This window comes from Aeromonas sp. JL9 (assembly GCF_024436075.1).
GTDB classification, from domain to species: Bacteria; Pseudomonadota; Gammaproteobacteria; order Enterobacterales; family Aeromonadaceae; genus Aeromonas; species Aeromonas veronii.
Genome location: NZ_JANFNV010000009.1, coordinates 57,406 through 114,716, shown reverse-complemented (window position 1 = coordinate 114,716; position 57,311 = coordinate 57,406). Strand labels below are relative to the sequence as shown.

General features: G+C 59.3%; 51 protein-coding genes and 1 tRNA gene (2 of these 52 only partly in view). 17 read left to right on the top strand and 35 right to left on the bottom strand.

Going from position 1 to position 57,311, the window contains the following annotated elements; translation table 11 throughout:
- Together purN and purM are read right to left on the bottom strand one after the other, a co-directional pair.
- Positions 1-614, bottom strand: partial view of a phosphoribosylglycinamide formyltransferase gene (gene purN / locus NOM06_RS09415; RefSeq protein ID WP_255911283.1) — the 5' portion only. 25 nt of this gene lie to the left of the window's left edge; the window shows 614 of its 639 coding nt (coding positions 1-614); it begins with the start codon at positions 612-614; its stop codon lies off the left edge, out of view.
- Entirely contained in the window at positions 611-1,648 is a 1,038-nt protein-coding gene (purM, locus tag NOM06_RS09410) for a phosphoribosylformylglycinamidine cyclo-ligase (protein WP_042080181.1), read from the bottom strand. The genes purN and purM overlap by 4 nt, the downstream gene beginning before the upstream one ends.
- A 177-nt stretch (positions 1,649-1,825) precedes the next feature.
- Between purM and upp the strand changes: the two genes are divergently transcribed.
- The 3 genes from upp (at position 1,826) to hda (ending at position 4,426) form a co-directional block, all read left to right on the top strand.
- Positions 1,826-2,452 carry a uracil phosphoribosyltransferase gene (gene upp / locus NOM06_RS09405; protein ID WP_005334115.1) on the top strand — a complete coding sequence of 209 codons (627 nt, stop codon included), beginning with the start codon at positions 1,826-1,828 and terminating at the stop codon, positions 2,450-2,452.
- Between the two features lie 150 nt (positions 2,453-2,602).
- Positions 2,603-3,622: a DUF2066 domain-containing protein gene (locus NOM06_RS09400; protein ID WP_255911281.1), complete on the top strand. Its 1,020-nt coding sequence runs from the start codon at positions 2,603-2,605 to the stop codon at positions 3,620-3,622.
- Between the two features lie 102 nt (positions 3,623-3,724).
- Complete coding sequence (gene hda / locus NOM06_RS09395; protein WP_040066190.1) at positions 3,725-4,426, top strand: DnaA inactivator Hda; 702 nt, start codon at positions 3,725-3,727, stop codon at positions 4,424-4,426.
- 106 nt (positions 4,427-4,532) lie between these two features.
- On the opposite strand, the gene aceA is transcribed toward hda, so the two are convergent.
- From aceA to NOM06_RS09375, 4 genes are all read right to left on the bottom strand, one after another.
- A complete protein-coding gene (gene aceA, locus NOM06_RS09390) occupies positions 4,533-5,846 on the bottom strand; it encodes an isocitrate lyase (RefSeq protein WP_255911279.1) in 1,314 nt (437 codons plus the stop codon).
- 73 nt (positions 5,847-5,919) lie between these two features.
- Positions 5,920-7,527 (bottom strand): malate synthase A, encoded by a 1,608-nt coding sequence (aceB, locus tag NOM06_RS09385; protein WP_255911277.1) that lies wholly within the window; start codon positions 7,525-7,527, stop codon positions 5,920-5,922.
- Between the two features lie 688 nt (positions 7,528-8,215).
- Positions 8,216-8,356, bottom strand: coding sequence for a hypothetical protein (locus NOM06_RS09380; protein ID WP_005334106.1), 141 nt, complete (start codon positions 8,354-8,356; stop codon positions 8,216-8,218).
- Positions 8,357-8,579: 223 nt separating this feature from the next.
- Positions 8,580-8,656 (bottom strand) — tRNA-Pro (locus NOM06_RS09375).
- A gap of 249 nt (positions 8,657-8,905) precedes the next feature.
- On the opposite strand from NOM06_RS09375, the gene tadA reads away from it, so the two are divergent.
- The 9 genes from tadA to NOM06_RS09330 all read left to right on the top strand — a co-directional run bounded on the left by tadA (position 8,906) and on the right by NOM06_RS09330 (position 20,028).
- Positions 8,906-9,463, top strand: coding sequence for a tRNA adenosine(34) deaminase TadA (gene tadA / locus NOM06_RS09370; RefSeq protein ID WP_305120766.1), 558 nt, complete (start codon positions 8,906-8,908; stop codon positions 9,461-9,463).
- 204 nt (positions 9,464-9,667) lie between these two features.
- Positions 9,668-11,905 (top strand): ABC transporter permease subunit, encoded by a 2,238-nt coding sequence (locus NOM06_RS09365; RefSeq protein WP_255911275.1) that lies wholly within the window; start codon positions 9,668-9,670, stop codon positions 11,903-11,905.
- A gap of 32 nt (positions 11,906-11,937) precedes the next feature.
- Positions 11,938-13,587, top strand: coding sequence for a phosphate ABC transporter permease PstA (pstA, locus tag NOM06_RS09360; protein ID WP_255911273.1), 1,650 nt, complete (start codon positions 11,938-11,940; stop codon positions 13,585-13,587).
- A 133-nt stretch (positions 13,588-13,720) separates the two neighbouring features.
- The gene (gene pstB / locus NOM06_RS09355; RefSeq protein WP_005334102.1) at positions 13,721-14,539 is read left to right on the top strand and encodes a phosphate ABC transporter ATP-binding protein PstB; all 819 of its coding nucleotides are present in this window, start codon (positions 13,721-13,723) and stop codon (positions 14,537-14,539) included.
- Positions 14,540-14,624: 85 nt separating this feature from the next.
- The gene (gene phoU / locus NOM06_RS09350; RefSeq protein WP_005334097.1) at positions 14,625-15,335 is read left to right on the top strand and encodes a phosphate signaling complex protein PhoU; all 711 of its coding nucleotides are present in this window, start codon (positions 14,625-14,627) and stop codon (positions 15,333-15,335) included.
- Positions 15,336-15,525: 190 nt separating this feature from the next.
- Positions 15,526-16,845 carry a hemolysin family protein gene (locus NOM06_RS09345; RefSeq protein ID WP_005334094.1) on the top strand — a complete coding sequence of 440 codons (1,320 nt, stop codon included), beginning with the start codon at positions 15,526-15,528 and terminating at the stop codon, positions 16,843-16,845.
- Between the two features lie 19 nt (positions 16,846-16,864).
- Positions 16,865-17,407 carry a hypothetical protein gene (locus NOM06_RS09340; RefSeq protein WP_183042113.1) on the top strand — a complete coding sequence of 181 codons (543 nt, stop codon included), beginning with the start codon at positions 16,865-16,867 and terminating at the stop codon, positions 17,405-17,407.
- Between the two features lie 293 nt (positions 17,408-17,700).
- Positions 17,701-18,603, top strand: a complete 903-nt coding sequence (locus tag NOM06_RS09335; RefSeq protein WP_255911271.1) for a homocysteine S-methyltransferase family protein — start codon at positions 17,701-17,703, stop codon at positions 18,601-18,603.
- Between the two features lie 9 nt (positions 18,604-18,612).
- The gene (locus tag NOM06_RS09330; protein ID WP_255911269.1) at positions 18,613-20,028 is read left to right on the top strand and encodes a basic amino acid/polyamine antiporter; all 1,416 of its coding nucleotides are present in this window, start codon (positions 18,613-18,615) and stop codon (positions 20,026-20,028) included.
- Positions 20,029-20,111: 83 nt separating this feature from the next.
- On the opposite strand, the gene NOM06_RS09325 is transcribed toward NOM06_RS09330, so the two are convergent.
- Positions 20,112-20,951 (bottom strand): sterol desaturase family protein, encoded by an 840-nt coding sequence (locus tag NOM06_RS09325; protein WP_255911267.1) that lies wholly within the window; start codon positions 20,949-20,951, stop codon positions 20,112-20,114.
- A gap of 168 nt (positions 20,952-21,119) precedes the next feature.
- Here NOM06_RS09325 and NOM06_RS09320 point away from each other — a divergent pair, with 168 nt between their 5' ends.
- On the top strand, positions 21,120-21,911 hold the full coding sequence (locus NOM06_RS09320) for an ABC transporter substrate-binding protein (protein ID WP_255911265.1): 792 nt from the start codon (positions 21,120-21,122) through the stop codon (positions 21,909-21,911).
- Between the two features lie 107 nt (positions 21,912-22,018).
- On the opposite strand, the gene NOM06_RS09315 is transcribed toward NOM06_RS09320, so the two are convergent.
- The 3 genes from NOM06_RS09315 to NOM06_RS09305 form a co-directional block, all read right to left on the bottom strand.
- Positions 22,019-22,762: an amino acid ABC transporter ATP-binding protein gene (locus tag NOM06_RS09315; protein WP_064338276.1), complete on the bottom strand. Its 744-nt coding sequence runs from the start codon at positions 22,760-22,762 to the stop codon at positions 22,019-22,021.
- Positions 22,746-23,705, bottom strand: coding sequence for an amino acid ABC transporter permease (locus NOM06_RS09310; RefSeq protein WP_255911263.1), 960 nt, complete (start codon positions 23,703-23,705; stop codon positions 22,746-22,748). The genes NOM06_RS09315 and NOM06_RS09310 overlap by 17 nt, the downstream gene beginning before the upstream one ends.
- Positions 23,706-23,804: 99 nt before the next feature.
- A complete protein-coding gene (locus tag NOM06_RS09305) occupies positions 23,805-24,605 on the bottom strand; it encodes a transporter substrate-binding domain-containing protein (protein ID WP_005334079.1) in 801 nt (266 codons plus the stop codon).
- 520 nt (positions 24,606-25,125) lie between these two features.
- Here NOM06_RS09305 and NOM06_RS09300 point away from each other — a divergent pair.
- The gene (locus NOM06_RS09300; RefSeq protein WP_255911261.1) at positions 25,126-26,259 is read left to right on the top strand and encodes a GGDEF domain-containing protein; all 1,134 of its coding nucleotides are present in this window, start codon (positions 25,126-25,128) and stop codon (positions 26,257-26,259) included.
- A gap of 92 nt (positions 26,260-26,351) precedes the next feature.
- Here NOM06_RS09300 and NOM06_RS09295 read toward each other — a convergent pair whose 3' ends face one another.
- The 8 genes from NOM06_RS09295 to NOM06_RS09260 all read right to left on the bottom strand — a co-directional run bounded on the left by NOM06_RS09295 (position 26,352) and on the right by NOM06_RS09260 (position 35,028).
- Positions 26,352-27,686, bottom strand: a complete 1,335-nt coding sequence (locus NOM06_RS09295; RefSeq protein WP_255911259.1) for an MFS transporter — start codon at positions 27,684-27,686, stop codon at positions 26,352-26,354.
- A gap of 21 nt (positions 27,687-27,707) precedes the next feature.
- Positions 27,708-29,228 (bottom strand): signal transduction histidine-protein kinase/phosphatase UhpB, encoded by a 1,521-nt coding sequence (uhpB, locus tag NOM06_RS09290; protein ID WP_255911257.1) that lies wholly within the window; start codon positions 29,226-29,228, stop codon positions 27,708-27,710.
- A complete protein-coding gene (gene uhpA, locus NOM06_RS09285; RefSeq protein ID WP_204379608.1) occupies positions 29,225-29,815 on the bottom strand; it encodes a transcriptional regulator UhpA in 591 nt (196 codons plus the stop codon). The genes uhpB and uhpA overlap by 4 nt, the downstream gene beginning before the upstream one ends.
- Before the next feature lie 192 nt (positions 29,816-30,007).
- Positions 30,008-30,403, bottom strand: a complete 396-nt coding sequence (gene rnk / locus NOM06_RS09280) for a nucleoside diphosphate kinase regulator (protein WP_005334070.1) — start codon at positions 30,401-30,403, stop codon at positions 30,008-30,010.
- A gap of 245 nt (positions 30,404-30,648) precedes the next feature.
- Positions 30,649-31,386 (bottom strand): ABC transporter substrate-binding protein, encoded by a 738-nt coding sequence (locus tag NOM06_RS09275; RefSeq protein WP_255911255.1) that lies wholly within the window; start codon positions 31,384-31,386, stop codon positions 30,649-30,651.
- A gap of 82 nt (positions 31,387-31,468) precedes the next feature.
- Entirely contained in the window at positions 31,469-32,155 is a 687-nt protein-coding gene (locus tag NOM06_RS09270; protein WP_255911315.1) for a hypothetical protein, read from the bottom strand.
- A gap of 72 nt (positions 32,156-32,227) precedes the next feature.
- Positions 32,228-33,619 (bottom strand): alkaline phosphatase, encoded by a 1,392-nt coding sequence (locus NOM06_RS09265; RefSeq protein ID WP_255911253.1) that lies wholly within the window; start codon positions 33,617-33,619, stop codon positions 32,228-32,230.
- A gap of 11 nt (positions 33,620-33,630) precedes the next feature.
- On the bottom strand, positions 33,631-35,028 hold the full coding sequence (locus NOM06_RS09260) for an alkaline phosphatase (RefSeq protein ID WP_005334065.1): 1,398 nt from the start codon (positions 35,026-35,028) through the stop codon (positions 33,631-33,633).
- Between the two features lie 323 nt (positions 35,029-35,351).
- Between NOM06_RS09260 and ylqF the strand changes: the two genes are divergently transcribed.
- On the top strand, positions 35,352-36,302 hold the full coding sequence (gene ylqF, locus NOM06_RS09255) for a ribosome biogenesis GTPase YlqF (RefSeq protein ID WP_255911251.1): 951 nt from the start codon (positions 35,352-35,354) through the stop codon (positions 36,300-36,302).
- Between the two features lie 157 nt (positions 36,303-36,459).
- Here the strand turns inward: ylqF and NOM06_RS09250 are convergent, their stop codons facing one another.
- From NOM06_RS09250 to dinG, 3 genes are all read right to left on the bottom strand, one after another.
- Positions 36,460-37,356: a histone deacetylase gene (locus tag NOM06_RS09250; RefSeq protein WP_255911249.1), complete on the bottom strand. Its 897-nt coding sequence runs from the start codon at positions 37,354-37,356 to the stop codon at positions 36,460-36,462.
- A 181-nt stretch (positions 37,357-37,537) separates the two neighbouring features.
- Entirely contained in the window at positions 37,538-38,197 is a 660-nt protein-coding gene (locus tag NOM06_RS09245; RefSeq protein ID WP_255911247.1) for a DUF2057 domain-containing protein, read from the bottom strand.
- Between the two features lie 145 nt (positions 38,198-38,342).
- Positions 38,343-40,415 (bottom strand): ATP-dependent DNA helicase DinG, encoded by a 2,073-nt coding sequence (gene dinG / locus NOM06_RS09240; RefSeq protein WP_139411342.1) that lies wholly within the window; start codon positions 40,413-40,415, stop codon positions 38,343-38,345.
- Positions 40,416-40,811: 396 nt separating this feature from the next.
- Between dinG and NOM06_RS09235 the strand changes: the two genes are divergently transcribed.
- Positions 40,812-41,849: a porin gene (locus NOM06_RS09235; RefSeq protein WP_064336762.1), complete on the top strand. Its 1,038-nt coding sequence runs from the start codon at positions 40,812-40,814 to the stop codon at positions 41,847-41,849.
- 562 nt (positions 41,850-42,411) lie between these two features.
- Here the strand turns inward: NOM06_RS09235 and tyrA are convergent.
- The 13 genes from tyrA to hinT form a co-directional block, all read right to left on the bottom strand.
- Complete coding sequence (tyrA, locus tag NOM06_RS09230) at positions 42,412-43,539, bottom strand: bifunctional chorismate mutase/prephenate dehydrogenase (RefSeq protein WP_255911245.1); 1,128 nt, start codon at positions 43,537-43,539, stop codon at positions 42,412-42,414.
- Between the two features lie 134 nt (positions 43,540-43,673).
- The gene (locus NOM06_RS09225; RefSeq protein ID WP_255911243.1) at positions 43,674-44,747 is read right to left on the bottom strand and encodes a 3-deoxy-7-phosphoheptulonate synthase; all 1,074 of its coding nucleotides are present in this window, start codon (positions 44,745-44,747) and stop codon (positions 43,674-43,676) included.
- A gap of 143 nt (positions 44,748-44,890) precedes the next feature.
- Positions 44,891-45,109 (bottom strand): hypothetical protein, encoded by a 219-nt coding sequence (locus tag NOM06_RS09220; protein ID WP_255911241.1) that lies wholly within the window; start codon positions 45,107-45,109, stop codon positions 44,891-44,893.
- 46 nt (positions 45,110-45,155) lie between these two features.
- Entirely contained in the window at positions 45,156-46,457 is a 1,302-nt protein-coding gene (gene glgC / locus NOM06_RS09215) for a glucose-1-phosphate adenylyltransferase (RefSeq protein WP_005334047.1), read from the bottom strand.
- Positions 46,458-46,746: 289 nt separating this feature from the next.
- The gene (gene secF / locus NOM06_RS09210; RefSeq protein WP_005334046.1) at positions 46,747-47,664 is read right to left on the bottom strand and encodes a protein translocase subunit SecF; all 918 of its coding nucleotides are present in this window, start codon (positions 47,662-47,664) and stop codon (positions 46,747-46,749) included.
- Between the two features lie 151 nt (positions 47,665-47,815).
- The gene (secD, locus tag NOM06_RS09205) at positions 47,816-49,618 is read right to left on the bottom strand and encodes a protein translocase subunit SecD (protein WP_255911240.1); all 1,803 of its coding nucleotides are present in this window, start codon (positions 49,616-49,618) and stop codon (positions 47,816-47,818) included.
- A 158-nt stretch (positions 49,619-49,776) separates the two neighbouring features.
- Positions 49,777-50,211, bottom strand: a complete 435-nt coding sequence (locus NOM06_RS09200; RefSeq protein WP_255911237.1) for a hypothetical protein — start codon at positions 50,209-50,211, stop codon at positions 49,777-49,779.
- Positions 50,212-50,307: 96 nt separating this feature from the next.
- Positions 50,308-51,165 carry a DUF6279 family lipoprotein gene (locus tag NOM06_RS09195; protein WP_005353080.1) on the bottom strand — a complete coding sequence of 286 codons (858 nt, stop codon included), beginning with the start codon at positions 51,163-51,165 and terminating at the stop codon, positions 50,308-50,310.
- Between the two features lie 3 nt (positions 51,166-51,168).
- Positions 51,169-51,993 carry a phosphotransferase gene (locus tag NOM06_RS09190; protein ID WP_255911235.1) on the bottom strand — a complete coding sequence of 275 codons (825 nt, stop codon included), beginning with the start codon at positions 51,991-51,993 and terminating at the stop codon, positions 51,169-51,171.
- Positions 51,994-52,003: 10 nt separating this feature from the next.
- Entirely contained in the window at positions 52,004-52,600 is a 597-nt protein-coding gene (gene lpoB / locus NOM06_RS09185) for a penicillin-binding protein activator LpoB (RefSeq protein WP_005302153.1), read from the bottom strand.
- Positions 52,600-52,998 carry a YcfL family protein gene (locus NOM06_RS09180; RefSeq protein WP_201941447.1) on the bottom strand — a complete coding sequence of 133 codons (399 nt, stop codon included), beginning with the start codon at positions 52,996-52,998 and terminating at the stop codon, positions 52,600-52,602. The genes lpoB and NOM06_RS09180 overlap by 1 nt, the downstream gene beginning before the upstream one ends.
- 82 nt (positions 52,999-53,080) lie before the next feature.
- The gene (locus NOM06_RS09175) at positions 53,081-54,517 is read right to left on the bottom strand and encodes a COG3014 family protein (protein ID WP_255911233.1); all 1,437 of its coding nucleotides are present in this window, start codon (positions 54,515-54,517) and stop codon (positions 53,081-53,083) included.
- Positions 54,517-54,867, bottom strand: coding sequence for a purine nucleoside phosphoramidase (gene hinT, locus NOM06_RS09170; protein WP_021231009.1), 351 nt, complete (start codon positions 54,865-54,867; stop codon positions 54,517-54,519). Before hinT ends, NOM06_RS09175 begins: the two co-directional genes overlap by 1 nt.
- Positions 54,868-55,119: 252 nt before the next feature.
- On the opposite strand from hinT, the gene NOM06_RS09165 reads away from it, so the two are divergent.
- Positions 55,120-57,132 (top strand): methyl-accepting chemotaxis protein, encoded by a 2,013-nt coding sequence (locus NOM06_RS09165; protein ID WP_236323144.1) that lies wholly within the window; start codon positions 55,120-55,122, stop codon positions 57,130-57,132.
- A 71-nt stretch (positions 57,133-57,203) separates the two neighbouring features.
- Here NOM06_RS09165 and NOM06_RS09160 read toward each other — a convergent pair whose 3' ends face one another.
- On the bottom strand, positions 57,204-57,311 hold the end of the coding sequence (locus tag NOM06_RS09160) for a 6-carboxytetrahydropterin synthase (protein ID WP_255911231.1). The gene runs 768 nt beyond the window's last position; the window shows 108 of its 876 coding nt (coding positions 769-876); the start codon falls outside the window, past its right edge; it ends in the stop codon at positions 57,204-57,206.

Here is a 57,311-nt window from a genome sequence, read left to right as displayed (position 1 = left end):
CCCAGCAGGGCACCATCCAGTTGCACGGCGCCATCTACCATCTGCAGCCTGCCTTCGCAGAACCAGCGCACCACCAGCGGGTAGATACTGTGCTCCTGTGCCTGTACCCGTGCCGCTACCTCGTCCGCCGTGTCCCCTTCGAAGATGGGCACGCGGGCCTGCAGGATCACCGGGCCCCCGTCCAACTCTTCGGTGACGAAGTGGACGCTGGCGCCGTGTTCACTGTCACCGGCATCTATGGCGCGTTGGTGAGTGTGCAAGCCCTGATACTTGGGCAGCAGGGAGGGGTGGATATTGAGCATTCTGCCGGCGAAATGGCGCACCAGATCGCCGCTCAATATCCGCATAAACCCGGCCAGCACCACCAGATCCGGCTGATAGTCTGCCATCAGCGCCAGCAGGGCGGCGTCATACTCCTCTCGGCTGGCAAACTGCTGCTGGGCCAGAATGGAGGTCGCCACGCCTGCTTCTTTGGCGCGAACCAGGCCATAGGCATCGGCCTTGTTGCTGATGACGCCAACCACCTGACCTGCAATCTTGCCGCTGGCGCAGTGGTCGAGGATCGCCTGCAGGTTGCTGCCGCTGCCGGAGATTAGGACGAGGATCCGCATCATTTGATGACGACCTGCTCCTCACCGTCTGCTGCCTTGGCGATATGACCAATGTGCCATGCGTTCTCGCCTTCCGCCTTGAGCAGGGTCAGCGCCTTCTCCAGCTGGTTGGCGGGCAGGGCGATGATCATGCCGACGCCGCAGTTGAAGGTGCGATACATCTCATGACGGGTGACGTTACCAGCCTGCTGCAGCCAGCTGAACACTGCCGGCCACTGCCAGCTCTGCTCATCGATCACCGCTTGGGTGTTGGCGGGCAGGACACGGGGGATGTTCTCCCAGAAGCCACCGCCGGTGATGTGGGAGAGGGCGTGGATCTCGCACTCCTTGATGAGCTTGAGCACAGGTTTCACATAGATACGGGTCGGCTCCAGCAAGGCATCTGCGAGGGTGCGGTCACCCAGCGGCTGATGCACGTCGGCTTTGGAGACTTCCAGAATTTTACGGATCAGGGAGAAGCCGTTGGAGTGAGGGCCGCTGGCGGCCAGCGCGATCAGGGCATCCCCTTCACCGACCTTGCTGCCGTCGATGATTTCGCTCTTCTCCACCACACCGACGCAGAAACCGGCGATGTCGTAGTCTTCCCCTTCATACATGCCCGGCATCTCGGCGGTCTCGCCGCCCACCAGGGCACAGCCTGACTGCTCGCAACCGGCACCGATCCCGGTGACCACCGCTGCCGCGGTGTCCACGTCCAGCTTGCCGGTTGCATAGTAGTCGAGGAAGAACAGCGGCTCGGCGCCCTGTACGATCAGGTCATTGACGCACATGGCCACCAGATCGATGCCCACGGTGTCGTGCTTCTTCAGGTCGATGGCCAGCCGCAGCTTGGTGCCCACACCATCGGTACCGGAGACCAGTACCGGCTCCTTGTAGCCCGCAGGGATTTGACACAAGGCCCCAAAGCCGCCAAGACCACCAAGGACTTCAGGACGACGAGTGCGCTTTGACACGCCCTTGATACGTTCAACCAGTGCATTGCCGGCATCGATATCTACGCCAGCATCCTTGTAGCTCAGTGAGGTTTTGTCAGTCACGAGTATTCCCCGTCATGTAAAGAAGTGGAGGGTAAAATTCGGGGCGTATTCTAACAGTGGCGGTGAAAAACCAGAAAGGAAATCGTTTGCGCGTTTTTGCGCGGAAATGCTCTACAAGCGGTGGCTTTTGTTGTATGATTCCGCGATTTTTTTTGCGGCAGGTTAGAGGAGATAATAATGAAAGTCGTTGAAGTCAAACACCCCCTGGTCAAACACAAGATCGGTCTGATGCGTGAAGGCGATATCAGCACCAAGCGTTTCCGTGAACTGGCCAAAGAAGTGGGCAGTTTGTTGACCTATGAAGCGACCTCTGACTTCGAAACCGAGAAGGTTATCATCGATGGCTGGAATGGGCCAGTAGAAGTTGACCAGATCAAAGGCAAGAAGGTAACCGTCGTACCCATCCTGCGTGCCGGCCTTGGCATGATGGATGGCGTGCTGGAGCACATGCCGAGTGCCCGCGTCAGCGTGGTCGGTATCTACCGCGATGAAGAGACCCTGCAACCGGTTCCCTATTTCGAGAAGATCGTCAGCAACATCGAAGAGCGTCTGGCGCTGGTCATCGATCCGATGCTGGCCACCGGTGGTTCCATGATCGCCACTATCGATCTGCTGAAGAAGAAGGGCTGTCAATCCATCAAGGTGCTGGTACTGGTTGCCGCGCCGGAAGGGATCAAGGCGCTGGAAGCCGCTCACCCTGACGTAGAGCTCTACTGCGCTTCTGTCGACCAAGGGCTGAACGAGAAAGGCTACATCGTGCCGGGTCTGGGCGATGCAGGCGACAAGATCTTCGGTACCAAATAAGTTTATGTCTTGACCTGCTTCCCATGTGGAAGGGGTGATCGGAGCCGGCGCATCGCCGGCTCTGCTGTTTGTGGCCGCTTGTGCCAGCCTTGCCGCAGGATGCGCCTTGCCGCTACCATAAGCACACTCTCCCATTTCGAGACTCTGTTCATGTTCAAACGTGTTGTGACCGCCCTCTGCTGCGGCTTGTCATTCATGGCCTCGGCCGCTCAGGTGACCGACCTTTATCAGGGCAAGGCTCCGACCAGTGGCGACATGGTGGCCGCTCAAGGGCAGGCACTGGGTCAGGTGCTGATCAAGGTGACCGGCAAGCGCGACATCCTCACCCAGCCTGTGGTGGTCAAGGCGCTGGCGGCCCCGGGCGACTATGTCAAAAGCTATGGCTATCAGGATCAGGACTCCGTCAAGTATCTGAAAGCCGAGTTCAAGAGTGACAAGGTCAACAGCCTGGTCTCCGAGAGCCAGTATGCCCTGCTTGGCCCGGCTCGTCCCCAAATGGCCATCTGGCTGGTGGTGGATCAGGGGGAGCGTCGCTTGCTGGCGGATCAATCCAGCGATGGTTGGGCGCAAGCCTTGCGCGAGCAGGCCCAGACGCTGGGGCTGCCCATCAGCATTCCGCTGATGGATCTCGATGACAATATGGCGGTCAGTGCCACCGATGTCTGGGGACGCTTTGCCGACCCGATTTTGCAGGCAAGCCAGCGCTATGGCGCCGAGATGGTGGTGTTGGGCAAGCTGACACCGGAAGGTGACAAGTGGAGCATCGATTGGGGACTCTACGGCCCCAAAGCGGTCGGTGAAGTGGCCGAGCTGACCCGTGGCAATAACACTGGCACTCAGGCCGAAGTGGCGCAAGGGTTTGCCGATACCCTGGCGGCCTGGCTGGTGAAAAACTACGGTGCCCGCATTTCTGGTCCGGCAACCAGCCAGACCCTGGTGGTAGATGGCCTCTCCGAAGTGGACAGCATGATCGCTGTGCAGAAGATGCTGCAGGGGATGGCCAACGTCAGCAAGGTGGCGATCGGCAAGCTGGAGGGGGACCAGGTCACCTTCAACTTTACCCTGCAAGGGGAGCAGGCCGAGCTGGTACGGGCACTGCAGCTTGAGAGTCGTTTGCGCAAGGTTGACGATAATGGCAGCGGTTTGCGTTACCAATGGTCGCAGCCCTGATTTTATAAGGCTTTTGTAGACCGCCCGGCTTGTCCGGGCGGTTCTCTATCTGCCTTTGCGATGATACACTTAGCCACAAATGTCACAGTCAAAGCCCAACGAGTGAAGCAACCGGCCCAACTGTCTTTAGCCGTACAACTACCGGATGATGAAACCTTCGTCAGTTTTTATCCCGGCAACAATGCTCATCTGATCACCGCCCTCAAAAACGCGGCCATCGGTCAGGGATCGCCTTTCCTCTATTTCTGGGGAGCCAAGGGATCCGGACGCTCTCATCTGCTCCACGCCACCTGTGCCGAGGTCAACGCCCGCGATGCGGCGGCGGCCTATCTCTCCCTCGACCAATTTGAACAACTCGACCCCAGCATGCTCGATGCCCTCGAAAGCCTGCCGCTGGTCTGTCTCGACAGCCTTGAGGCGATCGCCGGCAATGCCGTGTGGGAGCGGGCCCTGTTCGACTTTTACAATCGCTGGCAGGAGAAGGGCGAGGGGACGCTGATCGTCACCGGTTGCAGCGCGCCGCGCAAACTGGGGCTGCAACTGCCGGATCTCGCTTCGCGCCTCGACTGGGGGGTGAGTTTCCATCTCGAAGAGCTGGATGACGAAGGCAAGCTCAGTGCCCTGCAGCTGCGTGCCGAGCTGCGGGGCTTCAAATTGCCCATCGATGTGGGCCGCTTCCTGCTCAACCGACTCTCCCGCGATATGCGCACCCTGCTCACCACTCTCAATCAGCTCGACAACGCCTCATTTCGCGCCAAGCGCAAGCTGACCATTCCCTTTGTCAAAGAGATCCTCGAGCTCTGATCCTCTCTGCGGTGTGCGGTTGTGGCCTGACTTTCGTTTGAATGGCAGATAAAAAGAAACCCCGGCATCAGGCCGGGGTTTTGCTATCTCAAGGGGGCTCTGCCTATCAGTGGAACTGATCTTCTTCGGTCGAACCGGTCAGCGCGGTGACCGAGGATTGGCCACCCTGAATGACGGTGGTCACCTTGTCGAAGTAACCGGTACCGACCTCCTGCTGGTGTGCCACGAAAGTGTAGCCACGGCTGGCGGCGGCAAATTCCGGCTCCTGCACCATCTCGACGTAGTGCTTCATCCCTTCGCCACGGGCGTACTGGTAGGCCAGCTCGTACATGTGGAACCACATGTTGTGGATACCTGCGAGGGTGATGAACTGGTACTTGTAGCCCATGTCGGAGAGCTCCTGCTGGAAGCGGGCGATGGTGGCATCGTCCAGATTCTTCTTCCAGTTGAAGCTTGGGGAGCAGTTGTAGGCCAGGATGCGGTCCGGGAACTTGGCCTTGATTGCTTCGGCAAATTTACGCGCTTCGTCCAGATCAGGCTTGGCAGTTTCACACCACACCATGTCGGCGTAGGGGGCGTAAGCCAGACCGCGAGCGATGGCCTGATCGATACCGGCACGCACCTTGTAGAATCCTTCGGCAGTGCGCTCACCAGTCAGGAAGTCTGCATCGTACGGGTCGGCATCGGTGGTCAACAGGTCAGCGGCGTTGGCGTCGGTACGGGCGATCACCAGGGTGGTGGTGCCGCACACATCGGCTGCCAGACGGGCGGCAACCAGCTTTTGCACCGCTTCCTGAGTCGGTACCAGCACCTTGCCGCCCATATGGCCACACTTCTTGACGGAAGCGAGCTGATCTTCGAAGTGCACGCCGGCGGCGCCTGCTTCAATCATCCCCTTCATCAGTTCGAAGGCGTTCAGTACGCCGCCGAAACCGGCCTCCGCATCCGCCACGATCGGCAGGAAGTAGTCGATAAAGCCCTCATCCTGCGGCCCGACCTTGTTGGCCCACTGGATCTGGTCGGCACGGGCGAAGGAGTTATTGATGCGCTCCACCACGGATGGTACCGAGTTGGCCGGGTAGAGGGACTGATCCGGATACATGGTGGAGGACAAGTTGTTGTCCGCCGCCACCTGCCAGCCGGAGAGGTAGATCGCCTCGATCCCCGCCTTGGCCTGCTGTACCGCCTGACCACCGGTCAGGGCGCCGAGGCAGTTGACGTAGCCCTTTTTGGCATCGCCGTGGATCAGACCCCACAGCTTGTCGGCACCGCGCTGGGCCAGGGTGTGCACCGGCTGCAAGCTGCCGCGCAGGTTTACCACATCTTCGGCGCTGTAGCCGCGCTTGATCCCTTTCCAGCGGGGGTTTTCCGCCCAGTCTTTCTCGATAGCCTGGATCTGTTGCTCACGGGTCAGTACCATATCAGTTCCCTCTTTCATTGATTTCACGTTTCCATTGACTTGTTATTGGCGAGCCCCGCCCGGGGCCCGTGATTCAGAGCCGCTCGTAACCGGGCAGCGTCAGAAAATCGATCAGGGTATCGGCGCAGGTGATCTCTTCCATCAGCTCGCTTGCCTCGGCAAAGCGTCCTGCCTGCCAGCGCGCGGCGCCCACCTCGGCTTTGACCACCTCCAGCTCCTCGGCCAGCATCTGGCGGAACAGCTCCTTGGTCACCACCTTGCCGTTCGACAGGCGCTTGCCGTGGCGGATCCACTGCCAGATGGAGGTGCGGGAGATCTCGGCGGTGGCGGCATCTTCCATCAGACCGTAGATGGGCACGCAGCCGTTGCCGTTGATCCAGGCCTCCAGATATTGCAGGGCAACCCGGATATTGGTGCGCATCCCTGCTTCGGTGCGCTCGCCCTCACAGGGGGCCAGCAGGTCAGCGGCGGTGATGGGGGCATCCTGATCGCGCAGCACGCCTATCTGGTTCTTGGCACCCGCCGCAATGGTGGCGTTGAACACCGCCATCGCAGTATCGGCTAGGCCAGGGTGGGCGACCCAGGTGCCATCGTGGCCGTTATTGGCTTCGCGCTCCTTGTCGGCCTTGACCTTGGCGAAGACCTGCTCGTTGATGGCCGCGTCCTTGGCCGGAATAAAGGCAGCCATACCGCCCATCGCCAGCGCTCCGCGCTTGTGGCAGGTCTTGATCAGCAGCCGCGAGTAGGCGGAGAGGAACGGCTTGTCCATGGTCACAACCTGACGATCAGGCAGTACCCGATCCGGATGGTTCTTCAAGGTTTTGATATAGCTGAAGATGTAGTCCCAGCGGCCGCAGTTCAGTGCCACTATGTGATCCTTCATCTGATAGAGCAGCTCATCCATCTCGAATACGGCTGGCAGGGTTTCAATCAGCACGGTGGCCTTGATGGTGCCACGGGGCAGACCAAACTTGTCCTCGGTCCAGGCGAACACCTCGCTCCACCAGCGCCCCTCCAGATGGCTCTGCAGCTTGGGCACATAGAAGTAGGGGCCCGAGCCTTTGGCCAGCAGCGCCTGATAGTTGTGCAGGAAGTAGAGGGCAAAATCGAACAGGCCGCCGGGGATCGGCTCGCCATCGAAAGTGACATGTTTTTCCGGCAGGTGCAGACCACGCACCCGGCAGATGAGCACCGCCGGATTGGGGGTCAGGGTGTAGGCCTTTCCTTCCGGACTGGTGTAAGAGATGGTGCCGTTGACCGCATCGCGCAGGTTGATTTGGCCCTCGATCACCTTATTCCAGGCGGGAGCTAGTGAGTCCTCGAAGTCCGCCATGAACACCTTGACGTTGGCGTTGAGGGCGTTGATCACCATCTTGCGCTCGACCGGGCCGGTGATCTCCACACGGCGGTCTTGCAGGTCGGCGGGCATACCGCGAATGGTCCAGTCACCTTCACGGATGTGGGCGGTTTCCGGCAGGAAGTCCGGCAGCTCGCCGCCATCGATACGGGCCTGGCGTGCCACACGTTGTTTCAGCAATTCCCCTCTTTGGGGAGCAAAACGTTCCACCAGTTCGGAGACCAGAGCCACCGCGTCCGGCGTCAGAATTTGCGCGTATTCGGGCAGCATTTCGCCCTGGATGCGAAGGCGGGCGCTGCAGTGGGTCTGAGCCGGTGCCGACATAAGGTTCACTCCTTTGAGAATTACATTTTGAACTTACTAACTACGACTAAAGTCGAATCCCTGTTCCTGAAACGTTCCCGCAACAACGGGATAACACGATTGATAAGGTGCGAAATATTGTTGAGTACGTCAACAGTTTTTTTTAAACACCTGTTTTTTGGATATGGTTAAGTTTATGTTTTTTATTGCTTTATTGGGTTGGTGTAAAAGCTCTACGCAGATGGTTATGCTCCTGCTTTTTCCCATCGGACAACGGCTAATTTGGGCCGTTACCCTGACCCTTATTTTGTAACTTATTACGTAATAAAATTACAAATGCAAAAACAAATCCCGACCTAACTCCAGGCTTTGCCAAAACAGCCGTATAAAGCGCGTTTGAATGTGGCAATGAATGTTTTGCTAATGCTAGACCTGATTGGTGAACGTGCGTTTTAAACTTGGTGTGGTGATGCAGGCTCTGTTGGCACCAGCGGTTGCAGCTATGAAAAGTGAAGCGCAATAACGTAGGTTTGTATCAGTTGTCGGGGGGAATGCCGTAGAGGGAAGGGGGAGACACATCAGTCAATAATACTGCCATCCTTGATAGAATTAGCAGTTTGTCGTTTTTTGCAGATTTCTCGCCAAGGGCCTGAAACGGAGAGCGTTGAACAGGCGATGTGCCGGTGATTGAACAGCCATCTGGCCGTGCTCAATAGTCATCATCCGGTTCGGCCAGATCGATCACATCCAGCTGGATGACCTGTTCATTTTCGCTTTCGGTGTGGCAAGGGGTGTCGTGAGGAACGGAATAAAGCGTAATGGCGGGTGCGAAATCGGTGTTCTGGTTCATGCCTGGTCCTGTGTTGCACGCAAGCCGGACAGTGATCCCTTCACTCGTGTTTCCACCTCCCTGTGTTGTCTACCGGCGGAAAGTTGCGCATCTTAATGAGTTCGGCAAAAAGATTCAAGTGGTTCTGAGTGTTTTTTGTTCTTGGTAGGCTGGCGTTGTCAGGAGGATAAATCGGAGGCAAAAAAATAGCCCAATCGTTTGACTGGGCTATTCTCGGGGAAAATGGTCGGTGTGAGAGGATTCGAACCTCCGACCCTCTACACCCCATGCAGATGCGCTACCTGGCTGCGCTACACACCGACGGAGTCAGACTCGGCTGACGGGGAGGAAGTCTAATAGCATGGCTAAACGGGTGCAACTCCTTTTTTATCATAGAGATGCCGATTGCTTCTTTATTGTTCAGTCGGGATGCGGCTTGGGTCTGACGTGCAGATTTGGCATAATCGCCGCCCTGCCACCGCGAGCTATCATGCCTGCTATCTATGGAATCATCTGGCAGGTGTGGATAGCGGGAATGCAAACAGCACAATTGAACAATATAAAGAGGGGATGGGCGTGAAACCATCAGAGGTCCCAGAAATACCGAGCCAGGCACAGAGTCAGCCCGAGCAGGACGAACAGTGGATGCGTCATGCCATGGCATTGGCTGCCCGGGCCGAAGGGATTGGCGAGATCCCGGTCGGTGCCGTACTGGTGCTGGATGGTCAGGTGGTGGGCGAGGGGTGGAATCGCTCCATCAGCGAACACGATGCCTGTGCCCATGCCGAGGTGATGGCAATCCGGGCGGCGGGCCAGCAGCTGGCGAACTACCGGCTGCTCGACACCACTCTTTATGTGACGCTGGAGCCCTGCTGTATGTGTGCCGGTGCGCTGATCCATAGCCGGGTCAAGCGGGTGGTTTACGGCGCCCGAGATCTCAAGACCGGTGCCGCGGGGTCGGTGTTCGAGATCTTGCAGGACTCGCGCCACAACCACAGAGTCGAGCTGACCGGCGGTGTGCTGGCCGATGCCTGCTCGGCCCAGTTGTCGGCCTTCTTCAAGCGCCGCCGCGCCGAGAAAAAGGCGGCTAAACTGGCGTTGCAACAATCAAACGATACCCTTTCCTGAATTATTCGGGGGCAGCACAGGCTGCCCTTGCTGATCACTATCATAAATATTCCTTTATAAACAATATATTGCGTTCACCCGCCTTCGAAAAGATCCCCGCTCATTTTTCCGTTAACAACCTCTGTTAAAGCGTTCTTGATGTAACAAAACTGTCATGCAACCGCCATATAATGCCGCGAAGCCTAGCTTACATTGAGGTCTTGCATGTCATCGGAATCGTTAAACCTGGTCATGGCGGGCAGTAGAAAACGCCGGATCAAGGATAAATTGGCCAAATATGGCGTCACCACAGGCGGAGCCCTGGTACTGGTGGCGCTGCTGCTTATCTTCTTTTATCTGCTCTATGTGGTGAAACCCATCTTCAATGGCGCCTCCATGGAGCCGACCGCCTCGTTTACCCTGCCTGCCGCAGGGAAGACCGCCTGGCTCGGCGTGGAAGAGCAGAACGAGATCGGCTATCGCTTCAGCGATAAAGGGCAGGTCAACTTCTTTGCGGTGCAGGGAGATGACAAGATCAAGGTCGGCCAGTCACTGGGTCAGGCCCAGGTTGCTGGTGACATCACCACGGTAGCGACCCCGGCACCGGGTCAGCGGCTGATCGCCTACGGCTTTGCCGATGGCAAGGCGCAGGTCGTCCAGCCAGCATTCAAGGTCTCCTATCCCAACGATGTTCGGGTGATTGAGCCCAGCCTGCAATATCCCTTCGGCGAAGAGCCGGTGGTGATCGACCCGCAAGGGAAGGCGCTGCAACTGATGGTGTTCGAAGCCACCAAGGACAAGATGGCGACCGCCGCCGTGACCGAAGATGGTCGTGGTGTGATGACGGTGATGAGCGGTGAGGAGAACTTCATCTCCGGGGAGATTGAGTGGAGCAGTGAAAACTACACGATTCCCTCCCTGCCGCGCCATGTGGATCAGATGTTGCTGACCCCCAATCTGCGGATCCTGTTCGTGCGCGAGGGGAATCGCCTCTCCGTCTATGACATTCATAACCTGAGCGAAATCTCCCTGCGCAACGTGCTGGAGATCAATGCCCCCAACGCCAATGTGACCCAGGTTCAGCTACTCTCCGGCGCCTCTTCACTGCTGGTGGGTAATGACAACGGCGTCATCTCCCAGTGGTTCGAAGTGGCGAAGGATGGCAAACGCCAGTTCACCCAAATTCGTGACTTCAAGGGCGATGGCGCGGTAGATCTGCTGACTCCCGAGCACTTTCGCAAAGGCTTCATCAGTGCCGACAAGGACGGCATCATCAGCTTCTTCCACGCCACCGGCGAGACCAAGCTGCTGACCGAGACGGTGGAAGGGGGCGAGCTCTCTGCTCTGGCCATCTCCCCCCGTCACAACTTGTTGCTGATGCAGCAAGGGGAGACCTTCAAGCTTTTCTCGGTGGAGAACGATCACCCCGAGGTGACCTGGTCGGCCCTGTGGCAGAAGGTATGGTATGAAGGGTATCCGGAGCCCCAGTATGTGTGGCAATCCACCTCCGCCAGCAACGACTTTGAAGCCAAGCTGAGCCTAGTGCCACTGGTATTCGGTACTCTGAAGGCCTCTTTCTACGCCATGGTGTTTGCTGTGCCGCTCGGCGTGGCCGGTGCCATCTATACCGCCTACTTCATGTCGGCGGGGCTGCGCAAATACGTCAAACCGACGGTCGAGATCATGGCGGCGCTGCCGACCGTTATCCTGGGCTTCCTGGCGGGTCTGTGGCTGGCGCCGATCATCGAGGGTGCGTTGCCCGGGGTGATCCTGCTGCTGGTATTGCTGCCGATGGGGATGCTGCTGACTGCACTGCTCTGGAACTATCTGCCGGAGCGCGGCAAGTCCTGGCTGCCGGAGGGGTGGCACGCCATCCTGCTGATCCCGGTGCTGCTGCTGATTGGCTGGGGTGCCTTCGCCCTGAGCCCGCTCATCGAGAATGCTTTTATGCACGGCGATTCGCGCATCTGGCTGACTCATGAAATGGGTATCAAGTTTGACCAGCGCAACTCGCTGGTGGTCGGTATCGCCATGGGCTTTGCGGTCATCCCCACCATCTTCTCCATTGCTGAAGATGCGGTTTTCTCGGTACCCAAGCACCTGACCCAAGGCTCGCTGGCACTGGGGGCCACCCCGTGGCAGACCCTGAGCCGGGTGGTGATCCTCACTGCCAGCCCGGGCATCTTCTCGGCCGTGATGATGGGGCTTGGCCGCGCCGTGGGCGAGACCATGATCGTGCTGATGGCTACCGGCAACACCCCCATCATGGACTTCTCCATGTTCCAGGGGCTGCGCACACTCGCCGCCAACATCGCGGTGGAGATGCCGGAATCGGAAGTGGGCAGCTCCCACTATCGGGTACTGTTCCTCGCGGCCTTCGTCCTGTTTGTGTTCACCTTTTTGTTCAACACCCTGGCCGAGTTTGTCCGTCAGCGGTTGCGTGAAAAATACAGCTCGATGTAAGGGGCGACTCTGTAATGGACAAGGAATCGACAATGGTTAAGTGGTTTAAATCAGGGGCCCCCTGGATCTGGATGACCGGCGGTGCCGTCAGCCTGAGTCTGGTGGCGGTACTGGGTCTGTTGCTGCTGATCGGCTGGCGTGGTCTGGTCTACTTCTGGCCGCACCCCATCTATGAGTGGCAACTTGAAGACGCAAATGGCAACAAGAGCGTACTGATCGGCGAAATCAACGATCGCGAGCAGGTTCCGGTGGAGCGACTGCGCGCTGCAGGTCTGCCACTGGAAGGGGAAGAGCGCGAGCTGCTGACTCGCTATCTGGTCAAGACCGGCAACCGTGAGTTCGTTGACCTCGATTTTCGCTGGGTGCTGGAGACGGACATCAAGTCCCAGAGCCAGCCGGCTGAGCTGGCCATGGTTGAGCGTGCCACCAACGGCAACTTCTATGGCTATATCGTCGGGGTGAAAGAGGATGGCCGCGAGCTCACCTCTGATCTGCATCCTGCCCTGCAGCGGGTGCTGGCGCGAGCCAATGCCCTCTCCGAACAGGCCAACGATCTGCAAAAAGGGGACATCGGCAGCATCAACTATCAACTGGAGCGGCTGCGCCTGAAAGAGCGTAAGGCCGAGCTGGATGACAAGCTGACCGATCAGCTCAAAGCCGAACTGGCCAGCGAGCGTCAGGCCCTCAACGATCGCTATCAGGTGCTGGAAAAAGAGCTCTTTTCACTACGTAGCCAAGCGGACCGCGACGCCATCACCGTCAAGGATATGCGTGGCGAGCTGGTGACCATGCCGATGTCCAAGGTACTGGACGTGGTATGGCCCAACGACATGAGCCTGCTGGCCAAGGTGGGTCACTGGTTCCACCAGATCGGCAAGTTCGTCTCTGACGATCCCCGTGAAGCCAACACCGAGGGCGGGGTGTTCCCGGCCATTTTCGGCACTGTGTTCATGGTGTTCCTGATGGCGATCATCGTGACCCCGCTGGGGGTGGTGGCGGCAGTCTACCTGCACGAATACGCAGGCAAGAACAGCCTGACCAAGATCATCCGCATTGCGGTGATCAACCTGGCGGGCGTGCCCTCCATCGTCTACGGCGTGTTTGGTCTGGGCTTCTTCGTCTACACGCTCGGTGGTTCGCTGGATCAGCTGTTCTACCCGGAAGCGCTGCCGAGCCCGACCTTTGGCTCACCCGGCGTGATCTGGTCGGCGCTGACCCTGGCTATCCTGACCCTGCCGGTGGTGATTGTCTCCACCGAAGAGGGGCTGGCGCGGATCCCGAGCACCATCCGTCAGGGCTCGCTGGCACTGGGCGCGACCCAGGCCGAGACCCTGTGGCGCATTGTGCTGCCGATGGCGAGCCCGGCCATCATGACCGGCCTTATTCTGGCGATTGCCCGTGCAGCCGGTGAAGTGGCGCCGCTGATGCTGGTGGGGGTGGTAAAACTGGCACCGACCCTGCCGATGGATGGCAACTTCCCGTATCTGCATGTGGAGCGCAAGTTCATGCACCTGGGCTTCCACATCTATGACGTCGGCTTCCAGAGCCCCAACGTCGAGGCGGCCCGCCCGCTGGTCTACGCCACCTCCTTCCTGCTGGTGACGGTGATCGTGGGTCTGAACCTGACCGCTATCGGTATTCGTAACCACTTACGCGAGAAATTCCGGTCGCTGGAGCATTAATCCGGCGCCGCATGAGTGATACAAGAGTGAGATAACAGAGGGGCGGCCGAGCGCGAGCCGCCATCTCTCTGCACCAATACGTGAGGGGCGCCGGCAGCAGTCCGGCCACTCCAGATAGATTTTGAGGTAACAGATGATCAACGTAACGACCACGTCTACCCAGCACACCGCGCTGGACCTGCTCAACCTGACCCCGGAGCAGACCGCGCTGGAGGTGAAGGATCTCAACCTGTACTACGGCAGCAAGCAGGCGCTGTTCAACGTCAACATGAAGATCCCCAAAGGGCAGGTGACCGCCTTTATCGGCCCGTCAGGCTGTGGCAAATCGACCCTGCTGCGCTGCATCAACCGGATGAACGATCTGGTGGAGATCTGCCGCATCGAAGGGGAAATCCAGCTGCACGGCCACAACATCTATGACAAGAGCGTCGATGTTTCCGCCCTGCGCCGTCAGGTGGGCATGGTGTTCCAGCGCCCGAACCCGTTCCCCAAGTCTATCTACGAGAACGTGGTCTATGGTCTGCGCCTGCAGGGGATCAACGATCGTCGCACTCTGGATGAAGCGGCCGAGCGCTCCCTGCGCGGTGCGGCCCTGTGGGACGAGGTGAAGGATCGTCTGCACGACAATGCTTTCGGTCTCTCCGGTGGTCAGCAGCAGCGTCTGGTGATTGCCCGAGCCATCGCCATCGAGCCGGAAGTGTTGCTGCTCGATGAACCGACCTCGGCGCTCGACCCCATCTCCACCCTCACCATCGAGGAGCTGATCAACGAGCTCAAGAGCCAGTTCACCGTGGTGATCGTGACCCACAACATGCAACAGGCTGCGCGCGTGTCGGATCAGACCGCCTTCATGTATATGGGCGAGCTTATCGAGTACTCGGATACCAACACCATTTTCACCACCCCGGCCAAGAAAAAGACCGAAGATTACATTACCGGTCGTTACGGCTAAGGAGAGGAGAGGATGAATCTCAGCAAACAGATTGGCAGTCGGTTCAACGGCTAAGGCATAATCGGAGCAATCAAGGATTATTTGTATGGACAATATGAACCTCAATAAACACATCTCCGGTCAGTTCAATGCCGAGCTAGAGAGCGTGCGCAACCAGGTGCTGGTGATGGGCGGTCTGGTGGAGCAGCAACTCACCGACGCCATCGCGGCGATCCACGATCAGGATCTCGATGCGGCGCGTAAAATCGTGGCCAACGACCACAAGGTCAACGCCATGGAAGTGGCGATCGACGAGGAGTGCACCCGCATCATCGCCAAGCGTCAGCCGACTGCCTCCGACCTGCGACTGGTGATGGCCATCATCAAGACCATCACCGATTTGGAGCGCATCGGCGATGTGGCGGACAAGATCGCCCGCATGCTGACCGACAACGCCAACAAGCCGCAGCCGCCGCTGGTGTCGCTGGAGAACATGGGGCGTCGCACCATCAAGATGCTGCACGATGTGCTCGACGCCTTCGCCCGCATGGATCTGGACGCGGCGCTGGCGGTCTACAAGGAAGATGACAAGGTAGACCGCGAGTACGAGTCCATCATCCGCGAGCTGATGACCTATATGATGGAAGATCCCCGCACCATCCCCCAGGTCCTCAACGTCCTGTGGGCGGCGCGAGCCATCGAGCGGGTCGGCGATCGCTGCCAGCACATCTGCGAGTACATCGTCTACTACGTGAAAGGCAAGGATGTGCGCCACACCAAGGCGGATGATCTGGGTACCCTGCTGGGCAAGGGCTAACCGGAAGTGAATAAAAAGGCGCGTGAAGCGCCTTTTTTGTTGCATAACTGGTCGGAGTAAGATAAAGCCCCCAACTGGCTGTTTTCTGATAGAATACTCCCCCTGTGTGAGTCCCGGATGGGCTCACGGTCCGGTCTCCCGGGCCCAGTTTGCCGTCTTGTGCTAAGGCGGGTGTAGCAATAGGTTAATCATGAGTTTTGCCGATAGTTTGTTCTTTTTAATGCTGCTGGTTGGCGGCAGTGTGTTCTTCTCCCTCTCCGAGATCTCTCTCGCCGCGTCTCGCAAAATCAAATTGCAGGTGATGGCGGATGAAGGTAATCGCCAGGCCGAAAAGGTGCTGGCCCTGCAGGCCCAGCCGGGCAACTTTTTCACCGTGGTGCAGATTGGCCTCAATACCGTCGCCATTCTGGGCGGTATCCTGGGTGAGTCTGCCCTCAACCCCGCCATCAAGGGGATTGTCTCCCAGTTCTACCAGGGCCCCTGGCTTGGCGAGATCAGCTCCGGTGCCTCCTTCGTGTTCGTCACCGGCATGTTTATCCTGATCGCCGATCTGATGCCCAAGCGTCTGGCCATGACCATGCCCGAGCAGATTGCCGTGGTGGTGGTGCGCCCCATGCTCTTCTTCGTTACCGTGTTGATGCCGCTGGTGTGGGTTTTCAACGGGTTGGCCAACTCCCTGTTCCGTCTGATGCGCGTCTCCACGGTGCGTAATGACGAGATCACCTCCGATGATATCTATGCGGTGATGGATGCCGGTGCCGAGGCGGGGGTTATCCAGCGCGAGGAGCATCAGCTCATCGAGAACGTGTTCGAGTTGCAGTCCCTTGGTGTCACCTCTGCCATGACGGCCCGCGAGAGCCTCATCTACTTCACCCTGCAAGAGAGTGAAGAGAGCATCAAGGCCAAGATCGCCGAACATCCCCATAACAAGTTTCTGGTTTGTGACCACAACCTCGACAGCATCAAGGGCTTTGTCGATGCCAAAGAGCTGCTGATCCGCGTTATTGGCGGCCAGAGCATCGACCTTATTGGCGGCAACCTGGTGCAGAACGTCATCATCATCCCCGATACCCTGAACCTCTATGAGGCGATGGAGTACTTCAAGAATCATCGTGGCGACTTTGCCGTGGTGATGAACGAGTACGCGCTGGTGGTGGGGATTGTCACCATGAACGACCTGATGAGCACCGTCATGGGCGAGTGGGCGACTCACGTGGTGGAAGAGCAGATCGTCCAGCGCGACGAGAACTCCTGGCTGGTGGACGGGGTCACCCCCATCTCCGACGTGATGCGCGCCTTCGATATCGAAGAGTTCCCCGAGAACCAGAACTACGAGACCATCGCCGGCTTTATCATGTATATGCTGCGCAAGATCCCCAAGCGCACTGACTCGGTCAAATACGCCGGTTACAAGTTCGAAGTGGTCGATATCGACAGTTACAAGATTGATCAGCTGCTGGTTACCCGGGTCGAACCGGCTGTGGCCGAGAAGCCAGCTCAGGAATCGTAAAAGGAGCGACATAAGAGTCATGAAGATGCAGTCTCATTCCCGTGCGCTGGCCTGTGTCGCGCTCGCCCTGGCACTGGGTGCCTGTAGTCAGAGTGCGCCGCGCAAAGCCACAGTGGTAGCCAAGCCGGTAACCCCCAAGCCTGCCGTGGTCGTGCCGCAGCCGGATCCTGATGCGGTGGTGCAAAGCGGCATGGTCGAGCCGAGCCCGGTCTTTGACGAGCAGTACCACGGCCCGGATCAGGGGTCACTGGAGTCGGTGACCGCCCTGTTTGCCCGTGGCTACATCGAGTCCGCCATGCGCGAGACCATGCTGGCGGCGGTGCACAACGACTATCCGCTGCTCGGCATGCGGGATGTGCGGTTGACCGATCCGGTCTCCAAATTCCTCACTTCCGAGCATGCGGCCACCACGGCCCATGACTACCTCTATGCGGGTGTGCAGCGTCGCCTCGGTCGTCCGCTCAGCCCTGCCCAGTGGGAGCAGATCTGGCGCGGTTTGCCGCAGCAGGGTCGGGTCTCCGACTGGGTCAAACAGATTAAGCGAGTGCTGGCCGGGCGTTAAGTCGCCAGCGGATCAAGATAGTGATGAGGCCACCTTCGGGTGGCCTCTTGCATTTCTGCGTTTGCCTCGCCGTTTACATGCTGATTTCTGCTGATACTGATTGCCGCCCGTGGCACTTTGTTTTATCTTGCCTTGGCCATCTAAACATCTATATGTTTTTATGGCTATATAATAAAAGGGCTTCCCAGGATGAAGCGGGACGATCTGCAGCGATTCGATGCGAAACCGCAGATCAACAAAACAAACAGATAAATACGCAAATAAACAACGCACATAACGAAGAGACACGACAGATGGAAACCAGGGAATTGTGGGTGCTGGATGGGGGTATGGGGCGCGAGTTGGCACGGCGAGGGGCACCGTTTCGTCAACCCGAGTGGTCGGCGCTGGCCTTGATGGAGGCGCCAGAGACGGTGCGTGATGTGCATCAGGCCTATGTGGCGAGCGGGGCCAGGGTCATTACTACCAACAGCTATGCGCTGGTGCCGTTTCATATCGGCGATGAGCGTTTCTTTGCCGACGGGGTGGGGCTGGCAGCGCTGGCTGGTCAACTGGCCCGTGAGGTGGCTGACGAGCAGAAGGGCGCCGTGCAGGTGGCGGGTTCTCTGCCACCGCTCTTTGGCTCCTACCGTGCCGACCTGTTCAAGGCGGACCGGGTGAGCGAGCTGGCGACGCCGCTTATCCGGGCGCTATCCCCTTATGTGGATATCTGGTTGGCCGAGACCATGAGCCTGATTGCCGAGCCATTGGCCCTGAAAGCGCTGTTGCCTGACGATGGCAAGCCGTTCTGGGTCTCCTTTACGCTGGAAGATGAGGCGCCGGGCAACGAACCGCGACTGCGTTCCGGCGAGCAGGTGGCTGATGCGGTGACCACGTTAGTGGCGGCCGGGGTCGATGCCATCCTGTTCAACTGCTGTCAGCCCGAGGTGATCGAGGGGGCCCTCGAGGTTGCTCGCGCCCGATTGCAGGCGCTGGGTCGCATCGACATCCGCCTCGGTGCCTATGCCAACGCCTTCCCGCCGCAGCCCAAAGAGGCCACCGCCAACGATGGGCTGGACGAGATCCGCGCCGATCTGGGGCCGCTGGATTATCTCGGCTGGGCCGAGCGCTGGCGCGCGGCCGGGGCGAATTTGATCGGCGGTTGCTGCGGTATCGGTCCCGAGCATATTCAGGCGCTGAGCAGCCGGTTGCGCTAAGGAGCTTCCATGAAAGAGAACAAGATTGGGCTCTGGTCTCTCACCGCGCTGGTGTTCAGCTCCATGGTGGGGGCGGGGATTTTCAGCCTGCCCCAGAACATGGCCGAGGTGGCAGGCGCCCGCGCCGTGCTGATCGGCTGGGGCGTGACGGGGGTGGGCATCCTGGCGCTCGCCATGAGTTTTCTCTATCTGTCGCGGTTAAGGCCGGATCTCGACGGCGGTATCTACAGCTACGCCCGCGCCGGTTTTGGCGAGCTGGTGGGCTTCTTCTCCGCCTGGGGTTATTGGCTCTGCGCCACCATCGGCGTGGTGGGCTATCTGGTAATTGCCTTTGCCGCGCTGGGCAGCTTTGTCGACACCCCCGAGCAGATCTGGTTTGGTGACGGCAATACCCTGGCGGCGTTTGTCGGCGAGTCCTGCATCCTCTGGGCTGTGCACCTGCTGGTGGCCCGCGGCGTGCAGCAGGCGGCGCTATTCAATCTGGTGGCGACCCTGGCCAAGAGCCTGCCGCTGCTGCTGTTTATCCTGTTTGCCTGCTACTTGTTCGATCCGGTTACCTTCGCGGCGGATCAGCAGGGCAGCACCCTGGCGGTGCCGGTCTCCGAGCAGGTGCGCAATACCATGCTGATCACTCTCTGGGTCTTCACCGGTATCGAGGGGGCGGCGGTGCTGTCGGCCAGGGCGAGAAACAAGCGGGATGTGGGCACGGCCACCGTGCTTGGGGTGCTATTGGCGCTGCTGCTCTATGTGCTTATCTCGGTGCTGGCGCTCGGAATATTGAGTCGGCCCGAGCTGGCGGCGCTGCCCAACCCCTCCATGGCAGGGCTGATGGCTCAGATGACCGGCTCATGGGGCAAACTGCTCATCAGCGTCGGCCTTATCGTCTCGGTGCTTGCCTCCTACGTGAGCTGGACCCTCTTCTCGGCCGAGGTGCCGTTCAGCGCGGCCCGACACGGCGCATTTCCCGCCATCTTCCGGCGCCAGAACCGCAATGGGACGCCTATCGCTTCGCTCTGGCTCACCAGCCTGACGGTGCAGACTTGCCTGCTGCTGGTGTGGCTGCTCGGCAAGGGCTACACCAGCCTGCTGTTTATCTCCACCTCGATGATTTTGGTGCCCTACCTGCTGATCGGCCTGTTCTTGCTCAAGCTTTCGTTCAGAAAGAAGGGGGAGGGCGGGCAGGGCCGCGGTCTGATGCTGGCGGTGGCACTGGTGGCGAGCGGTTACGGCTTCTGGCTGCTCTATGCTGCCGGGGTGGAGTATCTGCTGCTCTCCTTGCTGCTCTACGGGCCGGGTCTGCTGCTGTTTCTCTACAGCCGCCGTCAGCTGGGCGCAGATCTTTGCCTGAGTGGTCGCGAACGGCTGTTGGCCGGAGTGACCTTGCTGAGCCTGATCCCCGCCGTCTGGTCGTTTGCCCATCTCTGACACCGAAGATATGGCTGACCATAAAAGAGAGCGCTACCGTGGCGCTCTCTTGTTTTCAGGGACTTGCTATTCGGGGCGAAGGTTCAGCGGCTGGCAGGTCCGGCCGGTTTGCCAAACAGCACCGCGAGTTTTTGTCGCCAGGGCAGGCCACGGGCGTCGCGCAGCATGTCGCGCCACTCGTGGAAGGTGAGGGTGAGGGGGTTAAAGCTGTGGATCGGCTTGGTGATGCCGAAGCGGCATGGCTCGGCAGGATCCTCCTCGACAAAGGTGCCGAACTGTCGATCCCAGATGATCAGCACCCCGGCGAAGTTGCGGTCTATGTACTTGGCATTGCTGGCGTGGTGCACCCTGTGGTGGGAGGGGGTGTTGAAGACCCACTCAAGCCAGCCGAGCTTGCCCACCACCTGGGTGTGGACGAAAAACTGGAAGCCCAGACTCAATAGCACGGTGGCGACCACTGCCTCGGGCGGGAAGCCGATGACAATCATCGGGATCCAGAACAGCCACATGCCGGAGATGGGATACATCAGGCTCTGGCGAAAAGCGGTGGAGAGGTTGAGCCGCTCCGAGCTGTGGTGTACCACGTGGGAGGCCCACAGCCAGCGAACATGGTGGCTGGTGAAGTGGAACAGCCAGTAACAGAGATCCTGCAACAGGAACAGCAGTAGCACACTCCAGAGATTCAGCTCGATATCGAACAGTCGCCAGCCCCAGAGGGTGTCATACAGATAAGCAATGGCGATGGCCGCCAGCGCATCGCCCCCTTGGTGCATCAGGGCCAGGGCGGCGTTGGCGAACAGATCCCGCCACTGGTAGGTGGCGGTGGGAAAGGCCGCGCCATGTTTGCGCAGGTAGAGCATCTCCCAGCCGATAAAGGCCAGAAAAATCGGGGAGAGGTAGAGCAGAAGCAGTTGCACATCCATATGCGGCCATCCATTCAGAGCAATTGCTCTCCAGCATAAAGGATGGTTTTAATATTTCATTAACATTTTTCAGCCAACGAAGAGATGGCATGAAATATGGCGCGCCAGCAGAGGAAGGCGCGGCGGATGGCTATGCTTGATGCAGGCTTTTTCAGGAGGTGCTGGCTTATGCACGTCTGGTGTTGCTTGTTGCTGGGGTTGTGCATGATGGCGCACGCCAAGACCCGGGTCGAGATCCTGGCGGATGCCGCCTATCCCCCCTACTCCTGGCAGGAAGGGGAGGAGGTCAGGGGGATCTATGCCGACATTATCCGCGAGGTGACCTCTGCCATGCCTGACTATGAGGTGGTGCTCAAGCCCATGCCGTGGCGGCGCGGTCTGAGCATGGTGGAGCAGGGGGCCGCCTTCGCTATTTTTCCACCCTACTACATGCCCGATACCCGCCCTTATATGTGGCCCTACTCCCAGCCGATGCTGGATGAAGAGCTGGTGGTGATGTGCGGCGCCAGTGTGGCGGCCAATACTCCGCAGGCCAGGTTTCCGCTCGACTATCACGGTTTGCGCTTTGGCATGAACGCCGGTTTTGCCGTCGGCGGCGATGCCTTCTGGCAGGCGGTAAAAGAGAAGCAGATCGACGTGGAGGAGGTGAAAAGCAATCGGGAGAACCTGCTCAAGATTGTCCGCGGCCGGGTCGATTGTACCATCAATGATCGCCTCTCCCTGCTCTATGAGTTGCTCAACATGATAAAGGCCGATCAGCTGGCGGTGGCTGATATGTCCCTGCTCAAACAGGGGCCGGTGCTCAGCAAGGAGCAGGGGTTTCTCGGCTACAGCCGCAAGGGGGAGTACCCCTACAAACAGGCCTTTATCGACCAGTTTGACAAGGAGCTCTATCAGCTCAAAAAACGTGATGGGGTGAAAGTGATCGTGGAGCGCTATCTGGGAAAGTCCCCGCGCTGAGCCGATGAGATGGGCACTCGGGTTCAGCTGGGTTAAGTCTGCTCAGCGTGACACACAAGAAGAGGGACCTTGCGGTCCCTCTTCGTTTATCCAGCAGAGCATGTTGGCTACAGCACCTGACTCAGGAACTGGCGCAGACGCGGGGAGGGGGGATTGTCGAAGAAATCGGCCGGTTTTTCATCCACCAGCAGTTCGCCACTCTCCATAAAGAGCACCCGATCCGCCACCTCGCGGGCAAAGCCCATCTCGTGGGTCACCACCACCATGGTCATCCCCTCACGAGCCAGCCCCTTCATCACATCCAGCACTTCCCCCACCATTTCGGGGTCGAGCGCACTGGTGGGCTCGTCAAACAGCATGATGCGCGGCTGCATGGCGAGCGCCCGGGCAATGGCTACCCGCTGTTGCTGACCGCCGGAGAGCTGGGACGGATAGCTGGCCGCTTTCACCGACAGCCCCACTTTTAGCAGCAGCGCCTTGGCTCTGTCTTCGGCCTCACGGCGCGACAGGCCACGCACCTTCTGCGGAGCGAGACAGATGTTATCCAGCACCGTCAGGTGGGGGAAGAGGTTGAAGGACTGGAACACCATGCCCACCTCTTCCCGCAGCTTGTTGACATCGCCCGGCTCGGTCAGGCAGATGCCGTCGACCACGATATTGCCGTCGTTGATGGTCTCCAGCTGGTTAAGGGTGCGCAGGAAGGTGGATTTGCCCGAGCCACTGGGGCCGACGATCACCACTACTTCCCCTTCGGCCACTTGGGTGCTGACATTTTTCAGGGCGTGCACTTCGCTACCGTAGAACTTCTCTACGCCGGTCGCTTTGATGATGGGATCAGTTGCTTTTCGCATATTTCACCTCGAGACGGCGCACCAGAAAGGAGAGGGTACCGGTCAGTACCAGATAGAGCAGGGCTACGGTGAACCATACCTCGAACGGGCTGAAGGTGGAGCTCACCACCTCGCGCCCCGCCTTGGTCAGGTCGGTGATGGAGATGACCGAGACCAGCGAGGAGTCCTTGATCAGGTTGATGAATTGCCCTGCCAGCGGTGGCAGTACCCGCTTGAACGCCTGCGGCAGGATGACATAGCGCATGGTCTGGGCGGAGGTCATACCCAGGCTGCGGCCCGCCTCCATCTGCCCCTTGTGGATGGAGCTGATACCGGCGCGGACGATCTCCGCCACATAGGCGCCGGTAAAGACCGCCAGCGCGGCGACCCCGGCGGTGAAGCGGTCGAGGTTCAGCACGGTGCCGATAAAGAAGTAGACGATGAAGATCTGTACCAGCAGCGGCGTGCCGCGGATGAGCTCCACGTAAGTGACCGCCAGATTGCGCAGGGCGGGATTGGGGGAGAGGCGCGCCAGCCCGGCCAGGGTGCCGAGCAGGATGGCGAAGATGCCCGCCACCAGCGAGAGCTTGACGGTGACCCAGACGCCCCAGGCGATGGGGCCTGCGGTCCAGCTCAGTTGGGTGTCGAGGGTATCGCCACGAAAAACGGTATCCCCTTCGGCGACTTGTACGCCGGTACTGGCAATGGCTTGCCGCACATTGGGATCGAGATCGTCTTGCAGGAACAGCTTGCCCTGCTCGGCCTCGCTGGTACCTGCCATCACGGTGCCGTCAAATTCGGCCAGATTCTTCTGCTCCGCCTGATAGGCGATGTATTGGGGAATGCGTTCCCAGCGCCAGGTGTAATCCACTGACTGGACAGCCTTGTAGATGCCGAATACGGCAACCAGCAGCATCAGCAGGAAAACCCCATGCCAGAGTAGCTGATTGGGCTGTTTTTCCATCTGTCTTGTCGGTTTGGGTGTGTGCACGGTCACAACCTCTTCTCGTTATTGTGTGGGGAGCTGCGTGGTGCAGGGGCGGCATGTGCCGCCCCCCGGAGGTTATTTGAGCTGGTTCAGCCAGGCGTTGGATTCGAACCACTTCTTGTAGAGACGGTCGTAGCTGCCATCGCCCTTGATCTGGCGCAGGTAGTTGTTGAACCAGTTGAGGGTGTCCTGATCCCCTTTGCGGATGGCCCAGGCCAGCGGCTCGAAGGTGAACGGCTTGTCGAGGTGCACCACGGCGCCCTGATTCTGGGAGGCGAAAATAGCGTTGTAGGGCAGGTCATAGACGAACGCATCGACCTTGCCGTTGATCACTTCCAGCTTGGCGTCATCCTGGGTTTCAAACTGCAGCAGGGTGGCTTTGGGGATCAGGCGCTTGACTGCCTGCTCGCCGGTGGTGCCGAGCTTGACCGCGATCTTGTATTTCGGGTCGTTGAGGTCGGTGAAGGATTTGATTTCGCCCGCCTTCTCTTTGCGCAGGACGATGGTCTGGCCGACCACGATGTAAGGATCGGCAAAGTTGACCCGCAGGTTGCGCTGGGGAGTGACGGTCATGCCGCCCATGATGACGTCGAACTTGTTGGTCAGCAGCGCCGGAATGATGCCATCCCAGGCGGTGTTGACGAACTCGACCTTCACGCCCATCTCTTTGGCGACCATCTTGGCGAGATCCACGTCAAAGCCGATGTATTGGCCCTGCTTGTTGGTCATCTCGAAGGGTTGATAGCCCGCATCGAAGCCGACTCGCAGCACACCGCGTTCGAGCACGGCATCCAGGGTGGAGGTAGGGGCTGGGGTCGGGGCCGCCGTGGCGATCCCGCAAAACAGCAGGGTAGAAAGAATCAGTTTTTTGATCATAAGTGACGTCTCTGTCAGTGGTGTGTTCGGCCTTGAACCTGATCCCGTGCGACTCCGTGGCACAAGAGACTGCTGCATCCGGCAACAGGCAAGACAGGATGAATGTCTTGAGCGGGACAAAAGCCCCATATGAGATGCTATGAATAGTGGTTGAGTGAAAAATGTACCAAAAACAGATTGTGTCAGAAGACTCAACAGGTTAGAGACATTTATTGCTCATGGCTTCATTCATAAAATCACACGAAAACAACATATCTATCTAATTGAGTGGGTTCAAGCCCAAATTATCCCCAAGACATTTTGTTACAAAGCCAGGGTGCCGCTTGCAGCTCTTATTGTGCTATCGGGCTCCGTAAGAGGCTTTTTATGGGGCTGATACGAATACGCATTGGTGGGATATCACACGCATTGCTCTGTTTGTCAGCAAACGAACGGGCTTTATTGTGAAAACCATCAAGTCGCACTGGGTCTTGGCAAACGCTTCTCATATACTCAGTTACCCTCTCTGCATGGCTTTGGTATGGACGCCTCACTACTGCTTAAGCTGGATATTTTTACCTTGATGATCATGGCCTTGTGTGGCTATTGTCTCGGTTTCCTCACTCTCACCATCATCCGCGTTACCCACAACGATATTCCCGGCGTCGGAGTCTGGTGGTGGTCCAGTCTGTTTGCCATGCTGGGTCAGGCGGGATTTGCCAGTCTGCTGCTGACACCCACCCCCTATGGCTCCTGGGTTGGCAATGTCTTCCTGATTTTTCATGTGTCGTTGCTGCTGGTCGCTCAACGCTGTTTCTTCCGGCAATCGCCGGGCTGGCCTGTCTGCTGGGGATTCATCTTGTTGTTTGCCGCCGTCATGACCTGGTCGGTCGCCATCGATGGCCGGATTGCGGTGCGGGTGATGATCAGCAGCGCCACCTTCCTCATGCTCAGTACGCTCATCATCTGGCAGCTCTGGCGTCACGGTCGACCCGATTATCAGGTGGCGGTATGGGTGCTGATTGGCCTCAATCTGGTGCTGATTACCATGACCCTGATGCGGATATTTACCGTGTGGGGCGAGGTGATCGAAAGCCCGTTCCAGCGTCAGCTGTTCAACGTGTTGCCCTATGTCTCCATGCTGGTGGGTAGCTCCATGCTCACCTTCGGGGTACTGCTGCTCTGCAACCAGCACCGGGCGCTGGAGCTGCGCTATCAGGCCAGTCATGACCCGCTGACCGGGTTACTCAATCGCCGTGGTTTTATGGAACGTCTGGCCCGTGGACGCCCTGCACAGCAGGGGGCGCTGGTGGTGCTCGATCTGGATGACTTCAAGCAGATCAACGATCGGCATGGTCATGAGGTGGGGGATCGGGTGCTGGAGCGGGTCGGGTTGGCACTGCGCGAGCTGGAGGGCGTATTGGCCAGTCGCTTCGGGGGCGAGGAGTTTGTGCTGCTGTTTCGCCATGCCACCGCAGAGGAGGCGATCGCCCGTTGCCAGTCACTGCGGGTTCAGCTTGCGGGCAGCGAGGTAGAGGGGATCCATATCACCGTCAGCATGGGTATTGCTCACTGGCAGGGTGAGTGGCACTTTGACAGCCTGTTCAGCCGTGCGGATGATGCTCTCTATCGGGCCAAGCGGGAAGGAAAGAACCGGGTCTGTCAGGCTGCCTGATGCAGGAAGAGGTTCAGGAATAAAATCAGGGCGCGGTGATCCGCGCCCTGTTTGTTTCTGCTTGCCGGATATAGTTCGTCAGCTGCCACCCGCTACTCTGCATTCGCTTGAGCGGCTCTCGGTGCCTGCGCCTTGAGGAAGGGGAGCAGCAGCAGGGCCGAGACACCCGCCGCCACCGAGATCACTACGAAGAAGCCGTTCCAGTGCCAGATCTCCATCACCTTGGCCAGCGGATAGCCCGACAGCGCCGCCCCCATGTAGGCGAACAGCCCGACAAAGCCGGTGGCCGCCCCTGCCGAGTTTTTGTGGGAGCACTCCGCCGCCGCCATGCCGATCAGCATCTGGGGGCCAAACACGAAAAAGCCGATGGTAAAGAAGCAGGCCGCCTGCATCACATAGCTGAAGAAGGGCATCAGCCACAGCGATCCCACCGCCAGCAGGATCCCCACCGCAAAGATGAGGTTCATTGGGCCACGGTTGCCGTTGAACAGCTTGTCCGACCCCCAGCCCGCCACCAGCGCACCGATAAAGCCTCCCACCTCGAACATGGAGATAGCCGAGTTGGCGCTCATCAGATTGAAGCCGCGCTGCTCGGTCATGTAGAGGTTGCCCCAGTCATTGATGGCGGTACGCACCACATAGACCAGCACGTAACAGCAGGCGAGCAGCCAGATATAGGGGTTGCCGAGCACATATTTGCGCAGGATCTGGCGATGGGAGAGCCCCGCATCCTGAGTCTGCTGGGCCAGCTCCATGGCATCCTTGCGCCACTCGCCCACTGTTGGCAATCCCATGGCGCTCGGGGTATCCCGCAGCCGCCAGCAGAGGAACAATCCCGCAAGGATAGCGATAAGGCCGGGCACTATCATGCCGTAGCGCCAGCCATGTTGCAGGGCGATGGTGCTGACGATAAGGGGGATGAGCGCACCGCCCACGTTGTGAGCCGTGTTCCAGGCCGACCACCAGACCCCGCGCTCGGTGCGCGAATACCAGCTGGTAAGCAGCTTGGAGCAGGGAGGCCAGCCCCAGCCCTGGAAGAAGGCGTTGGCGACCCAAAGGGCGGCAAACATCCAGAGTGCCGACGAGAGGCCGAACAGGATATTGATAACGCCGGTGGCCATCAGCCCGACGCCCATGAAGTAGCGTGGGTTGGCGCGGTCACTGATGATGCCGGAGAAGAACTTGGAGCAGCCGTAGGTGATGTAGAACAGGGTCCAGAGCATGCCGATGTCGGACTTGTCCAGCATGCCGCTCGCCAGCATGTCCGGCATGGCGAAGTTGAAGCTCTTGCGGGTGAAGTAGAAGACCGCGTAGCCCAGATACATGGTCAGCAGCTGGTGCAGCCGCCAGTGGCGATAGGTTGCGTCGATCTCGGCCTGATCCCGGATAAGGGGCCGGGGCGGCGCGCTTCTCATAAAACTCAGCACAGGCAGGCCCTCTGGTGGTGATTAGCCATGACTCTCTTCCCGTCTGCGACTGGGCAGGTTGACCGTCAGCTGGGTGCCGTGGATGCAGGAGAGTTGCAGACTGCCCCCGAGCGCCTGTACCCGCTCGCGAATGCCGAGCAGGCCATAGCCCTGCTGCGGGCGGCTTTCCGGCATACCGCGGCCATCATCTTCCAGCACCAGTTGCAACAGCTCGCCGCTGGCCCGGGCGCGAATGGTGACCGAGTGGGCGTTGGCATGTTTGACCACGTTGTTGAGCCCCTCCTGACAGACCCGAAACAGGGTGACCCGCTGGGCATCGGAGAGATCCCCATCCGCCAGTTTCCACTCCAGCCGAGTGACGATGCCGTGACGCTCCAGCTCCAGCTCCCGCAGCAGTGCCCGTACCGCCTGTTCAAGAGTCATGTCGTCGAGTTGGCGCGGGCGCAGCCGCCCGAGCAGACCGCGCACCGCGTCGTAGATCCCGAGCGACAGGGTGTCGATGAGGGCACTGCTCTGGCCCACCCCTGCATTATCGGGGGCGAGGCGGCGCACGATCCCGGCCTGGGTACGAATGGCTGTGATGGTCTGGCCGATATCGTCGTGCAGCTCGCGCGCCACCTCCTTGCGGATACTCTCCTCGGTCTCCAGCAGCCGTTCGGTGAGCTGGCGATTATGGGCGAGCTGGCGGGTCAGCGCCTGATTGAGTTCGCGCTGGCGCTGGATCCCGGCGCCTAGCAGCAGGCCGGTGAGGCTCTGGGCCAGCAGGGAGAGCAGCAGATCGAGGGGGTGATCGTGCCAGGCCTGACTGGCCAGCAGGGCGATGGTGTTCATCAGTGTGGCGAGCAGCGCCCCCTGCCAGCCGTAGCGCCACGCCATGGCGATGATGGGGATGGCGAGACAAAACGGGGTAAAGCGTACCAGCGAGTTGGGCAATCCCAACTGTAGCCAAAGGCTCAATACGAACAGCAGCAGATACCAGACCAGATGGCGAAAGCGCCACTCCACCGGCTGATCCACCAGCGCAGGACCGAGCGGCACCCAGGTGGCGCGGGTGAGGTAGTGCCAGATCAGCATGCAGGTGGAGGTCAGCGTCAGACCGCCGGTCAGGCTGAGCAGCAGGGCCGAGAGACCATCTTCCCCCGCCAGATGCCAGAGCAGGGCTTGCAGCAGCGCCGCCGCCGTGACGGTGGCGAGCAGCAGCAACAGTTGCTGCCAGTCGTTACGCACCTGTTGGCGACGGGCAATCAGCAGCGGTAGCAGGGTCAGCAGACTGCCCGCGACCAGCCAAGGCCAGTGGGGCAGCCCCACCTCCAGATTGAGCCAGTAGAGCAGCAGCCCTTCGCACAATAATAGCGGCGGCCAGTAGTGGCCGGGACTTTGCAGCAGCAACCCGAGGCGCAGGCCGAAGGGGAACAGCAGCACCGCCAGCGCCGGGCCACCCGCCAGATGCAGGCTGATGCTCCAGAGGCAAAACCAGCCGGCGGCAAAGATGAAGCAGGCCGCCAGCGCGATGGCGACATAGCTGGCAAAACGGGAGATCACCAGCTATCCAGCATGCGGTGGGCCAGCTCGACGTTGTTGCTGACCTTGAGCTTGTCCATCAGGTTGGCGCGATGGACGTGAACCGTCTTGGGGGAGAGGCCAAGCTGCTCGGCGATGGCCTTCACCTCCAGCCCCTGTGCCAGTAGCTGGGCAATCTCCCGCTCCCGATTGGTGAGGGGATCCCGGCTGCTGCTGGCCAGCTTCTGGGCGATGTCCGGCGTAAGATAACACCCCCCCTGGGCGGCGGTGCGCACGGCAGCGATCAGCTCGTCCGGACTGCAGCGCTTGGAGAGAAACCCCTTGGCGCCAGTTTGCAGCGCCTGCTCGATGAGGGCCGGGCTGTCGTGCACCGAGAGCATCACCACCGCAAGGCCGGAGGGGAGCTGCTTGAGCAGATCCAGTCCCGACTGGTCGGGCATCGAGATGTCGCAGACACAGACCCGCGCCCCGCTGCCGGGCAGACCGGTAAGGGCGTCGCTGGCGGAGCCGAATTCGGCGACCACCTGCAGGTCGGGCTCCAGATTGAGCAGTTGGGCAAAACCGGATCGGACGATCTGGTGATCGTCGATGAGGGCAATTTTTATCATGATGTCAGCCTGAAATTCGGTGCGTCATGACCATGACGCGGCCAACAAGATACCTGCCCCCCGAGTCAGGCTCAAGCAGCAGCAGGAAAAGGGGCTAAAAACCGGGGGGCAAGGTGCGCAAAGCTTGATCGGGATCAGCTGGCAAGGGCGAGCAAGCGGGCTGATCAACAAGGGATGACCAGCCCGGGGGACTCAGCGGTGCAGCTCGCCGGCGCGCTCCGGCTGATAGACCACTTCCAGAATTTCGACCTCGATGGTGCGGCCGGCCGGGCCAGGCCAGGCGATGCTGTCGCCCACTTTCAGGCCGAGCAGGGCGCTGCCCACCGGCGCCAGTACCGAGATGTTGCTCTCGTCGCCCTTGGCATCGCGCGGGTAGACCAGGGTGAGGCAGAACTCGTTGCCGCTGCTCTGCATCTTGAAGCGTACCTTGCTGTTCATGGTGACCACGTCCGGCGGCATGTCGGCCGGTTCGCGGATCTCGGCGCGGTCCAGCTCCTCTTGCAGGGCCAGATGCTGCGGATGGTTGCCGAGCAGTTGTTCGATACGGTCCAGATCAAGGCTGGAGATAACCAGATGAGGTTGTTTCATAAGATATTCCTTATCAATAGCAGATAGGCCCATACCGGCGGGTGCAGGTTGGCCATCACACAGGGTGTTACAAAAATGGATTCAACAGGTTCAATCGATTGAAAATGCCATGCCCCCAAGCGACTCGCGGCCGAAGGAGCGAGGCGGGGGCTCAGCAGGGTGTGAGCAAATGCGAGGAAATAGCGAGTATTTTCATGGGGCTACCATAACCATTCTGGCCAGCCTTGGCAACCGCGATTGAGTGACTACTCAGGAGCCTGATAGTTGTACTGACGGATGATCCGCGCCAGTGTGCCATCATGGCGCATCTCGTCGATCACGGCTTGCCAGCGACGTCTCTCGGTGAAGGGGAACTCCTTGCTGGCGGCGACATAAAACTGGGTACGCATCAGAGTCTCTCCGCGTACCAGCAGGTCGGTTGGCAAATCACCAAGGCGCTGGTTGTAGAGGATGGCGTTCCAGGCGGCCACCCAGGCATCGATACGGCCCCGATGCAATTTCTGGGCATTGAGCTTCTCGGTGGCCACGGTATCACTTTCAAGCTTAAGTCGTTGTCTGAGCAGATGCTGACCGAAGGAGTAGCGCAGGGTGCCGATCTGCAGTGGTGGGAGATCTGTCACTTTGAGGGGGGCAGGATGAAAGCGGCGATCGCTGACGATGACAAAATCGTCATCGAGTATGGGGGTTACCCAGTAGTAGAGGTGTTCCCGTTGAGTGCTGCGCACCGGCGGGATCAGCAGCACATCCTTGCGGTGGATAGCCTGAGTGAGGGCCCGGGCCAGCGGCATCAGCTCGATGGTGAGCGGTTCTTTGAGGCGTCGCGCGGCCTCTTCCATGATCTCGATGGCGACACCGCTTGGTTTGCCGTGAGAGGAGCGAATGACATAGGGGGGCAGCTCGGCCGCCACCAGCACAATAGCCTGGGCACCGGTGTTCACCAGCAATAACAGCAGGGCAAAAAAGGGCAGGCAGAGTGCGCGCATCAAGGTCGTGAGCCAGAGTCGAATATGCAGAGTGTAACATTCCTGCCTGCGTTGTCGTTGTGCCTGCTGAGGGGCTGGGATCTCAGTCGAAGAAATCCCGCAGATCGCGCACTTCGTAATCAGCGAGTTGCTGCCAGGGGAGCTGAGCAGGCAGCTTGCGCAGGGTCACCTCCATCCGGTAGCTGCGATAGCCGTCGAGACTGGCCGATTCGACCACCAGCGGGATCTGCCATTGACTCGACCAGAGAATCCGGGTTCGTTGCTGCCCTTCGCGCTTTTCATACCAGCGGGCCTGCTCGGGGGCGGCCTCATCCAGCGGGGTCATTCCCTCGATCAGCGCCGGGTTGATGAGATGGCGGAGCCGCGGCCAGTCGGGCTTGAAGGCCACCTGGCCATACTCTTCCACCGGCACCTCAACCAGCCGGTTGTGCCAGCTGTCGGCATAGCGAAGTTGAAGTTCACCCTCATCACTGCGACTGACCCAGCGGGCCGCCATCTGGTGGGTAAAGTGCTTGTGGCCGGGTGTGGCGTCGTGAGTGGCGTGATAGGCACGGGCAAGGGGGAGGGGAATGAGCCGCTGGCTCCACACCTGATTGCCCACGCGCAGCCACTTCTCTTGCCAGACACTCTCTCTGGCGATGCCATCGCTGCCGGTGTTCCGGTCGTGATAGCTGATCCGGGCGGCGAGATCCGGGGGCGTGTCGTCAGCATGCAGGGGGAAGGCGAGGGTGCTGCCAAGCAGCCATAACGAAAGCAAAAGTCGCATCATCATCTGTCGCTCGAAAGAGCCGGGGCCCGGGCCGCTGAATCAATTGCTCAGATGCATCCGGGCCCCTGCTGCTTACAGGCCGAGCGCCTCCCGCAGTTTGCCAAACACCTTGGTGTTATCCAGTGTGCCTTTGAAGCGGTTGCTGCCGGCGCCATCGGCAAACAGCATCACATCGCCGCCGCCGTGGGTTTCCGATGTTAGTTTGACGCCGGTCTCCTGCAGATAGTCATTGGCCATCACCTGATCGCTGGTGAGGACGGGGCGTACATCTGGGCGGTTGGGGCCGTTACCGAACACCAGGGTGGTGAAGGGCTTGCCATCCACGTCGTTCTGGGTCGAGCCATCGCCATTTTTAACCAGATCCAGCACAGGATTGCCCTTGGCGGAGTAGCCGTTAATGGTCATGGTGTGGTCATGGTCGGCGGTGACCACGATCAGGGTATTGTTGAGATCCACTTTACCCAGCGCCGTCTTGACCGCCTCATCCAGTGCCACCGCGTCGGTGAGCGAGCGCTTGGCGTTGGTGCCGTGCAGGGCATGATCGATCCGGCCGCCTTCTACCATCAGGAAATAACCCTGACTGTTCTTGCTCAGCAGGTCGATCGCCTTGGCGGTCATTTCGGAGAGGGACGGCTGGGTATTGGCAGCCCCTTTGGCGACCCGATCCAGCTCGTAGTCGAGGTGGGATTTGCTGCTGAACAGGCCGAGCACCTTGCCGCTGGTGACCTTGGCCAGTTCGCTTTGGGTGGTGACATAGCTGTATCCCTGCGCCCTCATCTCGGCGGTCAGGTCGCGGTTGTCATTGCGACCGCTCTTGTTACTGGCGCTGTAGGGGGTCCAGTGGTTGGCACCACCGCCCATCAGTACATCGACCCCATCCTTGAGGGCACTGTTATAGCCAGCGCCTCCCGGAACAGCTTGTGCGGCGATGTCATAGGCGGCATCCCGATGGCAGATGTGGGCGTAGGTGGCCGCCGGGGTCGCATGGGTCAGCTCGGTAGTGGTGACGGCCCCGACCGATTTGCCTGCCGCCTTGGCCAGCTCCAGGATGGTGGGCACCGGCTTGCCGTTGTCGCTGCTGCAATTGTTGACGGTTTTGTTGCCATTGACGTCTTTGCCGGGGGCGATGGCTTTGGTGTCGCTGCTCATGGCGATCACCTCGTTGTTCATCTTGACCCCGGTGGTGTAGGCCGCCATGGAGGGGGCCGAGTCGGTGGTCTGGGCATCGTTGGAGAAGGTCTTGATGCGGGCACTGCGCGGCAGTTTCATCATCTCCAGATTGCCCTCTTCTCCCACCTTGAACAGGCGGGTGGCGGTGAGCACGGTGGGCCCCATGCCATCACCGATAAAGAGAATGACGTTTTTGGCATCACCGGCCTGTGCCTGGGAGGTTGCGCCCAACGCACTGAACAGGGCGGCGCAGACCAGCGTGTACTTGATGGATGTGTTCATCTGTTTGCTCATGAAAGTGCTCCTTACAACTTGGCCGCAGCCTTGATCTTGCCGAACACGGCGGTGTTATCGAGTGAGCCATGGAAACTGTCTGCCCCCTTGCCGATGGCGCCGAGAAAGACATCTGTGCCGCCGTGGGTCTCGTTGCCGATCTCGCCTACCTTGACCACCACCTCCTGGTGGTAGTCATTGGCGGAGACGGTGGCATCGTCGAGCGGGGCGACGCTGCTGCGCGGGCCATCCACCCGGTTGTAGCCGTTGCCAAAACCTATGATGGTGTAGGGCATGCCCTCGCTATCCTTGCTTGGCTCGCCAGTCTCGTAGTTCTTCACCAGCCCGAGTACGCCGGGGTTGTCGGCGGTGGTCTTGCCGGTGCGCTTGGCATAGCCGTTGAGCACTAGTGTGTGGTCGTGATCGGCGGTAACCACGATCAGGGTGTTTTTCAGCTCGGGGTCGCTCTTTTTCACCTCGTCGATAGCAGCCTTGATGGCGTTGTCGAAGGCGATAGTGTCCTGCAGCGCCCGCTTGGCGTTGGTGTCGTGCAGTGCGTGGTCGATGCGGCCCCCTTCCACCATCAGGAAGTAACCCTTCTCTTTGCCCTTGAGCTGCTTGATGGCGGCCAGGGTCATCTGGGCCAGTGACGGCTCGCTGGCGGGACGGTCCAGGTCATATTTCATGTGGCTGGAACCAAAAAGACCCAAAAGAGGCTTGCCCGCATCGGCCTTGTTCAGCTCATCCAGATTGCTGGCAAACTGGTAGCCCTTGGCCTGCATTTCGCTGATGAGGTTGCGGCCATCTTCCCGCTTGCCCTTGTCAGCTTTGGGCAGGAAGAAGCTGCTGCCGCCACCGAGCACCACATCCAGCCCCTCCTTGAGGGCGCTGTTGTAGCCTTTGCCGCCCGGTACCAGCTGGACGGCGATATCTGCCTCCAGATCCCGGTTGCAGATATGGGCATAGGTAGCCGCAGGGGTGGCGTGGGTCACCCGGGTACTGGTTACCACACCGGTACCGCGGCCATCGGCTTTGGCCAGCTCCAGCAGGGTAGTCACCGGCTTGCCGGCGCTCTTGCTGCAGTCGCTCTCATAGGTGGCGTCGCCGTCCATGCTGATGACGCCGTTGTTGCTCTTGACCCCGGTCATGTAGGCCGCCATGGAGGGGGCCGAGTCAGTGACCTGGGCATCGTGGGAGAAGGTCTTGATAAAGGCCGTCTCTGGCAGGGTATCGATGGTGAGATCACCCTCTTCGCCGACACCGTAGATGCGGGCCGCCGTCAGGGTGTTGAGGCCCATGCCGTCACCGAGGAAGAAGATGACGTTGGTGGGTTGGGCTGCGGGCTTGGTCGCCACCGTGTCATTGTCTGATTTGCAGCCGGCAGCCAGGGCGGCGCCGATCATCACTGCAAGTCCTGCCATTTTTCTCATTGGGGTTCGCTCCTTGTAAAACCTGAGCGCAGCCTAGAGGGGGCAGATGACACTTTTACTGACTATCGGTGACGGTTGTGTGAAAAAATGATAAAAATGTTACAATATATCAATATGTTATCTGTCAATTGAGCGGATTGATCCGGTCGTTTCCGGCAAGGTTGCTCCGCCTCGGCGGTTTGCTGATTTGATGAGGTGATGGTTAGAATGACCTGTCAAAAGAGGCCCGCAGCAGGTAAAATGCGCCCCCTTCGTTCGATGCCTGCGGCAGAGCGCCTGTTGTTTCATGCGCGCGCCCGCAGCCCCCACAGAGAGTAACGGATATGTCCATCAACTGGTTCCCCGGTCACATGCACAAGGCCCGCAAAGAGATTGCCGAGGTCATGCCCCAGGTCGATGTGATCATCGAGATGCTCGATGCCCGCATCCCCTTCTCCAGCGAAAACCCGCTGGTGCCCGAGCTGCGTGGTGATACCCCGGTGATCAAGGTGCTGAACAAGGCGGACCTCGCCGATCCGGCGATCACCGATCTGTGGGAGGCGCACATGGAAAAAGAGAAGGGGATCAAGGCGCTGCCGCTGACGCAACAAGAGCCGGAGAAGATCAAGCAACTGCTGACCCTCTGCCACGAGATGCTGCCAGAGCGCAACTTTGAGCTGCGCGGCGTGCGGGCGATGATCATGGGGATCCCCAACGTGGGCAAGTCCACCCTGATCAATACCCTGGCCGGGCGCATCATCGCCCGTACCGGTAACGAGGCGGGGGTGACCAAGTCCCAGCAGCGGATCAAGCTGGATAACAACGTTATCCTGACCGATACCCCGGGTTTCCTCTGGCCCAAGCTCAATCCGCCCTCCTGTGGTTATCGTCTGGCCATCACAGCGGCCATCAAGGACACGGTGTTCGACTATGCCGATATCGCCATGTTCGCCGCCGATTACTTCATCAAGGCCTATCCGGAGCGGATCAAGGCGCGCTACCAGATTGACGAGTTGCCCGAGACCGAGATCGAGCTGCTGGAGATGATCGCCCGCCAGCGAGCGTTTATGCGCAAAGGGGGGCTGGCCGACCTGCACAAGGCGTCCGAGATCCTGATTAACGAGTTCCGCTCAGGCTTGCTTGGCCGCATCTCGCTGGAGACGCCAGAGATGGTGAGCGTCGAGATTGTCGAAGCCGCCGCAGAAGCCGAGCAAAAAGCCAAAGAGAAGGCCGAGCGGGAAGAGGAGCGTCAGGCCCGTGCCCGCCGCAAGTACGCCCGCAAGCGTCAGAAATAGTTATCCTCAGGCGTCCCGAGCTTGCCTGACAACGAGCGAGCTTGTGTGACCGAGATGACGAAACACGAAGAGGCGGCCCCAGGGGTCGCCTCTTCTGTTTTATCTGGTGAAGTGCCCGCCCACTTCTGATGGCGTGTCCGCGCTATAAAGCCATGCATCAGCCAAAGCGGTGGCGCGCCGTCTCAAACAGCGACATATGAAGCGGGATCAGCTGCTGCCAGTCGCGGCGATAGCCGCCCCCGGGCACCGCCGCGATAGGCACGCCGTGCTGCAGTGCGCAGTCAAACACCATGACATCGCGCAGGCGAACTCCTTCATCGCTCAGAGCGAGATAGCCAAGCTCGTCAGCATGATGCACATCGACGCCCGCCTGATAGAGGATGAGATCCGGCGAATAGAGGCGCAGTGCCAGTGATAGCGCCTGTTGCAGTGTGGTGAGATAGGCATCGTCCGTCATGCCGCTTGGCAGCGGAAAGTCGAGGTGAGAGGTGGCTTTGTGATGAGGAAAGTTGTGCTCACCATGGAGGGAGAGGGTGATGATGTCGCGCCGTCCGGCGCACAAAGCCGCACTGCCATCTCCCTGATGCACATCGAGATCGACGATCAGCACCTGTGCACAGCGCCCCTCGTCGAGGCAAGCCTGGGCGGCAATCACCAAATCGTTGAACAGACAAAAACCGCTGCCGTGATCCCGATGAGCGTGGTGGTAGCCGCCGGAGATCTGCAAGCCGCAGCCCTGCTCAAGTGCATAGCGGCTGGCGTCAATAGTGGCTCCGACCGAGCGCAAGGTGCGCTCCATCAGCATGGGTGACCAGGGAAAACCGATCTTGCGGATGGCGCGATCTTCAAGCTGGCCGTTCAGGGCCGCCGCGACATAATCGGCATCGTGAATGCGACAGATTTGCTCCCGGGTAGCTGCGGGCGCTTCGCCAAGGGGGTAACCCTGCACCTGCAGGCGTTCAAACAGCCCTTGATACTTGGCCAGCGGGAAGCGATGGCGCTCGGGTAGCGTCAGGGAGGAATAGAGGGGGTGATAGAAAATGCGCAGCGACATGGTGCCATTCTCCCTGGAAAGGTGACGCTTTCTATATATGAAATCAGCAGATGAATCCATGTATGCACTCCCTATATAGAGGGGAAGTGGCAGCGCATAAATCAAGACGCGTCGTGAGTAAGATCGCAAGATATGGAAAAGGGGAGCTTGGCTCCCCTTTCAGGCAATATCCCAGCTCGGTTTATTGCTGCTGGATAACCCAGATCTGGAAGGCTTTGCGGGTTTCCGCATCTGCCTTGTTGTACCAGTTTTGCAACTGGGTCAGGGCTTCCGGATTGCTTTGAGCCTTGCTGGGGGCAACCTGAACCGGTGCGCTGGCTGCAGCCATCACGGCAGCAGAAGAGACGGCCACCGCTTTGGGCTGGTTGAAGGCTTTACCCATGTTAATCAGCTCTTGCTGATAGTCACGGGTCAGCTGGAAGCCCTCTACTTTCGGCATCACGAACTGTTCGCTACTCACTTGCTGACCACTGACCTTGTCTTTCAGCGCCACTTTCTGCTCTTTGACAAACTGCTTGGCTTCGGCTTCATTGCGGGGCTTTTTATAGTCCAGCACCAGCTGCTGATTGTCGGCGGCGGTGAAGTTCAGCACCAGCGGCTCTGCGGTGACCAGCTTGATTTCGTTACGGCTGGAGTAGTTGCCTTCAAAGGCGACGACCAACTGGTGTTTGCCGGCAGAGAGGGGGAAGGTGCTGGTTTTGTCGAGCAGCTTGGGGTTGATGGATTGACCATCGATCAGCTGGACGACATACGGGGTGGTCACTTCCAATTGGGCATTGGCCAGGGCACTACCTGCCCACAACAGACCAGCCACTGCCGGTACCAGAACAGTCAGTTTCATTTCATCTCCTTGAACAGTCAGGCGCATTGCCCACTGAAAACAGGGGCTCATTTTTGCAGGTTTGGTTCACTGCGGCAATGGCTCTTTCAGGTGTGCGCAGTTCATGCTGTTATCCGCATCCATATCAATAAAGGCAGTGTCGACCCTACTCGATCCGCCGTGTAAACGGGGGGAGGGCATCAAGCAGCCCCTTGCCATAACGTTTGGTCAGCAGGCGGCGGTCGAGAATGGTGACCCGTCCCCGATCAGCCTCTTTGCGGATGAGGCGGCCACAGGCCTGGATAAGCTTGCGCGATGCCTCCGGGACCGTCAGTTGCAGGAAGGGGTTGCCGCCTCGTTGCTCCACCCACTCGGCAGTAGCCTCCTCGACCGGCGAGTTGGGCACCGCAAAGGGGAGCTTGGTGATGACCAGATTGGTAAGGTAGTGACCCGGCAGATCCAGCCCCTCCGAGAAGCTGCCGGTACCAAACAGGATGCTGGCCTGACCGCCATCGCATTTTTGTTTGTGCAGGGTGAGCAAGGCATTGCGGGAGGCTTCCCCCTGCACCAGCAGTGACAGTCCCTTGGCTCGCAAGCCAACGGCCACCTCATTCATCTGGCGGTAGGAGGAGAAGAGCACCAGACTCGCCTCCTTGCCCGCCAGAATTCGTGGCAGTACGCTGATGAGTTCGTTGGTAAAGGCTGGCGAGTTGGGTTCGTGCTCCATCTTGGGCAGATAGAGCTCGGCTTTCTGATAGTCAAAGGGGGAGCGCAGGCGCAGATAGCGGGTACCGTCGTGCTCCTTGAGCCCCACCTGATGGCGAAAATAGCTAAAAGAAGAGAGGGCGGTGAGGGTCGCGGAGACCAGCACGGCTCCCAAACATTTCGACCAGAGCCACTCCTCCAGCAGATACCCCACCTCTATCGGTGAAGCGTGCAGCCAGATATCGCCGTCATCGCTCTTGGCCATCCAGCGGGCGAGCGGGGTTTTACCGGTCGGGACATGGCGCCCCAGCATCTCCCAGAGAGCGCAGAAACTCTCCAGCCGTTGCAGATGAAAACCGCTCTCTGCCAGCAGGGGTTCGGCCTCCTTGCGGCGGATCTCGCCATCTTTCAGCGCTTCACCGATGGCTCCCTGCATCCGATCCAGCGCCCGCAGCGCCTTCTTGCTCGACTCCTTGAGATTCTCCGCCAGCATGGGCAGGGGATCCGGCAATACCCCTTCGGCAAAGCGGTAGTGGGGTTCACTGCCAAACAGCCGATCGTTGGCGCTGAGCCACTGCTCGACCGCCTTCAGGTCGGGCTGGATGGAGGCCAGTGCATCCTGCAGTTTGAGTTGGGGGTCGAGCAGGCTCTCCTTATTAAGCGTCCGCGCCAGCTTGCCTGCACTTTGTACCAGCTTCTCCAGCCAGCGGCGCGAGCCTTTGACGCTGGCCGAGGCCGCGCCGTGATCCCGGGCGATGGTGGGCAGGTGATGGGCCTCATCCAGCACATAGATGCACTCATCAGGGGGCGGCAGAATGATGCCGCCGCCCATGGTGAGATCGGAGAGCAGCAGCGCATGGTTCACCACCAGCACATCGGCGCTCTCCATGTCGTTGCGGGCGCGATGAAAGGGGCAGTGCTGGTGATGGCTCAGCGCCTTGTTGCAGGTGTGGCGGTCGGCGGCGATGCGATCCCAGCAAGTGTCGGGAATGGGCTCCGGCCAGTTGTCCCGATCCCCGTCCCATTTGCCATTGGTGTAGGCCTGCCACAGCGCCTGGTAGCGATCTTTGTCGCTGTCAGATGGTTTGGATTTGCTCAGACTGCCAAAGTCGAGCTCGAAGTTGGCCATCTCGGCGCCACTGGCTGCCTGCTCCAGCAGATGCTCGCAGCAGTAGCGCTGACGCCCTTTGACCAGCATAAAGCGAAACGGCAGCTCGCTGTGGCGATGGTAAAAAGGAAGGTCTTTGTGGATCAGCTGCTCTTGCAGGGCCACGGTGGCGGTGGAGATCACCAGCTTCTTCTGGGTGAGCCGCGCCACCGGAATGGCACCTTGCGCATAGGAGAGAGATTTGCCGATACCGGTTCCCGCTTCGGCCACCAGGATCCGGCGCTGTTTGTCGTACTCGCCGGTCAGGGTTTTGGCTATCTCTGCCACCAGAAAGTTCTGCTCTTTGCGCGGCACAAAACCGGGTAATCCATCCGAAATCTGGCGATAGGTTTGACGAATGGTGGCTTTAAGGCGAGTAGAGAGCATGAAGAGAAGGCCAGTTAGGTGTTAATCGAAGGACAAGGATACCCGCAACCCCTTGGTGAGGTCGAGGCAACTGCCATTATCACGGCTGTTTTACCGCTGTTCAGACCACTTTAGTTGTTTATCAGGTAGTTAGCGTCATTTGCATGCAAAATAGACTATTTAAGTCCAAATAGTCAGCAGGATTCATTGTAAACGTTTTCCTCTTGCCTTGCCGTCAGGTGAGACTTGGCTCACACTTTTGCCTCCATGACTATGGTTTGCGTAAAAAGTTCCAAGTTTTTTCATTGCGGTTCAAAAAATCCGGTGCTAGTCTCGGCGGCATAGTGATGCAAAGAACATCGCTAACACAGGGAATAACAACAACTTAGTGTTTAATTACAGTAGGCATTGGAAACTATGAAAAAGACAATTCTGGCTATTGCTATTCCGGCTCTGTTTGCATCCGCCGCTAACGCCGCCGTGATCTATGACAAAGACGGTACCACTTTCGACGTATACGGCCGTGTACAGGCTAACTACTACGGCGAAGCTAACGACAAATCAGCAGAACTGGTTGGTGCAACCCGTCTGGGCTGGTCTGGTAAAGTCGCCCTGAACAACACTTGGTCTGCCATTGCTAAAACCGAGTGGCAAGTAGCTGCTGAAAACTCTGGCAGCAATACCAGCGACATCGATCCGCGTCACATCTATGCCGGTTTTGATGGTTCCCAGTACGGTAAAATCATCTTCGGTCAGACCGATACCGCTTTCTACGATGTACTCGAGCCGACCGATATTTTCAACGAGTGGGGCGATGCCGGTAACTTCTATGACGGTCGTCAAGAAGGTCAAATCATCTACTCCAACACCTTCGGTGGTTTCAAAGGTAAAGTTTCCTACCAAACCAACGATGACGTAGCGGTCAAAATCACTGACGTTGGTCAGAAGATCAAAGAAGACGCTATTTGGGGTAAAGACGTTAAGCGTAAGAAAGCTTACGGCGTAGCTGCTGGTTATGACTTTGACTTCGGTCTGGGCTTCAATGCCGGTTATGCCTACTCCGACCTGCAAAACAAAGTTAATGGTCAGACTGGTAAGAAAGACGAGTGGGCTGTGGGCGCGCACTACGCTATCAATGGTTTCTACTTTGCTGGTGTTTACACTGAAGGCGAAGTGAAGAACAAGAGCCTGGGTATGAAAGATGACGGCCGTGGTTACGAGCTGGCTGCTTCTTACAACGTAGACGCTTGGACCTTCCTGGCTGGCTACAACTTCAAAGAAGGCAAGGCCAACGCTCAAGCTGCCGGTTCTACTTACAAGGATCTGGTTGACGAGACCCTGCTGGGTGTTCAGTATGCATTCACTCCGAAGCTGAAAGCTTACACCGAGTACAAGATCCAAGGCATCGACAAGCAAGACGACGAGTGGACTGTTGCTCTGCAGTACAACTTCTAATAAGTTGCACATGAGTAATATCCAGGCTTGAGTCTTTGACCAGTCTACGAATGGCCGAGATGATATCTCGGCCATTTTCTTTTTCGGCGACAGCGTATTGGCGCCATGATGAATCGCCGGATTGCTGTGTTAAGTGATGTTTGGCAAACCATCTGTCTCGATTAATCTCTCCTGCTTCCTGCTTCCTGCTTCCTGCTTCCTGCTTCCTGCTTCCTGCTTCCTGCTTCCTGCTTCCTGCTTCCTGCTTATCTCTTTGATGAGGAGGGCACTGCTCTCCTTACGCCATACAGTCATTGCTCGCAGCAGCTTGGTTTGACAGTGAGTATCTGGTTGCACTTGCAAGGGGCGGTGCTATTTGCGCGGATTGTGCGGATATGGAAGGGGCATGCTTGGTGGATGTGATGCAGCGCAGGGAGAGGGGATTGTGATGCCAAATCTAGGTAGGTACTTGATGTGTCGCCGCTCGCGACTGAGTTAGCGTTGAAATTAGTATCAAACAAAAAGGGAAGATGCCTGAGTATCTTCCCTTTTTGGTTATATGAGCGTTACTGCTTTTGCAGGATCAGCCGTGTTGGCGGCGGTCGTTGGCCTGGGCCAGTAGCATGCGGCTTTCACGCAGGAACTGGTCGGCATGCTCGCCGAAGAAACCGGAAACTTGCGAGAAGGCTTCGATGAAACCGTCCCTGTCCCCCCGCTCCAGCAGCCCCAGCGCTTCGCCGAAGTTTTGGTAGTAGCGACGGATCATCGCCAGATTCTGCGGTGACGACAAAATGATGTCGGCATAGAGGTGGGGATCCTGAGCGAACAGCCGCCCCACCATGGCGAGCTCCAGCCGGTAGATGGGGGAACTCAAACTCAGCAGGCGATCCAGATTGGCCTGCTCCCGGGAGAGGTGCCAGCCATAGGCAAAGGTGGCGAAGTGACGCAGTGCCTGAATGAGGGTCATCGCCTCATCGTGGGCCTTGGCTTCCACCTGTTGCAAGCGGGCGCCCCAGATGGTCATCTGATCCAGCAGCCATTGGCTGGCGGCGGGGTCACGACCCTGGCAGCAGACGATCACCTGCTTGGCGAGACTCGCCACGTCCGGCCCGAACATAGGGTGCAGTCCCAGTACCGGCCCTTGGTGCGCCGCCAGCATATGTTCGAGCGGCGCTGCTTTCACGCTGGTGACATCCACCAACAGGCAGTGGGGGGGCAGGTTACCGAGGCGGTCGATGATCTGGCAGGTGATATCGATGGGCACCGCCACCATCACCAGACCGGCGTCGGCGAGGATCTCGTCAGCGCGCGGCCAGTCGGCTTGCTCCAGCATCTCGACCCGATAGCCTGAGAGGCTGAACATATGGCCGAACAAGCGGCCAAGCTGGCCCTGACCACCGATGATGACCACTTTGCCAAGGTCCGGCTTTATGCATTTGAAGCCGGTATCTTTCTCGCTGGCATAAGATTCGCGCATCACCCGGCGCAGCACATCTTCGATGAGATCGCCGGGTACTCCCAACTGCTCGGCCTCGGCGCGGCGGCGGGCCAACATGCTCGCCTCCCGATCCGGTGCATAGATGGGCAAGCCGTGGCGGCTCTTTACCTCACCCACTTCTCCCACCAGGGCCAGACGGGCGGCCAGCAGATCGATCAGCTGCTTGTCCACCGCATCTATCTTGTCCCTGAGTACATTCAACTCTTCAGCCATATCCAGTCCCTGCTGGCGCCTCGATGGCGGCGCCCTGAAAATCAAGATGCAACAAGGTATCACGGCATGAGCGGTTTGATGCCACCAGCTGTGATACCCATATTTTTCAATAGGTTACGACAAGATACCACGGCTTACCGTGCAGTTCTGCCCTTGAGGGGGTCAGCCAGCTGGTTGTGGCAGCGGGCCAGCAGGGTGGCGGTGGTGTCCCAGTCGATGCAGGCATCTGTGATGGAGACCCCGTAGTGCATCTGCTGCTTGGGCTGCTCGCTGGACTGGTTTCCCTCGAACAGGTTGGATTCGAGCATCACCCCGATGATGGAGCGGTTGCCCTCCTGGATCTGGTGGATGACGTTGTCGGCCACCTTGGGCTGCAAACGGTGATCCTTGCTGGAGTTGCCGTGGCTGCAATCCACCACAAGGCTCGGCAGCAGCCCCGCTTTCTCCAGCGCCTCTTCCGCCAGCGACACGTTGACCGAGTCATAGTTGGGATGTTTGCCGCCGCGCAGGATCACGTGGCCATCCGGGTTGCCCTGAGTCTGCAGCAGCGCAACCTGGCCCTGCTGGTTGATCCCCATAAAGGCGTGAGGGGAGGAGGCCGCTTTCAACGCATTAATGGCAGTCCCCAGGTTGCCGTCGGTGCCGTTCTTGAAGCCGACCGGCATGGAGAGGCCGGACGCCATCTCCCTGTGGGTCTGGGATTCGGTGGTGCGGGCGCCGATAGCCGACCAGGAGAAGAGCTCGGCCAGGTATTGCGGGCTGATGGGGTCGAGCGCTTCGGTGGCCAGCGGCAACTCCAGCTCCGCCAGCCAGCAGAGCAGCTCGCGGGCACGATGCAGCCCCAGCTCCACATCGAAGGTGCCATCCAGATTGGGGTCGTTGATAAAGCCTTTCCAGCCGACCGTGGTGCGCGGCTTCTCAAAGTAGACCCGCATGACAATGTAGAGAGAGTCCTGATAGGCATCATGCAGCGCTTTGAGTCTGGTTGCGTACTCTTTGGCGGCGTCCATATCGTGGATGGAGCAGGGACCACAGATCACCAGCAGCCGGTGATCGCGACGATGAATGATGTCGGCGATGGTATTGCGGGCCCCTTGCACGAATGCCAGCGCTTTGTCGGAGATGGGTAACTTCTCCTTGAGCTGGGCAGGCGTGATCATCACTTGTTCAGACTGGATATGGATGTTGTTCAGGGGGTCTCTTTGCATGATTTCATTCTCTCTACTGTATTAAGCCAAAAGCGACTGTACCTATTTGTTTACGATGGTACCTGCTTTGTTACGCAACCGCCCTCACCTTACCAAGGAAAAACAAACAATCAAGTGAAACTAGCGGATTTACCGCTAAAAAGTCAGATAAAGGAGCTGCTATATAGCGCAAACAGGAATAATGCAGAGGTTTTTTCGGAGGGGTAATGGTTGTTTTGTAATTTAATGTTTACGATTTGAGGCGTAAAGGCTGCATTGTCCAGCTGTTCGACCACATTGAATGTCATCTCTGCAGCACAGCTACGCGATGGCAATGATGGTGTGAGGCGGCTATCTGATAAGCCATAAAAAGAGGGAGCCATATTGGCTCCCTTTGCGGTAAGAAGGGGTATCCCGTCTGGGTGCGGATCAGCGCTTCTGTTTTCCCTGCAGCTCTTTGTTCAGGCGAGTGAGCATCCCCTGGGTGACCAGCACTATGCCCTGCTCGGAGCGGTGAAAGCGACGTGCATCTTCATCGGCGTTTTCACCTATCACCGTGCCTTCCGGCAGTTTGCACCCCTTGTCGATCACCACCCGGCGCAGTCGGCAACCGGCACCAATCTCCACACCCGGGAAGATAACGGCCTGATCCAGAGTGCAGAAGGAGTCGACCCGCACATTGGTAAAGAGCACCGAACTCAGGATGAAAGAGCCACTGACGATGGTGCCCCCGGCAAACATGGAGTTGATGGTCATGCCGTGCTGGCCGTTTCGGTCCTGCACGAACTTGGCGGGAGGAGTCATGTTCTGACTGGTCCAGATGGGCCAGTCCTGATCGTAGATATCCAGCTCCGGCGTGACGGAGGCGAGATCCATATTGGCCTCCCAGAAGGAGTCCACGGTGCCCACATCGCGCCAGTAGGGGCGGCGATCCGGACAGCAGCCGACACAGGACATGCCAAACGGGTGAGCGAATGCGGTGCCCTCTTTGACCACGCGGGGGATCACGTCCATGCCGAAATCGTGATGGGACTGCTCGTTAGCAATGTCCTCTTCCAGCAGCTGATAGAGATACTCGGCATCGAAGATATAGACGCCCATGGAGGCCAGCGCGGTGTCGGCCTTGCCCGGCATGGCGGGCGGGTTGGCGGGCTTTTCGACGAAGGCGTTGATCTTGCGATCATCATCCACCGCCATCACTCCGAAGGCGCTTGCTTCACTGCGTGGCACCTCGATGCAGGCAACGGTCACCTTGGCGCCCATATTGACGTGGTCGAGCAGCATGGCGGCGTAATCCATCTTGTAGATGTGATCGCCCGCCAGCACCACTACATATTTGGGGGCGTGATCGCGGATGATATCCAGATTCTGGTAGACCGCATCGGCGGTACCCCGATACCAGTTCACCTCATCCACCCGCTGCTGGGCAGGGAGCAGATCGATAAACTCGTTCATCTGGTAGCGCAGGAAAGACCAGCCGGACTGGAGATGGCGCAACAGGCTGTGGGATTTGTACTGGGTCACGACACCGACCCGACGAATGCCGGAGTTGATGCAGTTGGAGAGCACAAAATCGATGATGCGGAATTTGCCGCCGAAATGAACGGCAGGTTTTGCACGGTTGTCGGTTAACTGTTTGAGGCGACTACCCCGCCCTCCTGCGAGTACCAAAGCCATGGTCTCGTTCAGCAACTGTCTGGATTTTGCTGTATTGGCAGGTTGTAACAACATCTCATATCCCTTTGTAGATAAATCACTACAATGTTGCCTCCTTTGAGCCCTCAAGAAAGTGCTTTCAGTCACATTTTATGGTTTACGACGTAATAAAATGACCTTTTTGTTATTAAAAATGACGGGTTGATCCGTCATTGCTTTCAATATGGTCAGTTGTCAATTGAGGCGAGCCGAACGACAAAATGGGCGGCGAGAGACCGAGAGGAGGGATGGAAAAAGCCCCTGCCAATGGTTGGCAGGGACCCGGTTTGTTGAGGCCCGGTGAGCCGGGCCTGGTTAACAAGGTTCAGGCTGCGTTGGCCAGTGGCTCCTCGCTCTTCTTCTGGTAGGCCTGCGGGGTGAGGCCCAGCAGCTCCTGCACGGTCGAGGCGACGGTGATGGAGGAGACGGTGCCCACCAGGATCCCGGCAAACAGCGTGAAGGAGAAGCCGTAGAGGGCGTCACCGCCAAACAGCAACAACGCGCCCACGGTAAACAGGGTGGTGCCCGAGGTGATCATGGTGCGACTGAAGGTCGCCTTGATGGCCACATCGGAACATTCGTGGATGCCCATCTGGGTACGCGAGCTCAGCAGATCCCGCAGCCTGTCCGAGATGACGATGCTGTCGTTGAGGGAGTAACCGATCACCGCCATCAAACCGGCGATGATGTTCAGATCGAATTCGATCTGAAAGAGTGACAGCAGCCCCAGCGCCACGATGGCGTCATGGACCACCGAGAGCAGGATGCCGATGGCCTGACGCCACTCGAAACGAAACGCTAGGTAGGCCGACATCGCCAGCGAAGCGACCAGCACCGCCAGCATCCCCTGCTGGAACAGTTCGGCACCCACCTGAGGGCCGACGATGGTGGTGCGCAGCAACTCGACCGGCATCCCCAGCTGTTGGGTCAGCATGGTGGCGAGATCTGCCGCGGGCCAGGGCAGTTCGTGGGGGGGCAGCTTGATCAGCCACTCGCCGGGAATACCGGCCGAGCTGAGCTCAACGGCTCCCGCCAGCGGGGAGACCAGCATGGCATTGAGCTCATGGGCCTCTTTCAGGGTCTGGATATGAAACTCCAGCAGGATCCCGCCGGTAAAATCGAGCCCCAATGTCAGGCCGTTCACCAACAAGATGGCGACGCTGGCCACGGTCAGCAGGATGGAAGCCCACAGGCCGATATAACGCCAACGGGTCAACCCCATGGCAACGATCATTCTCAACATAATTCTCTCCTTGGCCAGCCAGCATCAGGCTGTTGGCCCATCACGACGTGCCGTGACACGCCGGGAAAATAGTGTTCTGCTTTGGCCGCCCCGGCCATATCCATGGCCGATGGCGCAGCCAAAGCCGCTCATCAGAGGGACTGCTGTCCCGTTACACCTTCAGCGTGCGCTCACTGCTTCGTCCCCACAGGGGATTGATGATGGCGCGCGTCCCCCAGATCCCGGTGATCATGCTGGAGAGCAGACCCAGAATGAGGGTGATGGAGAAGCCCTGCAGCGGCCCGGAGCCGATGGAGTAGAGCACCACAGCACAGATGAGCGTAGTGATATTGGCATCGAAAATGGTGTGGAAGGCCGAGCGATAGCCAAAATCGATGGCGTTGGCCAGTGAACCTCCTTCACGCAGACGGTCCCTGATCCGCTCGAAGATCAGCACATGGGTATCCACCGCCATGCCCACCGTCAGCACCAGACCGGCGATCCCCGGCAGGGTCAGCACGGCGCCCGGCAGCACCGCCAGCATGCCGACCTGCATCAACAGGTTGGCGACCAGCGCCGTGATGGCAACCCAGCCGAATTTGCGGTACCAGGCCATCATGAACAGCATCATGCCCGCCATGCCGAAGGCCAGCGCGGTGAAGCCCGCCTCGATATTCTGCATCCCCAGCGTCGGGCCAATACTGCGTTCTTCCAGGATCTTGAGCGGGGCGGTGAGGGCGCCGGCACGCAGCAGCATGGCCAGCTCTTGCGCCTCCGGCAGACTGCCAATGCCGGTGATGCGGAACTGGTTGCCAAGGGCGGTCTGGATGGTGGCGACGTTGATCACCTCGCTCTGGGCGCGCAGTTTGCCCTGGGCGTTAGTCTTGTACTCGGTAAAGACGGTCGCCATCGGCTTGCCCACATGCTGGCGGCTGAACTGGTTCATCTTGTTGCCACCCAGGGTATCGAGCACGATATTGACCTGGGGTTGACCCATCTCGCCCATGTTGGCGCGGGCATCGACGATGTGCTCGCCGGTGAGTACCGGCTTGCGCGCCATGCCGACGGCCTGACCGTTGCGATCGGCGATATAGAAGTGGCTGTCGGCTTTGGCCTCGTAGAAGGCCAGCGAGGCGGTGGCGCCGATCACCTCTTTCGCCTGCTTGGGGTTATGTACCCCAGGCAGTTCGATACGGATACCATCCTGCCCCTGACGCACCACCGAGGCTTCGACGATGCCGAGCTCGTTGATCCGTTTTTTCAGGATCGACAGGTTCTGGGTCACGGCGTTGTTGACCAGCAGGGTACGCTCCGCCTCGCTCAGCACCAGTTTCAGATCATTGCCGGAGCGGGTCAGCTTCCACTGATCCTGACGGGTACCGGCACTCTCCTTGATGATGGCGAGCCAGCTCTCCTGTTCGGCCACCTCCGGCAGGGTGACGGCTACGGCGCCCTGTGCGCTGCGCGTGACGCTGGCGCCGCGCAGGTTGGCTTCACGGAAACGGGTGCGCAGGGTATCCACCAGATTCTTGGTCTGATTGTCGATGACAAAGTCCACGTCCACCCCGATCAGCAGCTGGGAGCCGCCACGCAGATCGAGCCCCAGCTTGATGGGGTCGGCGCCAAGGCGGGTGATCCAGGCCGGCGCGTTGGAGTGAAACTCCAGGGTCAGGGCGGCACTGTCGACCCCTTGCTGCTCCAGCAACTGCTTGGCGCGCTGCTGTTCACCCTGGCTGGCAAAGACCAGCTCGACTCGCTCAGGTTGCTCAATGACCTTGAGCGGGGTCAGGTGTTTGTCGCTCAGCAGCATCTGTTGCTGGGTGGTCAGGCGCGGCTGTCCGTGCAGGCCGAGGGAGGGCTGCTCACCGAAAAAGGTGGGCAGGGAGTAAAAGGTAAAGGTCAACAGCATCAACAGCAGCAGTGCGTACTGCCACTTGCTCATGCGGTTGAGAACGGTGCGATTGCTCTTTCTCATGGCAAACAAGCCTCTGTCAGGAGAATGGTGCCTAGGCCGATAGCAACAAGGCTCGGCAAGGCGCAAAAAATGGGATGCATCAGATGCGGATCAGGCAGTTGCCGGATCCGTCAGGAAGAGGAGATGCGCAAACAGTGGATGTGCCAGCCCCTCCGGGGTCAGACGTTCAGATAGCTCTGGGTGAAGCGGTACTGCAGATGTTGGCGCTGTAGATGGCGCCGATGGATCGCACCGAAGCGATCGCGAAAACTCTGTTTGTGATAGAGCTCGGGTGCCAGCATCAGCCAGCCGAGCAGCAACAGCAGGATGGCCTGGGCCGACCAGCTCTGGATCAGCTCGTAGACCACACTCTTGGGCTGGTTGTCACTGCGCAGTGATTGTTCGAGACGCAGCAGGTGATTCTGATGGCTGCCGACAAACTTGATGATGCCATCATCGCTGTCGCTAAGCTGATTGAACACCTGAGTCTGCTGCTGTTCACTCTGGGGAGATGCGGGTAGCAGCGGGCCTTCCATTCGGGCGATGGAACAAAGCAGGGTGAGGGCGATAACCAGAGTTACCAGCACCAGTTTTACTTTGTCGATAAGGCGCAAAAAGTTAATTCCCGATAAATAGAAAGGGCAAACTACCACACGCGCCCGGTTTGAACAAGGTTGCCCCGGGCGCATGGCACCATTCGGTGCCGCTCGTCAGCTGCCGCTCATCTGCTTGAAGTCGCGGGCATAACCCTTGAGCAGGGAGTAGAGATGGGCCCGCTGGGAGATATCCAGCGACTGGCTCATGGCGCTCAGCCAGTTGACGGTACGCTGGCGTGACTGCTCGGTATAGCCGGTAAAGCGGCCATCCATCAACCCATCCCCCTCGGCCAGCAGGTCAGTCAGCTCGCGGGTAAAGTCGGGACTCTGGCGCTGCTTCATCAGCCTGTCCAGCTCCTGGGTCCAGGACTCCTGAAACTCGAGCCAGGGGGGCATCAGCTCGTATTGCCATTCGGCCCACTGGGCCACCAGTGGCGCCTGTGCCGGTTTCACCTCGCCAATCCAGAACTCGAGACGCTTGTTCATCTTGTCGCGAAACTCCGCCAGCATCTGCTCTTTGGGCTCAGTGGCAAAGTCCTTTTGTCGCTCCTGTTGCCGCTTGACCCGATCGGTCATAAAGCGGGCCACCTGCTCGTCGGTCAGGGTGCGCGCCAGCCTGACCGCACGGGGGATAGTGTTTTCCAGCGTGCGGGTCAGGCTCTGCTGCACCGCATCGAGATTGGTCGAGATCTGCTCCGGCGTCATGGGGCTGGCTACTGCCTTGGCCAGCGCGTCGAGATCCTTGGCGTAGCGCGGCAGCTCGTGTTGGCGATGCCAGGCCATCAGCCCCTTCACTTCGCGGCTGAGCAGATCCTTCTGCGAATAGGAGAGGGCAAAGTAGTCATCCAGCTGCCAGATGATGGCGGTATCGAGCCAGTAGTAGATCACCCGGGTGGAGCAGCCGGTCAGCAGCAGGCCGATCAGCAGCAGACCCCAGGTTTTCGGCTTGTGCCAGCGCACCTTGTTTATCATCTGTTACTCCAGTCGTTGCCGGTTGATGGCGATCAGGGTGTCATAGTCGAGTGAGGGCTGTTGCTCTGCCATCAGCAGGGCCCAGAGCAGGCCGATATAGTCGACCCAGGGTAAAAATGCCTCGCTCTGAAAATCGGGCCACTGGTGGCGCGGCACGGCCTGCAGATAGTGCGCTTCCAGCTCGTCACGCCGCTCGGCGGGCCACTCATGGGTGCGCTCGATGCTGGCGAGCTCAAAGCCGGGGTGACCTGCCGCGCCATACTCCCAGTCGATGACCCAGGGTTTGCTTCCCAACAAGTTAGCCGGATTGAGATCATGGTGGCAAGGGCGCCAGCAATCATTTGGCTCACTGCTGGCGAGCAAGCTCCGCTCCAGGGCGGGCAGCCAGGAGGGGATGTGGGCCAGTCTGGTGCGATAGCCTGCGGCATGAGCTCGCACCGCCATCACCACCGAAGGTAGCGGCAGGCGATGGAGCTTGCGCAGCACCTCTGCCAGCAGACGGGGCTGCTCGGCTTCCGGTGGCGCCGCGTGTACCCAGTTTGGCTCATCGCACCATTCGAGCAGCATCAGACCGCTGGCGGGATCACCATAGTGGCAGGGCAGCGCCAACCCTTCTGCCATCGCCCCCTGATAAAGCTGCCACTCGGTGGGACGGTCGATGCCAAGGCGCACCGGGTCGGAGTGGCCCTGACGCAAAAAGTAACTGCGCCCCGAGGGGAGGCGCAGTCGATAGTTGCAGTTGGTCAGACCTAACCCGAGTGGTTCCAGCAGCCCCTCCCGCCAGGGGGCGGGCAGGCTGGCCAGTAGCGGATCACGGTTGCCTGTCACCAGGAGCCTGTTACCAGCCAAAGGTGGACTTCTTCGCCTGCTTGCGGATCTCTTTCTGGTCAGCCCACAGCAGTTCGCCGTTTTGCAGGTCCATCAGGTTCATGGTCATCTGGTAGTAGACATCTTTCACCTTGCCATTGTCCTTGACGATGCTGGCGAGGTTGCCATAGACCATGTAGCGGGCACCGGTCTGCTTGCCAAGCCGCACCATGGAGGCAGGATCCACCATGCCGCTGCTCTGCTGGTATTCGAGCTGCTGCTTGACGGCGGCCACCTTGCTCATGTCTACGAAGCGGAACTTGCCAGCCCGCAGCAACTTGGTGCGGATGGTGTCGGTGATGGCTTCGGTATCGATGTGCTCGGAGGTCTTGTTGCGGATGGAGTCCATAAACATCACCGGACGACCGCCTGCGGTGATCTCGCTGGTGGCAGGGGAGGCGAGCATGGAGTCCGCCATCTTGTCGGCGATGGCCTGCAGGTCACTTGAGCCGTAATCAACGGTGACGGTTTCGGTTTCGGTCGGATCACCATAGCTGACGGTAGTGCTGGAGCAGCCGCCCAAGAGCAAAGCGCCGGTCAGGATCAGCAGGGCATGATTCATTTTCATCAGTAGGATTCCTCAATCACTTCGCGTACGTAAATCCGGTAACCCTGCGCCGCCGGGCTGGGCGCCAGGGCCGAGAGGGTGCGGGTCTGATAGCCATGCAGCTTGATGGGGGTCCAGCCGCGACCATCGCTGGCGACCTCCTGACCGGCCTCATCATACCAATAGAAGATATATTGCAGCTTGTTATCGCCGCGCTGGGTGCTGGCGGCGGCCACATTGATCTGCAGCAGGCCATTTTGCTGGCGGCGGCTCAGCTCGGTCAGGGTGACGTTGACGTTTTGATGCTGCTCCAGCGTGGGTGCACCGCCCGCCGGGCCATAGAGCGCCACGCCGGAGGTGTTGGTGGCGCAGCCGGTCAGCAGCAGCGCGAGCCCGAGGGCCAACCCGTATGCTTTCATCTTGCTCTCCTTAATCGGGTGAGTGGGGCCGCGTGTGAGCCTGCCCGGTTAATTGTCTTGCTCATCTCTCTTCGCCATCTGCTCAGAGCGGCATCACCCGGGTGGTCAGACCGGCGCCGAGGCGCTGTACCCAGACCAGGGTGGTGCGTCCCTTGTGGATGGTGAGCGGCAATTGCCGCTGCGCTGCCCCCGCGCCCAGGGTGAGATTGATGTCACCGGCCGGCACTATTCCCTGCCAGCTCGATGCCTGCGCTGGCAGCGTCAGCCAGCTGCGGGTATCGGCCCGCTCCGAGAGGGTGTTGAAGATCCCCACCAGAATATTGCCCACATCGCCCCCCTCTTTGGCGGCGGTGCGGCGCATCTGCTCCTTGGCCACCAGTCGCAGCGCCTGGCGGGTCAGCATGCCGGGCAGCCGCTCCTGCAGATCTTTGGCGGCCAGCGCTTCCAGCCGCACCAGCTCGCTGGTCTGTTCGACCCGCTTGCCGATCTCTACCGTCAGCGGGCCGGTGTCGCTGGCCCGATTATCGTAATAGGGGATGGCGACGGTAAAGGTGCGAAAATTGCCGCGGGAGGTGGAGACGGGGAGCGGCAGGAAGAGTTCGCGCCGTGCCGGGATCAAACCATCTTCAAACAGCACCACCAGTTGGCCTTGATCTTTTGCAAGCGGCGGCGCTTTGCGGCCCACCTTTTTCTCTGTCTCGCGGATCTCGTTTGGTGAACCACGCAGCCGCGCCAGACGCAGCAAGGCATCTTGCAGGCTGCGGTTGTCCGGCGCTATCTGGTAGCCGCGCTGATAGTCGACCCAGGCATCGTTGAGATCCCCGGCCGCCTCATAGAGCACGGCGGAAAAATAGAAGGTGTAGGCGTTCTGAAAACCGTTTTTGACCTTGCCGATCAACCGGTCGAGATCCGGTGCGCCGCGCGACATCAGCTGGCGCATCTCGCCTTCTGCTTCGGCCTCTTCGCTCTCATCCTTCGCCTTGCGCACCTCATCGGCTCGCCGTTTCAGGGCCTGCTCCTGTACCTGATTGGCCCGACGCACCTCCACCAGGGCGCCATCGGCATCACCCCGTTGCAGATAGTTGAGGGCCAGATAGTGGTGCAGCATGGTGCGTTCGTAATCGGGAGTACGATAGGCCATCGACTGATCGTTGGTGAGCAGACTGCCCACCTGATCCAGACCGTGGCTCAGCCGGTATTCGGCCTGATTGTCTTCCCACTGAAGGCGACTGTCGGCGGCGGTGAACGCCTGCTTGCTGCCCGCATCCTGACCCGCCAGCCAGGCAATGCGCCCCTGTTCGAGCCGATCCAGCACAAAGGTGTCATCCCCAAGGGTGGAGTCGCGCACCTCGGGCAGCGCCTCGGCGGCATGGCCCAACAGCAGCTGGTTGCGCAGGGGCACCATCTGATCGGAGTAGGAGACGAACATATCCTGCCAGCGGGAGGCGCAGCCTCCCAGCAACAGCAGGGCGCCGCAGAGCAACAGGGCGCTGCGGCAGGTTGAGGCGTTGCGATTCATTACAGGCTGAGCAGCGGTCCCAGCGGCTGGCCACCGACCAGATGCATGTGGATGTGGTAGACCTCCTGCCCGCCGTGGCGGTTGCAGTTCATGATGAGGCGGTAGCCATCTTCGGCGATGCCCGCCTCGCTTGCCAGCTTGCGGGCCACGGTGAACATCCGGCCAAGGGCCAGTTCATGTTCGGCTTCCACGTCATTGACGGTGGGGATCAGTACATTGGGGATGATCAGAATATGGGTCTTGGCCTTGGGCTGGATATCCCTGAATGCGGTGACCAGATCGTCTTGATAAAGGATGTCGGCGGGGATCTCTTTACGGATGATTTTGCTGAAAATGGTTTCTTGCGCCATGGCTAACTCCCTTATATGAAACAGAAAATTGAACTAGAACCCCAAGCGGCTCCCGAAAGGGGGGCGAGCAGCACGCCAAGTGTGACACAAGCCGACATTTGACACAGCTGATGTCCCATTCCCTTCAGTTATTGTTAAAAATACCGATAGCCAGAGGGACGTCATCTGCAGCGCCTGTTCAGGGTGGTCTGCAGGGTATCAAAAGGACGGGGTACTCAGGCAAGGGACTTTTGCATATACAGCGGGACAATAATGAAACAAACAATGTCGGATCTCTCCATCTTGCAGCGAGTCTACCTTGGGTTCGCGATCCTGGTGGCCGTGATGGTGGCCAGTTCACTACTCACATTTCGTAGTCAGGAGACTCTGGGGAACGCGCTTGAGCAGGTTACCCAGCAGTCTATGCCGCTGGTGATTGCCAGCAGCCAGACCCAGATCACCCTGCTCAGCGCCAACAAGTGGCTGGGGGATGTGCTCACCGAGCAGGATCCCAAACAGCTGCCGGCCGAAGTGGCCGAACTGAAACAGGCCAAGGCTGCGGTGGGCAAGAGCCTTGACGTCTTGCGCCAGCAGGTGGCCCACCACCCTGAACTGCAAGGGGAGATGAGCAGCCTCAGCCAGCAGGTCGACAGCTACCTGCAACTGACCGATACCCTGCCCGGCGAACACGAGGCGCTGCTCACCCGACTGCACAAGGTCAATCTGGCCAAGGGGCAGTTTCAGGTCAGTCTGCCCCAGTTCAAGAAGAGTCTGGGTGACATGATGGTCACCATCGACGACAGCTTTATCAAGATGCTCTCCGAGACCCTGACCACCAAGCTCTCCGCCATCGAACTCTCCACCATGGACGCCCTCAATCAGACCATTCCGGCCCCCATCGAAGGGGCGCTCAAGCGCAACAAGATGCAGATTGAGGGGTTCAACAGCACCATCAAGGATTTGCAGGGGGAGCTGAAGAACTTCGAGAACGACATGGGCCACTATGTTCACGGCTTTGTGCGCGACACCACCGCAAGCGAAGGCGTGCTCTCCCAGTATCTGGCGCTGATGAAGCAGCAGGAACAGATGCGGGAGAAGAGCAAGCAGGCCAGCGCCCTCATCGTCGAGATCCAGAACCGGCTTGAGCGGATCACCGGCCAGAGTCAGCAGCTGATGAGTCAAAGCATTCAGCACGCCAAAGCCACACAGAGCCAGAGCACCCTGACCCAGGGAACCAGCATCGTCGTCGCCATCCTGATCGCCATGCTGGTGGCTTATACCCTGGGCAAGGCCATTCGCCGTCCGCTCAGGGAGTTGCTGCGGGTGCTGACCGAAGTGACCCAGGGCGACATGACCCAGCGTATCGGTTTTCAGAGCAAGAACGAATTTGGCCAGCTGGGCAGCCAGATCAACCTGCTGATTGCCCAGATGGGGGAGGTGCTGGCACAGCTTTCACAAGCGTCTGCCCAGCTTAACGATGCCGCCCACGGCAATCGCCATACCACCGAATCAGTGCGGGCGGATCTGGAGAAACAGCGGCAGGAGACCGCCTCGGTCGCCGCCGCCATGACCCAGATGGAAGCTTCGGTGCGGGAGGTCGCGCAGGCCGCCAACCAGACCCTGGAGCGGGTGCAGGATGTGGAGAAGGCCTCCGAGATGGGGCGCAAGGTGATGGCAGGCAATATCACCACCACTCATCAACTGGCGGGCAAGCTGCAACAGACCGGCAAGGTGATTGGTGATGTGAGCGCCATGAGCAGCCAGATCGGCAATATCCTCGATGTCATTCGAGGCATCGCCGAGCAGACCAATCTGCTGGCCCTCAACGCTGCCATTGAAGCGGCGCGGGCCGGCGAGCAGGGGCGCGGATTTGCGGTGGTGGCGGATGAGGTGCGCAGTCTGGCGGGCCGCACCGCGCAATCCACCAGCGAGATCCAGACCATGATCGAGAACCTGCAGCAGGGGGTTGCCAGAGCGGTAACCGTGATGCAGGAGTGCTCTCGCGAGATGGACAGCTGCGTGGATCAGAGCTCTCACGCCAACAACGCCATGGAGGAGGTGCAGGGGATTGTGGTGCTGATCAGCGACATGTCGAGCCAGATCGCCTCTGCCGCCGAGCAGCAGCAGGCGACCAGCGCCGATATCGCCACCAACCTCAACCGCATCTCCGATATCTCGGATCTCAACTACCAGGGGATCGAGCGGGTGGCCGAGACCAGCCAGCAGCTGGACTCCCTCGCCGAGCAGCAGGAGAGCCTGGTCAAGCGCTTCCGCCTGAGCGCCTGATGGTCGAGAGTTGAAACAACAAGGCCCCGCAGATGCGGGGCCTTCTCTTTATTACGGTAGTGGCAAGGGGATCAGGCGTAGGCAATCGCGCCCTTGCCGACCCCTTCATAGGCGACAATCTTGACGAACTTGTCGCCCACCATCTTCTTCACTTCGCGAGCGATATAGCAGGCCAGCAG

What these genes read in the sequence shown, in the direction of transcription:
- NOM06_RS09335 (WP_255911271.1), top strand. Translation starts at nt 17,701, where the DNA reads ATGGAAACCAGGGAATTGTGGGTGCTGGATGGGGGTATGGGGCGCGAG.
- NOM06_RS09260 (WP_005334065.1), bottom strand. Translation starts at nt 35,028, where the DNA reads ATGAGAAAAATGGCAGGACTTGCAGTGATGATCGGCGCCGCCCTGGCT.
- tadA (WP_305120766.1), top strand. Translation starts at nt 8,906, where the DNA reads ATGGGCGTGAAACCATCAGAGGTCCCAGAAATACCGAGCCAGGCACAG.
- phoU (WP_005334097.1), top strand. Translation starts at nt 14,625, where the DNA reads ATGGACAATATGAACCTCAATAAACACATCTCCGGTCAGTTCAATGCC.
- NOM06_RS09400 (WP_255911281.1), top strand. Translation starts at nt 2,603, where the DNA reads ATGTTCAAACGTGTTGTGACCGCCCTCTGCTGCGGCTTGTCATTCATG.
- dinG (WP_139411342.1), bottom strand. Translation starts at nt 40,415, where the DNA reads ATGCTCTCTACTCGCCTTAAAGCCACCATTCGTCAAACCTATCGCCAG.
- NOM06_RS09330 (WP_255911269.1), top strand. Translation starts at nt 18,613, where the DNA reads ATGAAAGAGAACAAGATTGGGCTCTGGTCTCTCACCGCGCTGGTGTTC.
- tyrA (WP_255911245.1), bottom strand. Translation starts at nt 43,539, where the DNA reads ATGGCTGAAGAGTTGAATGTACTCAGGGACAAGATAGATGCGGTGGAC.
- aceB (WP_255911277.1), bottom strand. Translation starts at nt 7,527, where the DNA reads ATGTCGGCACCGGCTCAGACCCACTGCAGCGCCCGCCTTCGCATCCAG.
- rnk (WP_005334070.1), bottom strand. Translation starts at nt 30,403, where the DNA reads ATGAAACAACCTCATCTGGTTATCTCCAGCCTTGATCTGGACCGTATC.
- NOM06_RS09315 (WP_064338276.1), bottom strand. Translation starts at nt 22,762, where the DNA reads ATGCGAAAAGCAACTGATCCCATCATCAAAGCGACCGGCGTAGAGAAG.
- NOM06_RS09345 (WP_005334094.1), top strand. Translation starts at nt 15,526, where the DNA reads ATGAGTTTTGCCGATAGTTTGTTCTTTTTAATGCTGCTGGTTGGCGGC.
- NOM06_RS09165 (WP_236323144.1), top strand. Translation starts at nt 55,120, where the DNA reads ATGAAACAAACAATGTCGGATCTCTCCATCTTGCAGCGAGTCTACCTT.
- upp (WP_005334115.1), top strand. Translation starts at nt 1,826, where the DNA reads ATGAAAGTCGTTGAAGTCAAACACCCCCTGGTCAAACACAAGATCGGT.
- NOM06_RS09325 (WP_255911267.1), bottom strand. Translation starts at nt 20,951, where the DNA reads ATGGATGTGCAACTGCTTCTGCTCTACCTCTCCCCGATTTTTCTGGCC.
- NOM06_RS09310 (WP_255911263.1), bottom strand. Translation starts at nt 23,705, where the DNA reads ATGGAAAAACAGCCCAATCAGCTACTCTGGCATGGGGTTTTCCTGCTG.
- NOM06_RS09195 (WP_005353080.1), bottom strand. Translation starts at nt 51,165, where the DNA reads ATGATAAACAAGGTGCGCTGGCACAAGCCGAAAACCTGGGGTCTGCTG.
- secF (WP_005334046.1), bottom strand. Translation starts at nt 47,664, where the DNA reads ATGTTGAGAATGATCGTTGCCATGGGGTTGACCCGTTGGCGTTATATC.
- NOM06_RS09305 (WP_005334079.1), bottom strand. Translation starts at nt 24,605, where the DNA reads ATGATCAAAAAACTGATTCTTTCTACCCTGCTGTTTTGCGGGATCGCC.
- secD (WP_255911240.1), bottom strand. Translation starts at nt 49,618, where the DNA reads ATGAGAAAGAGCAATCGCACCGTTCTCAACCGCATGAGCAAGTGGCAG.
- NOM06_RS09245 (WP_255911247.1), bottom strand. Translation starts at nt 38,197, where the DNA reads ATGAAACTGACTGTTCTGGTACCGGCAGTGGCTGGTCTGTTGTGGGCA.
- NOM06_RS09180 (WP_201941447.1), bottom strand. Translation starts at nt 52,998, where the DNA reads ATGAAAGCATACGGGTTGGCCCTCGGGCTCGCGCTGCTGCTGACCGGC.
- NOM06_RS09300 (WP_255911261.1), top strand. Translation starts at nt 25,126, where the DNA reads ATGGACGCCTCACTACTGCTTAAGCTGGATATTTTTACCTTGATGATC.
- NOM06_RS09220 (WP_255911241.1), bottom strand. Translation starts at nt 45,109, where the DNA reads ATGGCTCCCTCTTTTTATGGCTTATCAGATAGCCGCCTCACACCATCA.
- aceA (WP_255911279.1), bottom strand. Translation starts at nt 5,846, where the DNA reads ATGGTACTGACCCGTGAGCAACAGATCCAGGCTATCGAGAAAGACTGG.
- NOM06_RS09225 (WP_255911243.1), bottom strand. Translation starts at nt 44,747, where the DNA reads ATGCAAAGAGACCCCCTGAACAACATCCATATCCAGTCTGAACAAGTG.
- NOM06_RS09275 (WP_255911255.1), bottom strand. Translation starts at nt 31,386, where the DNA reads ATGCGCGCACTCTGCCTGCCCTTTTTTGCCCTGCTGTTATTGCTGGTG.
- pstB (WP_005334102.1), top strand. Translation starts at nt 13,721, where the DNA reads ATGATCAACGTAACGACCACGTCTACCCAGCACACCGCGCTGGACCTG.
- hinT (WP_021231009.1), bottom strand. Translation starts at nt 54,867, where the DNA reads ATGGCGCAAGAAACCATTTTCAGCAAAATCATCCGTAAAGAGATCCCC.
- NOM06_RS09340 (WP_183042113.1), top strand. Translation starts at nt 16,865, where the DNA reads ATGAAGATGCAGTCTCATTCCCGTGCGCTGGCCTGTGTCGCGCTCGCC.
- NOM06_RS09270 (WP_255911315.1), bottom strand. Translation starts at nt 32,155, where the DNA reads ATGATGCGACTTTTGCTTTCGTTATGGCTGCTTGGCAGCACCCTCGCC.
- NOM06_RS09320 (WP_255911265.1), top strand. Translation starts at nt 21,120, where the DNA reads ATGCACGTCTGGTGTTGCTTGTTGCTGGGGTTGTGCATGATGGCGCAC.
- NOM06_RS09235 (WP_064336762.1), top strand. Translation starts at nt 40,812, where the DNA reads ATGAAAAAGACAATTCTGGCTATTGCTATTCCGGCTCTGTTTGCATCC.
- NOM06_RS09380 (WP_005334106.1), bottom strand. Translation starts at nt 8,356, where the DNA reads ATGAACCAGAACACCGATTTCGCACCCGCCATTACGCTTTATTCCGTT.
- lpoB (WP_005302153.1), bottom strand. Translation starts at nt 52,600, where the DNA reads ATGAAAATGAATCATGCCCTGCTGATCCTGACCGGCGCTTTGCTCTTG.
- NOM06_RS09175 (WP_255911233.1), bottom strand. Translation starts at nt 54,517, where the DNA reads ATGAATCGCAACGCCTCAACCTGCCGCAGCGCCCTGTTGCTCTGCGGC.
- glgC (WP_005334047.1), bottom strand. Translation starts at nt 46,457, where the DNA reads ATGTTGTTACAACCTGCCAATACAGCAAAATCCAGACAGTTGCTGAAC.
- ylqF (WP_255911251.1), top strand. Translation starts at nt 35,352, where the DNA reads ATGTCCATCAACTGGTTCCCCGGTCACATGCACAAGGCCCGCAAAGAG.
- NOM06_RS09250 (WP_255911249.1), bottom strand. Translation starts at nt 37,356, where the DNA reads ATGTCGCTGCGCATTTTCTATCACCCCCTCTATTCCTCCCTGACGCTA.
- pstA (WP_255911273.1), top strand. Translation starts at nt 11,938, where the DNA reads ATGGTTAAGTGGTTTAAATCAGGGGCCCCCTGGATCTGGATGACCGGC.
- NOM06_RS09265 (WP_255911253.1), bottom strand. Translation starts at nt 33,619, where the DNA reads ATGAGCAAACAGATGAACACATCCATCAAGTACACGCTGGTCTGCGCC.
- uhpA (WP_204379608.1), bottom strand. Translation starts at nt 29,815, where the DNA reads ATGATAAAAATTGCCCTCATCGACGATCACCAGATCGTCCGATCCGGT.
- NOM06_RS09365 (WP_255911275.1), top strand. Translation starts at nt 9,668, where the DNA reads ATGTCATCGGAATCGTTAAACCTGGTCATGGCGGGCAGTAGAAAACGC.